Annotated in this window: 58 protein-coding genes and 1 pseudogene (2 of these 59 only partly in view); 46 read left to right on the top strand and 13 right to left on the bottom strand. The window is 43.2% G+C overall.

The genetic code is table 11. The annotated features are described in order from the left end of the window. Window positions 1–82, bottom strand: the start of a protein-coding gene (locus tag P8F77_RS17510; RefSeq protein WP_148459387.1) for a beta-alanyl-CoA:ammonia lyase. It extends 365 nt beyond the left edge of the window; only the first 82 of its 447 coding nucleotides appear in the window; its start codon is at window positions 80–82; its stop codon lies off the left edge, out of view. Between the two features lie 331 nt (window positions 83–413). On the opposite strand from P8F77_RS17510, the gene P8F77_RS17505 reads away from it, so the two are divergent. The 4 genes from P8F77_RS17505 to P8F77_RS17490 all read left to right on the top strand — a co-directional run bounded on the left by P8F77_RS17505 (window position 414) and on the right by P8F77_RS17490 (window position 4,405). Next, window positions 414–662, top strand: coding sequence for a DUF2207 domain-containing protein (locus P8F77_RS17505; protein ID WP_347256210.1), 249 nt, complete (start codon window positions 414–416; stop codon window positions 660–662). Window positions 663–1,154: 492 nt separating this feature from the next. Beyond that, window positions 1,155–1,910 carry a CNNM domain-containing protein gene (locus P8F77_RS17500; RefSeq protein ID WP_287519354.1) on the top strand — a complete coding sequence of 252 codons (756 nt, stop codon included), beginning with the start codon at window positions 1,155–1,157 and terminating at the stop codon, window positions 1,908–1,910. A 151-nt stretch (window positions 1,911–2,061) separates the two neighbouring features. Beyond that, the gene (locus tag P8F77_RS17495) at window positions 2,062–3,762 is read left to right on the top strand and encodes a DUF2207 domain-containing protein (RefSeq protein ID WP_287519356.1); all 1,701 of its coding nucleotides are present in this window, start codon (window positions 2,062–2,064) and stop codon (window positions 3,760–3,762) included. Window positions 3,763–3,802: 40 nt separating this feature from the next. Beyond that, window positions 3,803–4,405: an ECF transporter S component gene (locus P8F77_RS17490; RefSeq protein ID WP_270433009.1), complete on the top strand. Its 603-nt coding sequence runs from the start codon at window positions 3,803–3,805 to the stop codon at window positions 4,403–4,405. A 210-nt stretch (window positions 4,406–4,615) separates the two neighbouring features. Here the strand turns inward: P8F77_RS17490 and P8F77_RS17485 are convergent, their stop codons facing one another. From P8F77_RS17485 to P8F77_RS17470, 4 genes are all read right to left on the bottom strand, one after another. Beyond that, window positions 4,616–5,167, bottom strand: a complete 552-nt coding sequence (locus tag P8F77_RS17485; protein ID WP_270433008.1) for a cysteine hydrolase family protein — start codon at window positions 5,165–5,167, stop codon at window positions 4,616–4,618. A 98-nt stretch (window positions 5,168–5,265) separates the two neighbouring features. After that, a complete protein-coding gene (locus tag P8F77_RS17480) occupies window positions 5,266–5,625 on the bottom strand; it encodes a helix-turn-helix domain-containing protein (RefSeq protein ID WP_024729188.1) in 360 nt (119 codons plus the stop codon). 310 nt (window positions 5,626–5,935) lie between these two features. Continuing rightward, window positions 5,936–6,241: a type II toxin-antitoxin system RelE/ParE family toxin gene (locus P8F77_RS17475; protein WP_270433006.1), complete on the bottom strand. Its 306-nt coding sequence runs from the start codon at window positions 6,239–6,241 to the stop codon at window positions 5,936–5,938. Then, window positions 6,231–6,497: a type II toxin-antitoxin system prevent-host-death family antitoxin gene (locus tag P8F77_RS17470; protein ID WP_024729190.1), complete on the bottom strand. Its 267-nt coding sequence runs from the start codon at window positions 6,495–6,497 to the stop codon at window positions 6,231–6,233. Before P8F77_RS17470 ends, P8F77_RS17475 begins: the two co-directional genes overlap by 11 nt. Window positions 6,498–6,718: 221 nt before the next feature. Between P8F77_RS17470 and P8F77_RS17465 the strand changes: the two genes are divergently transcribed. Together P8F77_RS17465 and P8F77_RS17460 are read left to right on the top strand one after the other, a co-directional pair. Further along, entirely contained in the window at window positions 6,719–7,261 is a 543-nt protein-coding gene (locus tag P8F77_RS17465) for an NADH peroxidase (protein WP_024729191.1), read from the top strand. Window positions 7,262–7,374: 113 nt separating this feature from the next. Continuing rightward, complete coding sequence (locus P8F77_RS17460; protein WP_235824626.1) at window positions 7,375–7,890, top strand: hypothetical protein; 516 nt, start codon at window positions 7,375–7,377, stop codon at window positions 7,888–7,890. 193 nt (window positions 7,891–8,083) lie between these two features. On the opposite strand, the gene P8F77_RS17455 is transcribed toward P8F77_RS17460, so the two are convergent. Continuing rightward, window positions 8,084–9,568, bottom strand: coding sequence for a hypothetical protein (locus tag P8F77_RS17455; RefSeq protein WP_287518697.1), 1,485 nt, complete (start codon window positions 9,566–9,568; stop codon window positions 8,084–8,086). A 181-nt stretch (window positions 9,569–9,749) separates the two neighbouring features. Here P8F77_RS17455 and P8F77_RS17450 point away from each other — a divergent pair, with 181 nt between their 5' ends. From P8F77_RS17450 to P8F77_RS17440, 3 genes are read left to right on the top strand one after another with little or no spacing between them, the layout of a single operon-like run. Further along, window positions 9,750–10,304 carry a LemA family protein gene (locus tag P8F77_RS17450; protein ID WP_024729193.1) on the top strand — a complete coding sequence of 185 codons (555 nt, stop codon included), beginning with the start codon at window positions 9,750–9,752 and terminating at the stop codon, window positions 10,302–10,304. 23 nt (window positions 10,305–10,327) lie between these two features. Continuing rightward, window positions 10,328–12,295, top strand: a complete 1,968-nt coding sequence (locus tag P8F77_RS17445) for a DUF2207 domain-containing protein (RefSeq protein ID WP_270433001.1) — start codon at window positions 10,328–10,330, stop codon at window positions 12,293–12,295. Between the two features lie 25 nt (window positions 12,296–12,320). Further along, complete coding sequence (locus P8F77_RS17440; protein WP_024729195.1) at window positions 12,321–13,637, top strand: ATP-binding protein; 1,317 nt, start codon at window positions 12,321–12,323, stop codon at window positions 13,635–13,637. 230 nt (window positions 13,638–13,867) lie between these two features. Here P8F77_RS17440 and P8F77_RS17435 read toward each other — a convergent pair whose 3' ends face one another. Both P8F77_RS17435 and P8F77_RS17430 read right to left on the bottom strand, forming a co-directional pair. Then, a complete protein-coding gene (locus P8F77_RS17435; protein WP_235824627.1) occupies window positions 13,868–14,059 on the bottom strand; it encodes a hypothetical protein in 192 nt (63 codons plus the stop codon). A gap of 692 nt (window positions 14,060–14,751) precedes the next feature. Next, entirely contained in the window at window positions 14,752–15,597 is an 846-nt protein-coding gene (locus tag P8F77_RS17430) for a polysaccharide deacetylase family protein (RefSeq protein ID WP_024729196.1), read from the bottom strand. 264 nt (window positions 15,598–15,861) lie between these two features. On the opposite strand from P8F77_RS17430, the gene glgX reads away from it, so the two are divergent. The 4 genes from glgX to P8F77_RS17410 all read left to right on the top strand — a co-directional run bounded on the left by glgX (window position 15,862) and on the right by P8F77_RS17410 (window position 22,362). Beyond that, the gene (gene glgX, locus P8F77_RS17425) at window positions 15,862–17,973 is read left to right on the top strand and encodes a glycogen debranching protein GlgX (protein WP_024729197.1); all 2,112 of its coding nucleotides are present in this window, start codon (window positions 15,862–15,864) and stop codon (window positions 17,971–17,973) included. A gap of 33 nt (window positions 17,974–18,006) precedes the next feature. Continuing rightward, entirely contained in the window at window positions 18,007–18,870 is an 864-nt protein-coding gene (locus P8F77_RS17420; RefSeq protein WP_024729198.1) for a class I SAM-dependent methyltransferase, read from the top strand. Window positions 18,871–19,030: 160 nt separating this feature from the next. After that, on the top strand, window positions 19,031–20,035 hold the full coding sequence (gene mreB, locus P8F77_RS17415; RefSeq protein WP_006568322.1) for a rod shape-determining protein MreB: 1,005 nt from the start codon (window positions 19,031–19,033) through the stop codon (window positions 20,033–20,035). Window positions 20,036–20,139: 104 nt separating this feature from the next. Beyond that, window positions 20,140–22,362 carry an ATP-dependent RecD-like DNA helicase gene (locus P8F77_RS17410; protein ID WP_287520326.1) on the top strand — a complete coding sequence of 741 codons (2,223 nt, stop codon included), beginning with the start codon at window positions 20,140–20,142 and terminating at the stop codon, window positions 22,360–22,362. 34 nt (window positions 22,363–22,396) lie between these two features. Here P8F77_RS17410 and P8F77_RS17405 read toward each other — a convergent pair whose 3' ends face one another. Next, window positions 22,397–23,032: a DJ-1/PfpI family protein gene (locus P8F77_RS17405; protein ID WP_024729200.1), complete on the bottom strand. Its 636-nt coding sequence runs from the start codon at window positions 23,030–23,032 to the stop codon at window positions 22,397–22,399. Window positions 23,033–23,139: 107 nt separating this feature from the next. Here P8F77_RS17405 and P8F77_RS17400 point away from each other — a divergent pair, with 107 nt between their 5' ends. From P8F77_RS17400 to P8F77_RS17360, 9 genes are all read left to right on the top strand, one after another. Continuing rightward, window positions 23,140–24,072, top strand: a complete 933-nt coding sequence (locus P8F77_RS17400) for a YafY family protein (protein ID WP_009290063.1) — start codon at window positions 23,140–23,142, stop codon at window positions 24,070–24,072. Window positions 24,073–24,396: 324 nt separating this feature from the next. Further along, entirely contained in the window at window positions 24,397–24,642 is a 246-nt protein-coding gene (locus tag P8F77_RS17395; protein ID WP_024729201.1) for a hypothetical protein, read from the top strand. Further along, window positions 24,623–24,949: a hypothetical protein gene (locus P8F77_RS17390; protein ID WP_024729202.1), complete on the top strand. Its 327-nt coding sequence runs from the start codon at window positions 24,623–24,625 to the stop codon at window positions 24,947–24,949. The genes P8F77_RS17395 and P8F77_RS17390 overlap by 20 nt, the downstream gene beginning before the upstream one ends. A gap of 424 nt (window positions 24,950–25,373) precedes the next feature. After that, a complete protein-coding gene (locus tag P8F77_RS17385; protein ID WP_024729203.1) occupies window positions 25,374–26,339 on the top strand; it encodes a sugar-binding transcriptional regulator in 966 nt (321 codons plus the stop codon). Beyond that, window positions 26,320–26,766: a transcriptional regulator GutM gene (locus P8F77_RS17380; protein ID WP_347256209.1), complete on the top strand. Its 447-nt coding sequence runs from the start codon at window positions 26,320–26,322 to the stop codon at window positions 26,764–26,766. The genes P8F77_RS17385 and P8F77_RS17380 overlap by 20 nt, the downstream gene beginning before the upstream one ends. Before the next feature lie 178 nt (window positions 26,767–26,944). Further along, on the top strand, window positions 26,945–27,466 hold the full coding sequence (locus P8F77_RS17375; RefSeq protein ID WP_024729205.1) for a PTS glucitol/sorbitol transporter subunit IIC: 522 nt from the start codon (window positions 26,945–26,947) through the stop codon (window positions 27,464–27,466). Between the two features lie 21 nt (window positions 27,467–27,487). Further along, window positions 27,488–28,483, top strand: a complete 996-nt coding sequence (locus P8F77_RS17370; protein WP_024729206.1) for a PTS glucitol/sorbitol transporter subunit IIB — start codon at window positions 27,488–27,490, stop codon at window positions 28,481–28,483. A 23-nt stretch (window positions 28,484–28,506) separates the two neighbouring features. Then, window positions 28,507–28,875: a PTS glucitol/sorbitol transporter subunit IIA gene (locus P8F77_RS17365; RefSeq protein WP_024729207.1), complete on the top strand. Its 369-nt coding sequence runs from the start codon at window positions 28,507–28,509 to the stop codon at window positions 28,873–28,875. 39 nt (window positions 28,876–28,914) lie between these two features. Further along, complete coding sequence (locus P8F77_RS17360) at window positions 28,915–30,234, top strand: NAD(P)-dependent oxidoreductase (protein WP_095143023.1); 1,320 nt, start codon at window positions 28,915–28,917, stop codon at window positions 30,232–30,234. Window positions 30,235–30,284: 50 nt separating this feature from the next. Here P8F77_RS17360 and P8F77_RS17355 read toward each other — a convergent pair whose 3' ends face one another. Continuing rightward, a complete protein-coding gene (locus P8F77_RS17355) occupies window positions 30,285–31,220 on the bottom strand; it encodes a sugar-binding domain-containing protein (RefSeq protein WP_024729209.1) in 936 nt (311 codons plus the stop codon). 251 nt (window positions 31,221–31,471) lie between these two features. Here P8F77_RS17355 and P8F77_RS17350 point away from each other — a divergent pair, with 251 nt between their 5' ends. The 9 genes from P8F77_RS17350 to P8F77_RS17310 all read left to right on the top strand — a co-directional run bounded on the left by P8F77_RS17350 (window position 31,472) and on the right by P8F77_RS17310 (window position 38,392). Beyond that, window positions 31,472–31,879 carry a transcriptional regulator GutM gene (locus P8F77_RS17350; protein WP_024729210.1) on the top strand — a complete coding sequence of 136 codons (408 nt, stop codon included), beginning with the start codon at window positions 31,472–31,474 and terminating at the stop codon, window positions 31,877–31,879. 158 nt (window positions 31,880–32,037) lie between these two features. Continuing rightward, window positions 32,038–32,559: a PTS glucitol/sorbitol transporter subunit IIC gene (locus P8F77_RS17345; protein WP_024729211.1), complete on the top strand. Its 522-nt coding sequence runs from the start codon at window positions 32,038–32,040 to the stop codon at window positions 32,557–32,559. Between the two features lie 18 nt (window positions 32,560–32,577). Next, on the top strand, window positions 32,578–33,570 hold the full coding sequence (locus P8F77_RS17340) for a PTS glucitol/sorbitol transporter subunit IIB (RefSeq protein ID WP_024729212.1): 993 nt from the start codon (window positions 32,578–32,580) through the stop codon (window positions 33,568–33,570). Window positions 33,571–33,608: 38 nt separating this feature from the next. After that, a complete protein-coding gene (locus tag P8F77_RS17335; protein ID WP_024729213.1) occupies window positions 33,609–33,977 on the top strand; it encodes a PTS glucitol/sorbitol transporter subunit IIA in 369 nt (122 codons plus the stop codon). Between the two features lie 41 nt (window positions 33,978–34,018). Continuing rightward, complete coding sequence (locus P8F77_RS17330) at window positions 34,019–35,338, top strand: NAD(P)-dependent oxidoreductase (RefSeq protein ID WP_095142898.1); 1,320 nt, start codon at window positions 34,019–34,021, stop codon at window positions 35,336–35,338. A 97-nt stretch (window positions 35,339–35,435) separates the two neighbouring features. Continuing rightward, window positions 35,436–36,272 (top strand): class II fructose-bisphosphate aldolase, encoded by an 837-nt coding sequence (locus tag P8F77_RS17325; RefSeq protein ID WP_024729215.1) that lies wholly within the window; start codon window positions 35,436–35,438, stop codon window positions 36,270–36,272. Window positions 36,273–36,301: 29 nt separating this feature from the next. Then, the gene (locus P8F77_RS17320; RefSeq protein ID WP_024729216.1) at window positions 36,302–36,823 is read left to right on the top strand and encodes a YjbQ family protein; all 522 of its coding nucleotides are present in this window, start codon (window positions 36,302–36,304) and stop codon (window positions 36,821–36,823) included. A gap of 11 nt (window positions 36,824–36,834) precedes the next feature. Next, window positions 36,835–37,530, top strand: coding sequence for a triose-phosphate isomerase (locus P8F77_RS17315; RefSeq protein ID WP_330675580.1), 696 nt, complete (start codon window positions 36,835–36,837; stop codon window positions 37,528–37,530). Window positions 37,531–37,687: 157 nt separating this feature from the next. Beyond that, the gene (locus P8F77_RS17310; RefSeq protein ID WP_024729218.1) at window positions 37,688–38,392 is read left to right on the top strand and encodes a ComF family protein; all 705 of its coding nucleotides are present in this window, start codon (window positions 37,688–37,690) and stop codon (window positions 38,390–38,392) included. A 246-nt stretch (window positions 38,393–38,638) separates the two neighbouring features. Here P8F77_RS17310 and P8F77_RS17305 read toward each other — a convergent pair whose 3' ends face one another. After that, the gene (locus P8F77_RS17305) at window positions 38,639–42,010 is read right to left on the bottom strand and encodes a leucine-rich repeat protein (protein WP_024729219.1); all 3,372 of its coding nucleotides are present in this window, start codon (window positions 42,008–42,010) and stop codon (window positions 38,639–38,641) included. Window positions 42,011–42,363: 353 nt separating this feature from the next. Then, a complete protein-coding gene (locus tag P8F77_RS17300) occupies window positions 42,364–42,969 on the bottom strand; it encodes a recombinase family protein (RefSeq protein ID WP_024729220.1) in 606 nt (201 codons plus the stop codon). A gap of 85 nt (window positions 42,970–43,054) precedes the next feature. Here P8F77_RS17300 and P8F77_RS17295 point away from each other — a divergent pair, with 85 nt between their 5' ends. From P8F77_RS17295 to rhuM, 8 genes and pseudogenes are all read left to right on the top strand, one after another. Continuing rightward, window positions 43,055–43,462 (top strand): YbhB/YbcL family Raf kinase inhibitor-like protein, encoded by a 408-nt coding sequence (locus P8F77_RS17295; protein ID WP_024729221.1) that lies wholly within the window; start codon window positions 43,055–43,057, stop codon window positions 43,460–43,462. A 6-nt stretch (window positions 43,463–43,468) separates the two neighbouring features. Beyond that, window positions 43,469–43,654 (top strand): aromatic acid exporter family protein, encoded by a 186-nt coding sequence (locus P8F77_RS17290; protein ID WP_235824565.1) that lies wholly within the window; start codon window positions 43,469–43,471, stop codon window positions 43,652–43,654. Window positions 43,655–44,090: 436 nt separating this feature from the next. Next, complete coding sequence (gene mutY, locus P8F77_RS17285) at window positions 44,091–45,143, top strand: A/G-specific adenine glycosylase (protein ID WP_024729222.1); 1,053 nt, start codon at window positions 44,091–44,093, stop codon at window positions 45,141–45,143. 50 nt (window positions 45,144–45,193) lie between these two features. Beyond that, on the top strand, window positions 45,194–46,009 hold the full coding sequence (locus tag P8F77_RS17280) for a MetQ/NlpA family ABC transporter substrate-binding protein (protein ID WP_024729223.1): 816 nt from the start codon (window positions 45,194–45,196) through the stop codon (window positions 46,007–46,009). Window positions 46,010–46,048: 39 nt separating this feature from the next. After that, window positions 46,049–46,846 carry a basic amino acid ABC transporter substrate-binding protein gene (locus P8F77_RS17275; protein ID WP_024729224.1) on the top strand — a complete coding sequence of 266 codons (798 nt, stop codon included), beginning with the start codon at window positions 46,049–46,051 and terminating at the stop codon, window positions 46,844–46,846. Window positions 46,847–46,871: 25 nt separating this feature from the next. Then, window positions 46,872–47,549, top strand: a complete 678-nt coding sequence (locus P8F77_RS17270; protein WP_024729225.1) for an amino acid ABC transporter permease — start codon at window positions 46,872–46,874, stop codon at window positions 47,547–47,549. Then, window positions 47,536–48,258 (top strand): amino acid ABC transporter ATP-binding protein, encoded by a 723-nt coding sequence (locus P8F77_RS17265; protein ID WP_024729226.1) that lies wholly within the window; start codon window positions 47,536–47,538, stop codon window positions 48,256–48,258. Before P8F77_RS17270 ends, P8F77_RS17265 begins: the two co-directional genes overlap by 14 nt. A 262-nt stretch (window positions 48,259–48,520) precedes the next feature. Beyond that, window positions 48,521–48,700: pseudogene (gene rhuM, locus P8F77_RS17260) on the top strand (RhuM family protein); the annotation flags it as partial. 79 nt (window positions 48,701–48,779) lie between these two features. On the opposite strand, the gene gdhA reads toward rhuM, so the two are convergent. Further along, window positions 48,780–50,114 carry an NADP-specific glutamate dehydrogenase gene (gene gdhA, locus P8F77_RS17255; RefSeq protein WP_024729227.1) on the bottom strand — a complete coding sequence of 445 codons (1,335 nt, stop codon included), beginning with the start codon at window positions 50,112–50,114 and terminating at the stop codon, window positions 48,780–48,782. Window positions 50,115–50,350: 236 nt separating this feature from the next. On the opposite strand from gdhA, the gene P8F77_RS17250 reads away from it, so the two are divergent. From P8F77_RS17250 to P8F77_RS17220, 7 genes are all read left to right on the top strand, one after another. Further along, window positions 50,351–51,091, top strand: a complete 741-nt coding sequence (locus P8F77_RS17250; protein ID WP_024729228.1) for a glycosyltransferase — start codon at window positions 50,351–50,353, stop codon at window positions 51,089–51,091. After that, window positions 51,066–53,624, top strand: coding sequence for a YfhO family protein (locus tag P8F77_RS17245; protein WP_024729229.1), 2,559 nt, complete (start codon window positions 51,066–51,068; stop codon window positions 53,622–53,624). Before P8F77_RS17250 ends, P8F77_RS17245 begins: the two co-directional genes overlap by 26 nt. Before the next feature lie 244 nt (window positions 53,625–53,868). Beyond that, window positions 53,869–54,744 (top strand): DUF1002 domain-containing protein, encoded by an 876-nt coding sequence (locus P8F77_RS17240; protein ID WP_024729230.1) that lies wholly within the window; start codon window positions 53,869–53,871, stop codon window positions 54,742–54,744. A gap of 63 nt (window positions 54,745–54,807) precedes the next feature. Further along, on the top strand, window positions 54,808–55,074 hold the full coding sequence (locus P8F77_RS17235) for a pro-sigmaK processing inhibitor BofA family protein (protein WP_024729231.1): 267 nt from the start codon (window positions 54,808–54,810) through the stop codon (window positions 55,072–55,074). Between the two features lie 208 nt (window positions 55,075–55,282). Further along, entirely contained in the window at window positions 55,283–57,358 is a 2,076-nt protein-coding gene (locus P8F77_RS17230) for a BglG family transcription antiterminator (protein WP_235824566.1), read from the top strand. Beyond that, on the top strand, window positions 57,352–57,627 hold the full coding sequence (locus P8F77_RS17225) for a PTS sugar transporter subunit IIB (RefSeq protein ID WP_024729233.1): 276 nt from the start codon (window positions 57,352–57,354) through the stop codon (window positions 57,625–57,627). Before P8F77_RS17230 ends, P8F77_RS17225 begins: the two co-directional genes overlap by 7 nt. Window positions 57,628–57,652: 25 nt before the next feature. Further along, a protein-coding gene (locus tag P8F77_RS17220; RefSeq protein WP_095142899.1) for a PTS ascorbate transporter subunit IIC crosses the window boundary here: on the top strand, window positions 57,653–57,671 show its beginning. The gene runs 1,262 nt beyond the window's last position; 19 of the gene's 1,281 nt are visible here — the first part of the coding sequence; its start codon is at window positions 57,653–57,655; its stop codon lies off the right edge, out of view.

Here is a 57,671-nt window from a genome sequence, read left to right as displayed (position 1 = left end):
GTCTGCCAACCGGGATTACACCTTCCGGATTATTGGCATCTGCTGTAGTCATTTTGTAGCTTAAAAATGCTTCTGTTCTCATAATTTCTTACCTCCTGTGGCTGTTTAATTTTTGCTCTTGACTTTACTTTAATGCATCCGGCAAATGCACAGTCAATGGCTATTTTAGAAATGGCTGGGGACTTTTTTAGGTAAAAGAAAACAACTGTCCTGTGGGGGAGGGTTGATTTTAATGATAATTATCAGAGATCTTATGAAACGGTAAGAACTTTTTGCTTCCATGGTTACGTTTTACATGTGGATATACATTAAGGAGGGATAAAAATAGGGAAGACTTTTGTCTGAAGAAATTATCAGATATAGGCAAATGAGTATCATTAAATTTTAATAAAAAGGTTCAGCCTGATTAAAATATGCGGACAGAACAATACGAGATGGATGTTACATTGAAAACAGATGGGAGTTATTTTATAACCGAAGGAATTAAGGTGGATTTTCTTAAACCCAGGCACAGTATTTTTTGTACTAAACTGGGTAATGAAGAGACAAAAGTAAACAGTGGAAATTATCAATTCAGCTATCAGCTGACACCGTATCATCAAGAAAAGAATATCATTATATTTATTACAATGTATTTCAAAAATAAGATCTTCACAGATTAAATTTTACACAGGAGGAACCATTTCTTTCGACGATGAATGTTCCGGAGCGAATGACAGGGGCAGTAGAAGCAACAGAAGAAAAATTAAAGAATTATTATCAGGATATGATTTATACAGAAGGGTCCAGAGTGGCAAGATTCATCAGCAGATAGCAGCATTTATGATATGTAGTACACAGTACGGGATATTAAGTGAAGATGAGCAGAACTGGACCGAATGAAAGCTCTGGGTGAACAGTTTCCGAATCTATTCTCTCCTGCATTCGTATAATTAGCTTACTTAATTTAGAAAGAGGTAGCAAACAATTATGGACGAAGCTGATGACAGTGATTCAGCAAACAATTTAATTAAGATCATTTACAGGCGTAGTCTGCTGTTTCATATAATGGCGGACTGCGCCTTTTCGTATGTGCATATCCATATGAGAAGATGACGGCAGATATTTGCAGAAGATCCGGACGTAAAGACGAGAATATAAAGGAGTTTATTGAAATGAATAAAATAGGTGCGCAGTTATTATTACAGATCATTCTGATTTTTTTGAACGCTTTTTTTGCCATGACAGAGATCGCAGTCATTTCCCTGAATGGAGCAAAGCTTAAAAAGATGTATGAGAACGGGGACAGGAAGGCAGGAAAGCTATTAAAGCTTGTGGAAGAACCGGCAGGTTTTCTTTCCACCATCCAGATCGGGATCACGCTGGCCGGATTTTTGGGCAGTGCATTTGCGGCAGATAACTTTTCCGGATATCTTGTTTCCTGGATTTATGATGATATAGGTTTTACGGCCATATCTGCGGACGCACTGGATACGATAGCGGTTATATTGATTACACTAATCTTATCTTATTTTACTTTGATCTTCGGAGAACTTGTTCCAAAACGAATCGCCATGCAGAAGCCTTTCGCCGTGGCAAAGATATCATGCGGTGTTGTCTCTGGGGCAGCTTTCATTATGAAACCTGTGGTATGGTTTTTGTCGGCGTCTACTAACATTGTGCTGAAAATCCTGCACATGAAAACAGAAGCAGAAGAACAAACTGTGACAGAGGAAGAAATTCGTCTGATGATGGAACTGGGTGAAGAAAAAGGAACCATCGACAGTGAAGAAAAGGAATGGATTGAAAATGTATTTGAATTCGGTGACACTACGGCAGGGGACCATATGACACACTGTTCTGAAGTGACGGCAGTTTCTCTTGCACAGTCCGGAGAAGAAATCATGAAGATCATCCGGGAAATGTTATAATAATTCATAAAAGAGAGGGGATATTTATGAAGAACTTTAGCCTGAAGAATTTTATTCCATTATTGGTGCTGCTAGCTTTTTTGCTTATAAAAGGCGGGTATTTCGACCGTCTTACGGAGGAACTTGATTCTGGGGTAAAAAAGATTTATATATGAAGACGGAGACTTATGACGTAGATGTCACAGTGGATGGGGAAGGCTATTATCTGGTGACGGAGCAGATCAAAGTAAAGTTTTTGGAAGACAGACATGGCATCTACCGGTACATTCCCGATAAAGGATTTGTGGCATATCAAAAGAATGGAGATATAAAAAAATTTCCATATCTCGCGAGAGTAGAGCTTGAACTTCCGAACAGCGATATAAAGGAATCCAAGCAGAACGGTGCGAAAGTATTCCGGTTTGGTTACAGTCATGAAACAGTTCGGAAAGGTGATTATGAATTTACTTACCGGCTGACACCTGAGCGGCAGAGCCAGCCTTTCCCGTATATCTATTATAATATCTATCCCTCAAAGTGGAAGAATGATATTCCAAAGGGAAGTCGTTTTACGATGCGCTTTCCGGAGGGCACGGATTTAGAAAAACTCGAGTTTTACTATGGAGCCTATGGTTCCACTGAAAGTGCATCCGATATCATAGATCTGAGAAAGAATCAAAAAGAGAATACAATTACCGGAATTCTGAAAGAAAATCTTCCTGTGGGCAGTGGGATTACTTGTTTTTCGGGACAGATACAGAAGGGATTTGCAGGGGTAAAAGGGAAACCCGGAATCTCATTATTGCTTTGGGTTCCGCCTGTGATTCTGCTGGCGGTGCTGGCTGTCCTGTATCTGTGTCTTGGCAGGGATGAAAAAATCATTCCTTCTATAGAATTTGAACCTCCGCAGAATATGGACAGTGCAGCTGTGGGATATGTTCTTGATGGAATCGCGGAGGACAGGGACATTCTCTCTCTGATACTGTATTGGGCCGACAAGGGCAGCTTGTGGATAGAGGAGGAAGAGGAATACCTGATGACGCTGCATAAGCTGAAGGAACTGCCCGAAGGGGCACCAAGTTATCAGCGCACCGTATTCCGGCGGCTGTTTCAGAACGGAGACTCCGTCTATTTAAATGGTCTGAAAAATGACTTTGGTCTGACAATGAGCAGCGCGAAAACGCAGCTGATACAAGAGTTTGACGGGGAAAGCAAAGCGGGAATCTATACCAAACCATCGTGGAGACTGCAGAGGGTGGCATTTCTATGTACGCTGCTGTCAGTTATCTGGGTTACAGTCCTCACAGGGCATTATTCTTACATGACTGCAGTCGGCGTTGTGGTTCAGACGCTGCTGTGTACCGGCATGGGGCTGGGAATGTATTTTTGCTGCAGGGGGATCGACGGCTGGTATTCTTTTTCCAGAGCAAAGAGGACTCTGATGACCGCAGGCGGTGCAAGCCTTTTTTACTTATCAGAAATACTGTACTTTGTTTTTTATACATATAAAGCATCCACGAACGAAATTTTCGATTATACAATGGAAATAGGAATCGTCCTGGCTGCATCGGCAGTCATGATGCCGCTGACCTGCTTTATGAAAAAGAGAACTCCCAAATGTATCCGATGGATGGGGCAGCTGTCAGGGCTGCGCTCCTTTATTGAGACTGCCGAGCTTTATGGCGGGGAACCTTTCCTTTGCCGCAGTCTCTCTGAGTCAGCCGTCATCTGTAAATGCTTCCGGAGGATCATCGGGCGGCGGAAACAAAGGAGGTTTCTCAGGCGGAGGCTTCGGAGGAGGCGGAGGCGGCAGCTGGTGAGATCGGTGTGGCAAAAGGAGTGTTTTTCCAAAAGAACTTGTAGAATCCTGTAACGGCATGGTAATATAAAGGGAAATACAGGAGGTTGAAAAAGTGGGAAACAAAAAAGTTCTCAGAATGGTGCAGATTGCTCTGTTCATAGCCATCATTTTTATTATGACATTTACACCGCTTGGATATTTACGACTTGGGATACTGGAAATATCGCTCCTTACGATCCCGGTAGGGGTGGGAGCCATGATTTTTTCACCGGCAGCCGGAGCAGTGCTGGGACTGTCATTCGGACTTATCAGTTTTGCAAGATTTTTTGGGATGAATCCATTTGGGGCAGTCCTGGTTGGGATCAATCCGTTTTATGCCTTTTTGGTGGCAGTGCCTACAAGGACGCTTATGGGATTTTTAACAGGAGTGATCTTCAGGGCACTGAGCAGAGGCGGAAGCGCGAAAACTGCCTGTTATTATATCGGAGGTTTTTGTGCACCGTTCCTAAATACTGTATTTTTCATGGGAGTTATGGCGCTGTGTTACTGGAACACGGAATATTTCCAGAACCTCAATTCTACCATGGGCAATCTGAATCCGCTGATGTTTATCTGTGCATTTGTGGGAGTCAATGCAGTGGTCGAAATTCTGGCAGGGTCTGTCGTCGGAGGCACAGTTGCGAAGATCCTTCATAAGGCACTGAAAAATACTTAGGCAGCATGCAGAGTGAAAAGCAAGAACAGCAAGACAAAAACAGGTTCCGCTGGTTGGACGGAACCTGTTTTTATATTTAATGAAAAGAGAGGATTAAAATATATGAAAAACTATATTTAAAGTATATCAGAATCCTTTCGAGATACAATGTATAGAAAATAAACAATTATAAACGAAATATAAACAAATCTTAGAAAATTCTTAGGGAACTTATTTTGTATACATATTGTAATATTCTTCGCTTGTCATTACATCTGCAAACTTCTCATTTAAGGAGGCCATATAAACATTATGAACGGTATCGGCAGACAGAACTGATCCGTTCCAGTTTAAATCTTTTGCTGCACATGTATCTGAAAGAAGAGTTACATGATATCCATAATCCTTTGCAGCACGTACTGTTGTGTCCACACACATGTGCGTCATCATTCCGCATATGACGAGATCCGTGATTCCTGCATCGCTGAGTTCTTTTTGTAAGTCTGTCTTATAGAAACTATTGGGATAATTCTTAACAATAATTTTTTCATTTTCAAGCGGAGTAATTGCATCGTGGATACATGACCCGAGTGTTTCCGGAATAAAAAAATTTGCATTTGAATCAGATAAATGCTGAACATAAAATACGGGCAGGTTTTCAGCCCTGAATGACCGGAGCAGCCTTTTGATCATATTTAATGCCTCATCTGGATGAACCAGCTCATATTTTCCGCCTGCAAAATAATCATTCTGCACATCGATAATCAATAATGCTTTTTTCATTCTAATATATCCTTTCTGTAATGAAATTAGTTGTTACAGAAAAGAATAAAAGAAAGATATGAGAAAGTAAATTACTTACTTTTTCGTATATACAATATTTAATAAGGGATACCTTTTCTGTCCAGTGAATCCTTCATGCCATGGTGAAGCATATGATCGATTCCGATTTCCTGCATGATCTTTACAGCAGCAAGCATTTTTTCACCCTGTTCTGTTAAATAGTATTCCACTCTGAGGGGATACCCCTCAAATGTTTTTTTAGTTACTAATTCAAACTGCTTCAACTCATTTAATTGTTCTAAAAGCATTTTTTGAGTAATACCTTCAATGCCGCGGTGAAGTTCAGAAAAAGAACACTTTCCTTTTCTTAGCTGGAAAATAATTATAGTTTTCCATTTGCCTCTTATCATGTCGTGGACAAGTTCTAAAGGGCAGGTATAATTCTCTCTAAGTTTCATTTTATCATCCTCCATTATAAAGAGAATAACATAGAACAAGGGTGTTTAAAACAGCTGATTTTGGTCAGTTGTCTTAAAACACCCTTGTCCTATGTTTAATGAAAAGAGAGGATTAAAAATATATATGAAAAACTATTATACCAGGCAGGGAATACATCCGGTAATTATGTACCCTGCAGGATTAAGGCATGTTTAAAGTATATCAGAATCAATACTTAATTCAATGTATAGAAGATAAACATTTCTAAATGAAGTATAAACAAACCTTAGAGAAATCTTATGAAACAAAAGAAAAAAGGCTTATCCTTCTTTAATAAAAAAGTTTTGTATACTCCGTTTGTGTATCTGCAATATGATAAATATATATGATGTCTTTCATCTGCCGATAGATTGCTATATGTTTTTTACAGATCACCATTCTGTATCCTTTTTCATTCAGCCAGGTATCGGGAGTTGCAGATCCTGAATTGGGGAATTCCGACAGGCGTTCTATGGTGTCTAAAATGTGTTCGCTTACCTTTAGTGCTGTTTCTGAGTCAAACTGTATAAGATAATAATCCTCTATTTTTTTCAGGTCTTCCCATGCAGTCGGAAGAATTTCAATTTTACATTTCATTTGCCCGCTCCTGCAATTTTTTTCTTGCCTCTGAAACACTGAGTGTTTTTTCTCCCTCAATTCGTTCCTGTTCTGCCTGAAGAACTTTTGCCCGCAGCTGTAAAATCTGATCTCTCTTCTCAAAAGCAGCAATGTCCATGAGAACCAAATCTCCTTCGCCATTTTTGGTTATATATATCGGCTCCTTGGTTTCTTTTGCAAGTTTTGAAATAGTAGTATAGTCATTTCGCAATGATGCGGATGCTTTGATGATCATTTTTCTACACCTCTCTTATATACATATTTTCATATAATTATATCAATATAATGATATAAAGTAAAGGGCGTTAAAAATTTTAAAAAACCCATTGACAGATAAAAAAACAAATGATATTATTATCTCAACAAGAAAACAATAACAATTACTGTTATTAAACAATCTTGGACAGAAAATAAAAAAAACAAAACATAGAATCAAAAGAAAAGGAGATCATTATTATGAAGAAATGGGTTTGTACAGTATGCGGTTACGTTCACGAGGGAGATACTCCACCGGAGAAATGTCCTACATGCGGAGTTCCGGCAGAGAAGTTCAAAGAGCAGACAGGAGACAGAGAGTGGGCTGCTGAGCATGTAGTCGGAGTGGCACAGGGAGCCAGCGAAGACATCATGACAGATTTAAGAGCAAACTTTGAAGGAGAATGCTCCGAAGTAGGTATGTATCTTGCGATGAGCCGTGTAGCACACAGAGAAGGATATCCAGAAATCGGATTATACTGGGAAAAAGCTGCACTGGAAGAAGCAGAGCATGCATCAAAATTTGCCGAACTGCTCGGAGAAGTCGTGACAGACAGCACAAAGAAAAACCTTGAGATGAGAGTAGAAGCAGAAAATGGGGCGACAGCAGGTAAGTTTGACCTTGCAAAAAGAGCGAAGGCAGCAAACTTAGACGCAATCCATGACACCGTACATGAGATGGCAAGGGATGAAGCCCGCCATGGGAAAGCTTTTGAAGGATTACTGAAGAGATACTTCGGATAGACCTTAAGTTTTTCCCACAGCCAGATCAAAGGCTGTAAAAAAGAAATTCATACACTTTTCTTGATCATACACCTCTATTTCATATGAGAAGCCGGGAGCATTCCCGGCTTCTTTTGCACATAAATGAATCTTACAGCATACCCTATGAATATGCTGCGTCGTTTGCGCTGAAAGATGCGCACTACGCGCCGGGATGTTTTCCGTCTGTTCAGGATGGGTATACTAAAGATAAAGATCCGAAACAGCTAAGCAAAACGAATTATGAGGTGAAGATTGAGATGTTAAATGAAGAAAAGATTTGTTCAAGAATGGTAGAAATGGCAAACCGCTCAGACGGAAAGAAAGGACTTTACTGTATTTGCAGCCATATGGGCTGGGCAGGCTTCCTTTCAGACGGCGGCAGGGTTGAAATTCCATTGGAAGGAATACCGGGACATATTAAAACAGACAGCATTAGGATTGATCGGAGAATACCCGGGGAATGGCTGCACAACTACCGGGTTTCAGCAGAAAAAATTTGTTTTTCCAATTATATTCCCGGGGAGGTAATGCTGAAAACAGACGACCGGATGGGAAGAGAAAAGAGTATTGTGCTGCATGTGAAGATCCACAGGGACAGAATGTCATAGTTCCCTGCAAAGATATTTAGTGGTATACTGGTATCAAAATAACTTCTCGGAATCTCAATGAATTAGATTCTAACTGAAATTTGAAAACTGAATATCGTGCAGGAATAGAGATTTGGCAAAAAAGGGCATAAACGTTGGACATAGAGGAAGCTATGCCTTGAAAAATTCTATGGTATGGGGTAAGATATCATCATTAAGCGGCTAAACTTAATAATGATTCTTGAAATGCCTCCGTTGGCGGCATTTCCCAGGCATCAAGATGTTGCAGCATCATGATGCCGTAGAGGCGGCAGTACCACATCTTCGTAGAGCGGTGTCTGCCGTCTTCTAGTTTATAGTCTTCTTTCTCACGCTTGTTGGAGCGTTCCACGGAAGTCCTTCTGTCATATTCCTTTTCCCATGCTTTACTGTCCCTTGGCGGTATGTTAAATAACCTTGGATTATCATCGGTGAAGATGTGTACGGTTCTGCCGTATTTCGCCGGTGAGCAGGGATGCTCACAGAAGCAGCCGCATTTGCGGTTTGATTTCGGGCACCGGTATTTTGCCCGGTGTTTGGCAACCTCATATCCATCTTTGTGCATGCGTAAGCCCAGCTTACAGACAGGGACACCATCGCCGTCAATAGTGAAATCGTCCTTATAGGTAAAATGTCCGGTGTGGCCAGGATTGAGGTCAATAAAAGGAGAGATCTTTTCCTTCCGGCAGTATTCATAGACAGCATAAGCATCATGGGCGGAATCCAGGAGGAGTTTCTCAATACGGAATTCCGGGAGGTATGCTTTCATTGTAAAAAAGGAGTGAAGAAAAGAAAGCATATCATGTCGGGACGCTCTTTCTAAAAGCGGAAATACAGGGAGATCGCTGTAGGAATCAGAAGCCACATACATGTAGAGGTGGTAACCGAAGAAATAGCATTCCCGGTGGGAGTCCCATCCCCAGTTACAGTCCGGTTGGGAATAATGATGCTTGCAGTTACAGGAAGAACGGCCCTTTTCCTTACAGCCGCAGATCCTTTTTTTCCGTTGCTGAGCAGCAGTACGGACAGGAGTTCCGTCACCGGCCAGAGCAAGGTGCTCCGGATCAATCAGGCCTTTACGGACAGAAAGGCTTAGGAACTGCTGATGATAAAGACGGAATATCAGATAAAAAGGATTATCTGCTTTAAAGTGCCAGCGTTCCAACAAAGGAAGAAGTTTTGAAGCTGTACTGGAAGAATCGCAGGGAGTCTTATCGCCTTTCTTTTTTCCCTTAAGGGGTTTCATTTTAGGAAACCGGTCTTTCGGAGAAGAGTTGTTGGAGTCATCCTGCCAAATACGGGAGAAGAAATCGTAAAAGGTACCAACACCGGGAGTATCTCCGAAAGGGAAGCCACTGAGGATGGCATAAAGGGGAGTTTCCCGGAGCATACGGCACCAGACGGTAATGGAAGTCACTTTCAGTTTCAGGGCAAGCAGGTAAGAACGCAGCATGCAGGAAGGAAGCCGGGGTTCCGGTCCAAAGACAGAGTAGCAGTCCCGCATGATAGAATCAGTAGGTGAAAGATCGAGATACCAGAACTGCACGATATAATCCCAGGTGTTTTTGGAAAGCACAAAGGGATCAGGATAAAAATTCAGAAACTCGGATACGAAAGTATCCTGATAGGCGGCATGTCCGCCGGGATTAGTAGGTAACAAAGAAATCGCCTCCAATCGATTGAAATAAAATATAATCAATCGGCTTCGCCGCAAATTTTGAGCGATTTGTCAAGTGTTTTTAAAAAAAGTGGGTGATTTTTTTGAGATAGGGTCTGAAAGCCTTATAAAATCAGGGCTGAAGATTCCGAGAAGTTATCAAACATAAAAGGAGGAAAAGAGAATGATAGCATTGATAGTTATATTAGTAATTGCTGCAGTATTGGTGATCTGGCTGATCAGTTCGTATAACGGGTTTATTACCCTGAGAAATAAGACAGAGGAGGCATACTCTGCGATGGATGTATCCCTGAAAAAGCGGTATGATTTAATCCCAAATTATGTGGAAACCGTTAAGGGTTATGCAAAACATGAGGCGGGGACGCTGGAAAAGGTAGTGTCAGCCAGAAATATGGCCATGGGAGCTTCAGATCCGGAAGAAAGGCTTGCCAATGAAAATGTACTTACCGGCGCACTGCGTTCTTTATTTGCGGTCGCGGAAGCTTATCCGGATTTGAAAGCAAACCAGAATTTTATACAGCTTCAGGATCAGCTTCAGAGGATCGAAGAAGAGATCGCAGGTTCCAGAAGATATTACAACGGAGTTGTCAACAAGTACAATACCAAGGCAGAGATGTTCCCTGGAAATATTGTGGCAGGTATTTTTAAATTCACAAGAAAACCATTGTATGAGATCAGCGATGAGGCTGAGCGTGAGAATGTAAAAGTATCGTTCTAGTGCTCTGACGCAGGGAGGTCATTATGAAAAAATTATGGGGCTCCGGCTTCATCGCAGTTGTCCTGCTGGTCCTGTGTATAGGGGCAGGATCTGCACTGGAAAGCATATCAGGGCTGTCTCCGTCCAGTGTGGAGTCAGACCCTTACATGTATACAAAGCAGTTTGAGACAAAGGTTGTGGTTGGAAACGACGGTTCCTATGACATTACAGAAAAAATAAACGTGAGATTCATGGAAGACCGTCATGGCATTTACCGCTATATCCCAAGAAAAGGGACCATAGCTTCCTATGATAAAAAGGGGAAGATTCAGAAAACACCTTTCTATGCTTCTGTAAAACTGCTCCGTGCCAATGAAACTGTGGATGAGAGCAGTGAAAACGGCAGCAGGGTCTTACGGTTTGGAGATGAAGACAAGACAGTGAGGGAAGGGATTTATAAGTTTGAATACCTTCTCACCCCGAAATTCCAGCAGAAAAGTTATGATAACATCTACTATAATATTTTTCCGACACAGTGGCAGAACCAGATTCCGGCAGGGAGCAGGTTTACCATCCAGTTTCCGAAAAAGTTTGATATGGACCGGCTGAAGTTTTACTGTGGGGAATATGGATCGACAAAAGAGGCCGGAGATATTCTGTCGCTGGAAAAAGACGAAAAAAATCTTACAGTGACAGGGACTTTGAAGAAAAGTCTTCCACTTGGTTCCGGTCTTACCTGCTTTGCAGAAATGGATGCCGGATATTTCAGCGGGAACCAGCAGCTCACTGCAGTCCCATGGATAATATTAATTCCATCGGTGATCATATTCGCAGTTGTCCTCTGTATGTTCCTTATGTTCGGCAGGGATGAAAAAATTATTCCATCGATCCAGTATCAGCCGCCGGAGGGACTTGACAGTGCCGGAGTGGGCTACATCATCGATGGAAAAGTTCAGGACAAGGAAATGCTCTCCCTGATTCTTTACTGGGCAGACAGGGGATACCTTACCATTGAAGAAAAGAAAGGGAAGCTTACCTTCCATAGAAAGTCGGATCTTGAAGCTTCGGCGCCGGCATACCAGAGGATTATGTTTGACGACTTATTCAACGGAGAGGATAATGTAAAGATTGACGATCTGAAATATAAATATGCGGATACTCTTAATGTGGCAAAAAGTAAACTCATCCGGTATTTTGGAAGAGAAAAGCATTTTAGTATTTATACATCGGCTTCAAAAGCGGCAAGAGGGATCTCAATGGTGCTTGCGGCTCTTCCTTTGGGATTATTTATGGCCGTTACAAGTGTTTATTCGTATACGGGGATCGCAAGGATCATCGTTCAGACTATTTTATGGATGTTGTTGTTCGGTGGGATGATCTTATTTACAGCCGCGGTGGACAGCTGGTATGCCAAAAGCAGGGACAGCAGGAGGCTGTGGGTATTCTGGGGTCTTGCTTTAAGTTTTCTGTCTGCGGCAGCTTACACAGGAAGCTATGTTGTAAGAGTCAGAAATGGAGAGATTTTCAGCTATATCTGGGTCCTGGCCACAGTGCTTGTTATGACCGGCGGAATGATCCTGATGACCGGATTTATGAAAAAGAGAACCCATCAGTGTATTGAGTGGATGGGGTATTTGGCGGGACTCCGTGATTTCATTGAGACCGCGGAGCTGGACAGAATGAAAATGCTGGCAAAAGATCAGCCGCAGATGTTTTATCACATCATGCCGTATGCCTATGTATTCGGTCTTTCCGATGTGTTTGCTGAGAAATTAAAAGATCTCGGTCTGTCTGCGCCTGACTGGTATGAAACAGACCGGCAGTTTACATTTTTTGATTATTATATCTTTAACCGGTGTTTAATGGGAAGTATGGCCCATGTGACGAATACTCTTTCCGTGCCGGAACCCCCGAAAACATCATCCGGAAGCGGAGGCTTCGGAGGAGGCTCCTTTGGCGGAGGGGGATTCTCCGGGGGCGGTTTCGGCGGAGGCGGAGGCGGAAGCTGGTAGAAGAAAATGAAAGGTGGAGGAACAAGTGTATAAAAATGTTTCAAAGTTATTGATCTATGGTGATATGGAGCCTGACTCCATTCTGATGCAGCTCAGTGATATTTTCCGCTGTATGGATGAGAAAAGCCAGACGAAGGAAGTTTTGACGACCAGGGTTTTCAGGCAGATCAAACGTATCCTTCAGGTGGCGACAGACTATGGATTCGATGAGAACCTCTGGCATAACTACCTGACATTTCTGCTGATCACCAATGAAAATCCATTCAGCATTACCTGTGAAAAGGTAGGCGCCAGAGAAGGAAGCGTGAATTATTTTGCGGAAAATGATTTCCGGGCATTTAAGGAGCTGTTTGACTATGACTTTTCGAAGATTGAAGAATATCTGGGAGTGGACTGCTTCAGCCGTCTTTCTGACTATAAAGCGATTGGAAAGCCGGAGCTTATGTATAACAAAAATGTCAGCGAGAAAGTCCGGGCGCTGAGCCGGGAGTTGGAGCAGACGAGCGATGAACATGAATATTTCCGGGTAGTCACAAACTTTTATAAGGCTTACGGCGTGGGAATGTTCGGACTTAATAAGGCTTTCAGGATCGAGGAAAAAGCCGGAGGGGGCATTACATTCCGCGCAATCAACAATATGGATAAGGTGACTCTGTCCGATCTGGTCGGATATGAGATCCAGAAGAAGAAGCTGGTCGATAACACGGAAGCCTTTGTCCAGGGGCGCAAGGCGAACAATGTGCTGCTGTTCGGAGACAGCGGTACCGGTAAATCTACCAGTATCAAGGCCATTGTCAATCAGTATTATGACCAGGGCCTGAGGATGATCGAGATATACAAGCATCAGTTTAAAGATTTGTCCAATGTGATCGCACAGATCAAAAACCGGAATTATCGTTTTATTATTTACATGGACGATCTGTCTTTTGAAGAGTTTGAGGTAGAATATAAATTCTTAAAGGCAGTTATTGAAGGCGGCGTGGAGACAAAGCCGGAAAATATCCTGATCTATGCTACATCCAACAGGAGGCATCTGATCAAGGAGACTTGGAGCGACCGGGATGATGTGAAGAATGAAAACGGTATGCACAAGTCCGATACGATGGAAGAGAAATTGTCTCTGGTAAACAGGTTCGGTGTAACAATAAGCTACTCTAAGCCTACTCAGAAGGAATACTTCAACATTGTGATACAGCTTGCAAGAAAAGAAGGGATCACGATGCCGGATGAGGAACTGCAAAAAGAAGCCAATAAATGGGAATTGTCCCACGGGGGAATATCCGGAAGGACGGCACAGCAGTTTGTGAATTATCTGATGGGAATTGAAAAGAGTGAAACCTGATAGGATAGAAGAGGGGTCATGCAATGATTTTGCTGCATGGCCCCTTTTGTAGACACAGCATTTTTTAGAGAAGATGGAATTTCATACCCGTCAAGTTGTTTTTGTTTACAATGCTTCCACGCTTCAGATTTTAAAGGCCTCTCTGGCCTGCCTGGAACACCTTCTTCCGACGGTGAGAATAATACCGGTGTGCCCTGTGGGAATACTTTTTCAGGAAGACGGCATCATCATCACATTAGATGATTCTCATAATCAGGCACCTCCATCTGATCTGCAATTTCTAAAAACGTGTCTACAATGTCGGGGTCAAACTGTGTGCCGCGGTTATTTTTCAGTTCCTGCAGTGCAATTTCCGGGTCCATTCCTTTTCGGTAGCACCGGGTGGCAGTCATAGCGCTCGTGGTGATATAGTGTCCCTTCACAGAGTCCGGGAAGCATTTTAATATCCTTTAGGATGTGAGCACCGACAATGGTATGATTTTTCATCATTTCATATTCTTCTGGAGTCAGTTTGTCCTGTTTTTTCAAAATAGCATCTGGGACGCCTATTTTTCCTACATCATGTAGTAATGCAATAAAATATACGTTCTCACAGTCGGCTTCTGTCTGATCACCTGTACCGGAAGTTAAAAAGATTACTGATAGGAATCTTTCAGGAGCATCATGACCTGGTTCAGGACAGTCTTGCTGTCATCAATGATCAATATTTTGTGCATGGGGCATATCCTTTCATAAACAGTTATATATCAGTGTGGAGTAACGGTTCAGATCACTGTATTCAAAATTATCGTAAGCAGTTTTCAAACAGCCAAGAAGATGCTGCATTTCATGTGGATAACAATAACGGTCAAGGACGGAGATGGCCTCGGAAGCCTTCACGAAAGGAATCACCGTAGGCAAAGGCCATTTTGTCATCAGTGCCAATCAGATTTATAAGTTTAAGAAGAATCAGAGATAGAAAATGCGGGCTGTATCCTGTTATAATCAATCTGTAATTAATCATCAGCTGAGGAAGGACAGCTCCAAATTTTTTTCCTCAAAAATGAAATAAACTCCTTTTGCAGAAGAGCCGTCCGGCAGACCGGGCGGCTCTTCTGGCAATTCAAAGTACATTTTATTTCTTATACCGATACACATCATTGGCACTCACCACAACATCTCCCGGATGCAGGGTGATATTTCTCGCTTCTAAGAGCTCCGATACCGTACACACCTGAAAGCCTTTCTTTTCAAGCTTAGGGAGTACCTTTTTCACAGCTTCCGCCGTAGGAGCATGAATGTCATGCATCAGGATGATATCTCCATCCCTGGCCTGCTTTAAAATGGCATCAGCGGTCTTATCTGCATTCAGTGTTTTCCAGTCCAGAGTATCAATACTCCACAGGATCAGCGGATCTTTGACCGTATTTTTGACGGTTCTGTTAATAGACCCGTAAGGCGGCCTTAAAAGTCCTACATCAGATCCGGTGACAGAAGCAATGGCTTCATTCATCCGTGACATCTGTTTTTTTACACCCTTTTTACCGAGCTTTGTGAGCAGAGGATGGTTCCAGGAGTGTCCGGCGACTTCATTGCCTGATTCCTCAACTTTTTTTACAAGGTCAGGATAATATTTTGCATTCTGGCCAAGCATAAAAAAGGTAGCCCTTGCATTGTTTTTATCCAGGGCTTTGAGTATTTTCTCCGTATTTTTTCTGGAAGGTCCGTCATCGAATGAAAATGCAATGAGTTTTTTCTCGGGATTGACTCGTTTGGGAAGAAAGGGGAAATCACCCAGATTAAATTGTGTAATTTCGCGGAGAATCTTCCGGCTCTTTTGAATCTCTCCATTGGCAGCCGAGGATTCCTGAAGAGAACTTGTCTCTTTACTGGTCCTGAACAGGTAGATGCCCTGAAAAACAATGATTGACAGCATTAAGATCAGCACTGCAGTTTGTCCTTTGTTTAATCCTTTTTTCATTTGTGCCTCCTATCCATACATAGTATTTCCGTTTTCCAGCAATCCTTGACAAAAGAACATGGAAAGGCAGGGTGAAATTACAAGCTATAATTTATTGTATGTGAACAGATCTGAATATATAATGAGTTTTTTTCATTGTTTTTGGGCGGAAGCTTCTGTTTGGAAGATTACATGGAACAAGAAAAATTTGTGTTATAATAAATATCATATTGTGAGAATTTTTGAATAACCCTTATTTGACGGAGTATAAAGGAGATGGTCTTTATGGACATCAAGAGAATCGGAGAGGCGGGACAGCTCAGATCGATGGATGTGGTAAACGGATTTGAGGTCCGTCCGGGGTTTTACTTACAGAACGGCGCCACAGCGATCGAAGGAGGCGTGAGTTTCACCGTACATACGAAAAACGGGACTGCATGTACATTAGTTTTATATGAAAGAAAGGCAAAGGAACCTTTCGCTGAAATACCGTTTCCGGAAAATTACCGGATCGGAAATGTTTACTCGATGATCGTTTTCGGCCTGGATATCCGGAAAATCGAATACAATTACAGAGTTGACGGACCGAAGGATTTAAAAAAGGGACTCTTGTTTGACAAGGAGCGGTATCTTTTAGACCCTTACGCAAAAGCCGTCACAGGTCAGAGCAACTGGGGAGAAAAACCCGAGTACAGCAGGGACTGCTACCGGGCCAGAGTCGTCTCCAATGACTTTGACTGGGGAAGAGCCAGGAGAAAACCTGCGGATATGCGGGACCTTATCATCTATGAGCTTCACACCAGGGGATTTACAAAACACCATACGTCAGATGTAAAACATCCGGGTACCTTTGACGGGATCAGGGAAAAGATTCCCTATCTGAAGGATCTGGGTATCAATGCTGTGGAACTGATGCCTATTTTTGAATTTGACGAGACGAGGGATACCAGGTATGTCAATGGAAAGAAACTTCTGGACTACTGGGGTTACAATCCTGTGAGTTTTTTTGCGCCGAATACAAGCTACAGCTCGGAGAAAGAATTTAACAGAGAGGGTACAGAGCTTAAATACCTGATCCGGGAACTTCATGACAATGATATCGAAGTGATCCTGGATGTGGTGTTCAACCACACGGCGGAGGGAAATGAGAACGGTCCGTTCATATCTTTTAAAGGATTTGACAACAATATATATTATATGCTTACGCCGGACGGAAAATATTATAATTTCAGCGGCTGCGGCAATACACTGAACTGTAACCACCCGGTCGTTCAGAATATGATCCTGGACTGTTTAAGGTATTGGGTGACGGATTACCGGATCGACGGATTCCGGTTTGATCTGGCGTCTATTCTCGGAAGAAGTGAGGACGGTTCACCCTTAAGCAAGCCTCCGCTTTTGGAAAGGCTGGCATTTGACCCGATCCTAGGCCGTGTGAAATTAATCGCAGAGGCATGGGATGCCGCGGGTCTTTATCAGGTGGGTACGTTCCCGTCATGGAACCGGTGGTCTGAGTGGAACGGCAGATACAGGGACGATATGAGAAGATTCCTGAAAGGAGATCCGGGCCTTGTGAAAGCCGCGGCCCAGAGGATGAGCGGCTCCAGGGATATCTATGACAGGGAGAGCCGCGGCGATACAGCTTCGGTAAATTTTATTACCTGCCATGACGGATTCACTATGTGGGATCTTTATTCCTATAATGAAAAACACAATCTGGATAACGGATGGGACAATACAGACGGAGACAACAATAATAACAGCTGGAACTGCGGTGCAGAAGGGTGGACTGACCGGCAGGATGTGATAAGGCTCAGGAAAAAGCTTGTGAGAAATGCTTTTGCGGCGCTGATGACCAGCCAGGGTGTCCCGATGATGTATGCGGGGGATGAATTTTTAAATACCCAGTACGGCAATAACAATGCCTACTGTCAGGATAATGAAATCTCGTGGCTGAATTGGGATCTGCTTTTGGAAAATCATAAGATCTCTCAGTTTGTCAAAGAGATGATCCGGTTCAGAAAAAAACATCCGGTGTTAAGATCCAGAGGGAAGAATGCGCTGTGCGGACTGCCCTCGGTCAGCTTTCACGGAGAAGAGCCGTGGAAGTTTAAGGAGGATTACGAAAACCACCTTCTGGGCGTCCTGTTTGCCGGGAGAGAAAAAGATAGTGACACAGATGACATTGTTTATGTTATGATGAATATGCATTGGGAGCCGCATACCGTGAGGCTTCCGGAACTTCCACTGGATTATTTCTGGGAGATTTTTTCAGACACGGCCGACGAGCCGAAAAACGGCCGGCTGCCCGGAGGGGAGATCCGGCTGGAAGAGCGGAGTATTATCATATTAGAAGGGAACCAAATGGGACGGAAGGGAAATGTCATCTGTCTCTAAAGATAAAGTTTAAGTAAAGGAAGAGAATGTAAGATGTGGATTGCAGATCAGTGGAACGATTATGAAGTTTTAGATACTTCTTGTGGTGAAAAATTAGAAAGATGGGGAGACTATTATTTAGTACGGCCGGACCCTCAGGTTTTATGGCAGACACCAAAGAAGTTAAAGCAGTGGAAGAAGCCCAACGGACATTATCACAGGAGCAGCAAAGGCGGCGGACAGTGGGAGTTCTTTGATCTCCCGAAGACCTGGGATATCAGGTACAGGGAGCTTATATTTCATTTGCAGCCATTCAGTTTTAAACACACAGGAGTTTTTCCGGAGCAGGCGGTGAACTGGGATTGGTTTTCAGATAAGATCAGAAAGGCCGGGCGCCCTGTGAAGGTGCTGAACCTGTTTGCCTACACAGGAGGCGCGACATTAGCGGCAGCCGCAGCCGGGGCAGCCGTCACCCATGTGGACGCTTCCAAAGGCATGGTAAACTGGGCAAAGGAGAATGCCCAGGCTTGCGGCCTGAAAGACAAACCAATCCGATGGCTGGTGGACGACTGTGTGAAATTTGTAGAGAGGGAGATCCGCCGGGGGAACCACTACGATGGGATCATCATGGACCCTCCGTCATACGGCCGGGGACCGAAAGGAGAGATCTGGAAGATCGAGGAGAAGATTTTTCCGCTTGTTCAGCTTTGTACAAAGATTTTGTCGAAAAACCCCTTATTTTTTCTGATCAATTCTTATACGACCGGACTTCAGCCGGCTGTGCTTTCCTATATGCTGGGAACGGAAGTCAAATCAAAGTTCGGCGGGAAAGTGACGGCAGATGAGATCGGGCTGCCGGTTTCTTCAAATGGCCTTGTTCTGCCATGTGGAGCCTCAGGCAGATGGGAATCGGTATAGATATTTCAGAAATCTTAATTTTTGCTGAATTTTGTTGGAATACGTAAAAAACAATTGAAATTTTTCTAACTTTGTTTATAATTAAAAAGAGCGTGTATACGAATAATTGACATTTAACATAATGATAATAATAGAAAATTCGAAAGGGGAATTTTGAAACATGGCAGGTTCAGATATCGGAATTGATTTAGGTACGGCCAGTGTCCTGGTTTACGCAAAGGGCAAAGGAGTCGTTTTAAAAGAGCCATCCGTAGTGGCATTTGACAGAGATACAAACAAGATCAAGGCAATCGGGGAAGAAGCCCGTCTGATGCTGGGAAGAACACCGGGGAATATCGTGGCAGTGCGTCCGCTGCGCCAGGGTGTGATTTCTGACTATACAGTGACAGAAAAGATGTTAAGCTACTTCATCAACCGCACCGTCGGAAAGTCTATCTTCGGACGGAAGCCGCGCATCAGCGTGTGTGTGCCAAGCGGTGCCACAGAAGTAGAGAAAAAGGCAGTTGAGGATGCGACCTATCAGGCAGGTGCAAGGGAAGTATCCATTATTGAAGAACCTGTTGCGGCAGCCATCGGCGCTGGAATTGATATCGCAAAGCCATGCGGAAATATGATTGTTGACATCGGAGGAGGAACAGCCGATATCGCCGTTATTTCCCTTGGAGGCGTTGTTGTCAGCACTTCCATCAAAGTTGCCGGAGATGATTTTGATGAGGCAATCGTGCGCTACATGCGCAAAAAACATAACTTACTGATCGGTGAGCGTACTGCTGAGGACATTAAGATCAACATCGGTACAGTCTACAAACGTCCGGAAAATGCAACGATGGATGTCCGCGGAAGAAACCTTGTGACAGGACTTCCAAAGACCGTTACCGTTACATCCGAAGAGACAGAAGAGGCTTTAAGAGAGCCTGCTTACCAGATCGTAGACGCTGTTCACAATGTACTGGAGAGAACTCCGCCTGAGCTTGCGGCCGATATCTCAGACCGCGGGATCGTTCTGACCGGAGGAGGATCTCTGATTCAGGGTCTGGAAGAACTGATCGAATCTAAGACAGGAATTAACACGATGACAGCAGAAGATCCTCTGACAGCAGTTGCCATCGGAACGGGAAAATACATTGAATTTTTATCCGGAGAAGACAAAAAGGGCGAGAAATAATCACTTAGTTTTTCAGCACTTTTTTATGCCGGAAGAGGACAACCAGGGTATTTTATCCTGGTTGTTTTGTTACGCCGGGCGTTTGGATAAAGGAGGGGAGAAGCATGGGACGGATTTCCGGATATGTTGACCATGTCCGTTTTCGGAATGAAGACAATGGATATACGGTTCTGAGTCTTGATATGGACGGCGATGAGGAGACTGTGGTCGGTGTGTTCCAATTTCTGCACGAAGGCGAGTATATGGAACTGGAAGGTGAATATGTGGAGCATCCGGTACATGGACCCCAGTTTCAGATGACTTCTTATGAGGTTACTATGCCGGATGACATTCAGAGCATGGAACGGTACTTGGGTTCCGGGGCCATCAAAGGGGTTGGCCCTGCGATTGCCAAGAGGATTGTCAAAAAGTTTAAGATGGATACCTTCCGCATCATTGAGGAGGAACCGGAGAGGCTTGCAGAGGTAAAAGGAGTCACTGAAAAGAGAGCACGCAGCATTGCAGTGGAGTTTTCCGAGAAGCAGGAAATGCGTCAGGCCATGATGTTTCTGTCCGACTATGGGATTACCACCAATCTGGCGGTGAAGATTTTTAAGGAATACGGTGATAAGCTGTACGGCGTAATTCAGAATAATCCTTATCAGATGGCGGATGATATAGAAGGCGTAGGATTTAAGATTGCTGATGAGATCGCCAGACAGGTAGGCATCGGCAGCAGTTCGGATTACCGGATCATATCGGGCATTTTTTATACCCTGATGCAGGGCCTTGCGTCGGGGCACATCTATCTGCCCAAAGAAATCCTTTTAAGAAATACTTCAAGGATGCTTGAGGTGGAAGAGGAGATGATTGAACCTCATCTTTTGGACATGATGATAGAGAAAAAGATCATAATAAAGGAAGAAGAGGACCAGACAAGAATTTACGGGGCGGCCCAGTATTATCTGGAACTTAACACGGCCAGGATGCTGTGTGATCTCAATATGACTTACGATGTGTCTGTTTCCGAGGTGAGGACCATGATCGCAAAGATTGAAGACGGTCTTCAGATCACCTTTGCGGAGAAACAGAAAGAAGCCATAGAAGCCGTTGCCGAAAATGGAGTCGTGATTCTGACCGGAGGACCGGGAACGGGAAAGACAACTACGATCAACGGAATGATCCGCTACTTTGAGTCTGAAACTCTGGATATCAGACTCGTGGCCCCCACAGGGAGGGCGGCAAAGCGGATGACAGAGGCTACCGGATATGAGGCAACCACCATCCACAGGCTGTTGGAACTGAACGGGGATTCCAGCAGCGGGGACAGCATGAAGTTTGAACGAAATGCCGCTAATCCTGTTGAAACCGATGTGATCATCGTGGATGAGATGTCCATGGTGGATATTTTTCTGATGAATTCCCTTTTAAGCGCTGCGGTTCCGGGTACAAGGTTTGTGTTCGTCGGAGATGCCAACCAGCTTCCTTCCGTCGGTCCGGGAAATGTGCTGAAGGATATGATCGCTTCGGGATCTTTTAAGGTGGTGGAATTGAATCAGATCTTCCGGCAGGATGAAGCCAGTCACATTGTAAGCAATGCCCACAGGATCAATGAGGGGAAGTCTATTGAGCTCGATAACAAGAGCAGGGACTTTTTCTTCCTTGAGAGAGAGAGGCTCGGAGATATTTTAGGTGTTCTGGTATACCTGGTGAGAGATAAGCTGCCCGCTTATGTAAATGCCAAGCCGTATGATATCCAGGTGCTGACTCCTATGCGCAAGGGGGAACTGGGTGTCGATAAGCTCAACGAAGTGCTTCAGGAATATCTGAATCCTCCGGCGGAGGAAAAACAGGAGAGACAGGCAGTTTCCTGCCTGTTTCGTGAAGGCGACAAGGTCATGCAGATCAAGAACAATTACCAGATGGAGTGGGAAGTAAAGAATGAAAAAGGATTTACCGTAGAAGAAGGCAAAGGTGTATTCAATGGCGACATCGGACGGATCATAAGGATCAATGACTACACGGAGAAAGTCACGGTAGTCTTTGACGATATCAGGGCAGCGGAATACTCTTATTCCATGCTGGATGAACTGGAGCTTGCCTATGCGGTGACGATCCACAAGTCACAGGGAAGTGAGTATCCGGCAGTGGTCATGCCTCTGCTTACGGGACCGAGAGTTTTGTTTAACAGAAATCTTCTCTACACTGGAGTAACCCGTGCAAAACAGTGTATTACGATGGTGGGCCGGAAGTCAACAGTACAGCAGATGATCGAGAACGTAAATGAACAGAAGAGATATTCGACGCTTTGTCAGAGGATCAATGAACAGGAAGAACTGATGCCTTAGGTGCCTCGGTTCTTTTTGATCTTTAATACTGATATCATCCTTTTTCAGACGGCAAAGTCTGCATAAGTGCAAAGAAATATTGAGGTTCACCGGTACTGAAGTATTTGTACCACGATTCCAATGTGTCTGATTGAAAAACATCTAAATACTCAATAATGTGTTTTGTCCACAACAAAGCCCCGGTGCAGCTTGCAGTAATAAGGTTGTTTTCTGCTACTGATGGCTTGTCTATATAAAAACTTTGTCCGTTATAATCAGGAGAAACCATTTCAAGAAATCCCGGCCCGTTACTGGTATGCGGACGCTGATCTAATAGCCCAAAGTTGGCAAGCGCTGCAGTAGCCCCGCAAATTGCACATACCGCAGCACCTAAAGTAAGAAATTCACTTGCTTTCTCGATGACAGCGACATGCTTTGGGTCGTTCCATGTATCTGCTCCCGGCAAGAGCAACATACTTGTTTTACTCACAACAATATCATTAATTAAGCAATCCGGCACGATGGTCAGCCCGCCCATTGTATGGATTGGTTCCCTAGAATAGCTGACCATTTTAAGCGATACATGTTGCGCGCCCTTTTTGAAAAATCTTCCGGAATTAAGCTCCGAAATAACATGTCCCAGTTCCCAGTCGGCTAAAGTATCAAGAACATAAACATAAATTGTAAACATAAATTTCCTCCATTTTCATTGTTTCATTGATTTGTTTGCTTCATCATTGTACTATGTAATTGTTGACAGCATTATGGCCATAATCTAAATCGAAAGGCGATTATTAAATGAAAGTAGACAGACTGGTCAGTATTATTATGATACTCCTTGATAAAAAACGTATAGGCGCACAGGCGTTAGCAGATATGTTTGAAGTTTCACCCCGCACAATCTACCGCGACATAGACGCTATTAACATGGCGGGGATTCCTGTTCGCGGGGCATCAGGAGTAGGCGGCGGCTTTGAAATCATGCCGGAATACAAGATTGATAAAAAGGTCTTTTCTACTGCTGACCTTTCCGCTCTTCTGATGGGGCTTTCCAGTCTTTCCAATATAGTCCGGGGTGATGAACTGGTGCATGCTCTTGCGAAAGTAAAAAGTTTTATCCCTGCCGACAGAGCGAAAGATATTGAATTAAAATTAAATCAAATATGTATAGATTTAAGTCCATGGCTGGGTAACAGCAACATACAAACATATTTAGAAATTATCAAATCAGCTTTGCAGGAAAATAAACTACTTTCGTTTGAATATATAGCCCACCGCGGAAAAAGCACCACGCGAACAGTTGAGCCGTATCAGCTTGTAATGAAAAGCAGTCATTGGTATTTACAAGGATATTGCCATAAAAGAAAAGATTTTCGTTTATTCAGACTATCTCGTATGTCAAACCTACAAATGCAAGAGGAAACTTTCGCACTTCGAGATTATCAAAAACCAATTTTAGACTTTACAGATACGTTGGAGACTTTGCAAACAGAAATCAAAATCCGAATTCATAAATCTGTGATGGATAGAGTGCTTGATTTTTGCTCTTATGAAGACTTTTCACCAGCCGGTGAAGAGCATTACATTGTCAGTTTTCCCTTCATAGAGAACGAATACTACTACGATATTCTTTTAAGTTTCGGGGATAAATGCGAGTGTTTAGAGCCATCACATATCCGCGAAGAAATGAAACGCAGAATTCATGACATAGCTGCCTTGTATCAAAACTAAGATAAAAATTAAATAAATTTAATTAAGAGATTTATGAAAAAATCCTGTCAACAGGCGTTTCAGATGTTGGCAGGATTTTTTCATAGGAAAGTTCTACGACCTTCCCTATGAAATAAAAACGCTCCGCGGGTTGTGCACAGATGCGTAAGGAAATTATTTGCCTGCGGCAAATTGCATCTGGCACGCAAAGTTGTCAGGCCCCTCAAAGATTGAGGGGTTGGGGAGTTGAAGTGGGCTTGCCCACTTTGTTCATGTGTCGATATGATGTATAATGAAATGGATATATTAGGAAGACAGCAAAAGATATAGGGGAGGTAGCGGACAATGGGGATTCTCGATGTTTTATTGTCATCTGCTGTGATTGTAGCATTGATAGAATACATTTCTAAAAATAAGTCTAATAATATTCAATACATTACCAGTGCCAGAAGTGAGTGGAGAAAAGACATGAAACAGACAGCCTGTAATCTGTATCAGGCAGACAGAGAACATATTGGAGATGTGTTTGCAGAGCTAAAGGTCAATTTAAATGGATATGGATTCCTCGTCAGTGAAAGTTATTACAAATAACAGTATCGGGCGCAGCATGATTGAAGCGGTACAGATGATCTACGGTGACTGCCCGAATATTGCCTGCATAGGACTGAAACTTTCTTGTATCTCCGATTATGATCGAATGTGCGGAAAACTGGTGGAGACGGTCAACTGTGCAGACTGGGCTTTTTTCGCAAAGAACGGGGGAGATGGTAAGAAGGGGTGTTTCCATAATATGTTTATCAATACGGTTATGACGGACGAGGATCTGCAGTATACTTTTGACGTGGCGGATGAGGCATTTAAAATTGTTACAAAAAAATATCCTGAGATATTAATTTAGAAAACATCTGTAACTGAACATACGGATCAATGATGAAAAAAACCGGGATTTGCTCACCGGTTTTTTTGTTTTTAAGAATGGAAGCATTTTCTGAATAGAGAAATTCCTAGACTTGGCAAGTGAAAAAGTCAGGAGAATTAAACAAAAAAAGATCGAAAAAAGGTTAAAAAATTAACATAGTTACCAGAGGCTGTATACAATCACTTGAATTATTTGTATAAAATACTGTACAATTATATCTGTGATTTTTTTAACGATTTTTTAGAACAAATGTAAAAGCTTATGTTTCAAAAAAGTCTACTTCGACATTTGTTCAACGAAATTGCATTGATAAAGATTTAAGATTTTGATAGAGTTATTGCATGATAATTAATACAATCTATGGCATCATGGGATGGACATTAATACAAACAGGAGAAAACATATGAAAAAGATAGTGGATGATTGGAGATTGATTTACAAATGCTGCAGCTTATATTATGAAGATGATATGAAGCAGCAGGATATCAGCGATTACCTTGGGATTTCCAGAGCAACGGTTTCAAGAATGCTTCAGAAAGGCAAGGAAAGCGGGATCGTAAGAGTCGAAGTCATCAATCCGGTACAGTTTTCGTATGGCAAGCTGGAAAAGGCATTGGAACGGAAATATGGTTTAAAGGAAGTTGTGGTAGTGGAAAGCAGCCCGCTGGACACAAAGACAGATTCGATTTCCAGGCTGTATGAGAAGGCGGCACTGTTTCTTTCACAGTATTTTAAGGACGGGGATTACATAGGTGTTTCTATGGGATTCACCCTGCACAACGTAGCCCGCACCAACCGTGCATTTTCTAAGGAGAATCACTATATGTTTGTCCCGATCCTCGGTGGAGTAAGCCAGGGAACCGTTTCCAAAGTAGACGTGCAGGCCAACCAGATCGCAAAGGAATTTGCAAAGAAATTCGGCGGGACTTACACCCAGTTCCTTACACCTGCGGTTTTTTCTGAACGGAAGGTCATGGAGTACTTTTTGAAAGAGAAATCTGTGAACTATATCTTTGAAGACTTCAAGAAGCTGGACACTATTGTCATGGGAGTGGGTATCCCGGAAAGCGGAGGCTCCACGCTCATTCAGGCGGGTTATCTGACCAAGGAGGAGATGGATCAGTATGTTAAGCAGGGAGTTGCAGGGGACATTGCCCTTCAGTTCTTTGACAAAGAAGGGAATGCGGAACCGTTTCAGCAGTTTAATGAGAGAGTTGCAGGAATGACATTTCCTATGATCAAAAAGATCAGAAACCGTATTGCCATCGCAGGCGGAGCCAACCGGGCCGAAGCCGTAAAGGGAGCCATACGCGGAGGATATGTCAATATGCTGATCACAAATAACGAATGTGCTGAGAAGCTGTTATGAGAAAGGGGTACATTTAAAGATGCAGGGAATTTCGGTGTTTTTATTAGTTATCTTTGTATTGTTTGTTGTTCAGGCTGTCGGAGGATATTTTCAGGTGAAGGATTACCGCAGGGCGGTGAGGAGAGTTCATCAGCTTGGAAACGTCGGGATCGGCCAGAAGAAGGGAAGATTTCTCTCGGGGAATATTGTAATGATCGCGTGCGACAGCAGTGGGATCATCACAGGCGGAGAAATCATGGAGGGACTAAGTTTTCTCACGAAGTTTAAGCCCATTTCCAAAATTCTCGATAAGGAGATGGTAGGGACGAGTATTTATGAGCACCTGGATGTATTCCGGGGAATGGATAAGAAAAGAAGAAAATATTACAAAGGATATATCCGGGCACTGGAGGCTCTGGATATGCGGCTTCAGGGAACGACCCTTTAGTATTACTTTGGAATATATATATAGACTGACAAGATTGCAAAAAGAAGACTGACTGAACTTGTTTTGAGGGCCCAAAAGCATGTTTTAGATTGGTTTTTCTTTTTTGGAAATTTTGTCTGACAATATTTTATATATATAGGAAAAATTGATATATTTCAATTAAGAAGGAGGAGAAAATATGGAAATCATATCTAACGCTGCCAACGGATTTATTAAGCTATTCCAGGAGGGCGGTACCACATTTATGGGATGGGTTACCGGAATCATCCCGCTGGTTGTCTGCCTGATGACAGCCGTTAACTCAGTGATCAAGCTGATCGGAGAGGAGAGGGTGGAACGCTTCGCACAGAAGCTGACCAGATTTGCAGTACTTCGCTATACACTGCTTCCAATCATCGCGGTGCTGTTCTTGGGAAACCCGATGTGCTATACCTTCGGACGTTTCGTAGAAGAAAAATATAAACCTGCTTATTATGACTCCTGTGTAAGTTTTGTACACCCGGTTACCGGACTTTTCCCACATGCAAACCCCGGCGAACTGTTCGTATACACCGGTATCTCAGCCGGTATCACGAAGCTCGGTCTGTCCATTGGAGGACTTGCCGTGAGATACTTTATCGTCGGTGTGATCGTCATTCTGATCCGCGGATTGCTGACGGAACAGATTTACTTCAGAATGACTGGAAAAGCAAACAAATAATCTGTGGGAGGAGGAAAGAGTATGTATAAAACAATTACGATTAAAGCCGGAGACGGCGGTTGGGGAGGCCCCCTGACAATTACTGCAACTGAAAAATGCCATAAAATTTTAAGTGTAACCGGCGGAGGAATTCATCCGGTGGCACAGAAAATTGCAGACATGACCGGCGGGGAAGCGTTAGACGGATTTAAGACAACAGCGCCGGACGAGGAAGTGCTGGTAGCGGTAGTAGACTGCGGAGGAACCGCAAGATGCGGCGTTTACCCAAAGAAAGGTATCTTTACCGTCAACCTGATGCCGGTAGGGCAGGCAGGACCGCTTGCACAGTTTATCACACCGGAGATCTACGTATCCGCAGTGACAGAAAAATGTATCGTGGAATCTGACTATAAAGGTGTTACAGAGACAGCCAAACCGGCAGCCGCAGAGGACGGGCCGAAATCCAAAGACCAGGCGAAAGAAGAGATCGCAGCTGCAAACAGCGGCAAGAAAGAAGGAATCATCGTCAAGATCGGAAAAGGCGTTGGAAACGTAGTCAGCAAGTTCTTCCAGGCTGGACGTGAGACCATTGAGATGATCATCAAAAACGTGCTTCCATTTATGGCATTTACGAGTACCCTTCTGGGGATCATCAGTGCCAGCGGACTTGGAAATGTCATCGCAAAGACGATCTCCCCACTGTGCAGTACCTTACCGGGAATGCTGGGAATCTCCTTTGTATGTGCGCTGCCGTTCCTGTCACCGATCCTGGGACCTGGAGCTGTCATCGCGCAGGTAGTAGGAACCCTTTTGGGAGCCCAGTTCGCGCTTGGAAACATCCCAGCCCAGTATGCGCTGCCGGCCCTGTTTGCCATCGATGCGCAGGTAGGAGCTGACTTCGTGCCGGTTGGACTGAGTCTTGGAGAATCAGAGCCGGAGACCATTGAAATGGGTGTTCCAGCTGTGCTGTTCTCAAGGATCGTAACCGGACCTTTGGCCGTATTGATCGCATTCGCATTCAGTATCGGAATGTACTAAAAAACGGAGGTAGAAAGAAACATATGAAATACCAGTCAACCATCACAGGTCTGGGACCGGACGCTTTGGCGTTTCTGGCCGATGATGACATGAACTTTATCATCATTTTTAATGAAGATGCACCGCCTGAACTGGCAGAACTTTCTGTCCTGCATACGAAGGCAGAATTAAGGGCTGTACCGGAAGTGGGCGATACAATGACGATCTGCGGCAAAGAGTTTAAGATCAGCGCCGTGGGCAGCGAAGCTCCCCACACTTTGGCAGAGTTAGGACACTGTACCCTGAGTTTTAAAGGGGGCAGTGAGGCGGAACGACCGGGATGCATCATGCTGGAAGGAAATAAACTCACAGAGGCAGACCTTCGGGCCGGCGGAACGATTGAAATCTGTTAATTAAGAGTTGTTTTAGTTTTATAAAAGGAGATAGACATTATGTTAAACATGGACAAAAAACTGATCAAGAGACAGGAAGATGGACAGATCATTAAAACTGGTATCGTAGGAGCCGGCCAGATGGGACGCGGAATGGTAACCCAGATGGTTTTGATGAACGGTATGATGCCGGCCATCGTATCTGATATCAAAGTTGAAAATGCAGTGAACGCATTTAAATATGCCGGTGTAAAAGAAGACGACATCGCTGTGGCAAAAACTCTCGCAGATGCCAATGCAGCAATGGAAGCAGGAAAATATGTAGCTTGTGAAGATGCAAACTTCGTATCCCAGGCGAACTTAGTAGAGTGTGCCATCGACGCAACTGGAGTGCCGGATGTAGGTGCAAAAGTCGCAACTGACGCAATGAAGAACAAAAAGCATGTGGTTATGCTGAACGTTGAGACCGATGTAGTTATCGGGCCATACTTAAAGAAACTGGCAGCAAAAGAAGGTGTCATCTATACAGGTTCCGCAGGAGATGAGCCGGGAGCTGTTATGGAACTTTACAGCTTCGCAAAAGCCATGGGAATGAACGTAGAAGTCATGGGTAAAGGAAAGAACAACAAACTTGACTATGACTGCAACCCGGATACTGTATTAGAAGAAGCAACCAGAAGAGTCATGAGTCCGAAGATGCTCTGCGCATTCAAAGACGGAACAAAGACCATGGTAGAGATGACAGCCATGTCTAACTACACAGGACTGGTTCCTGATGTCATCGGAGGACACGGACCACAGACTTCTCCAGGAACCGAAGGAATCAAAGAGTTAAATGATATCCTGAAGCTTAAAAAAGACGGCGGAATCTTAAACAAACATGGAGTTGTAGAGTATGTAAACGGAGTTGCGCCCGGAGTATTCGTAACAGTGTCTACACCGAACGAAGAGATCGCATACCAGATGGCATACCACAGCATGGGACCCGGACCGCTCTGGACCTTATACCGTCCATACCACTTATGTAACTTAGAGACACCGCTTACGGTAGCGAAAGCAGTCATCGACGGAGAGGTTACCTGTGTGCCGATCGACGGGCTTGTATCTGAGTGTATCACAAGAGCGAAGATCGACCTGAAAGCAGGCCAGACTATCGACGGAATCGGAGGATTCACAACACACGGATCTATCGCGGAAGCAAAAGAATCTGATGCGAAGGGATACGTACCGTTTGGACTTGTGACAAACAAGGCAGTGATGAAGAGAGATGTGAAGAAGGGTGAACTTTTGACATACGATGATGTGGAATTAGATAAATCTACGCTGATCTACCAGCTGAGAAAAGAGCAGGATGCTATGTACGGAAGAAACGTTCTGTAATCTCTACATAAATAAAAGGAGCCTCACATTAAGGCTCCTTTTACTATCTTTTATACGAGCGCCAAAGCGGTTTCTTCGTCTGTAAAGAAGGAATTGACCAGGTTTAATGACAATGCGGCGTCTATGATCTGTACTTTGTGCAGTCCGTCGGCTACCCCGATGGAAACACGCGCATTTTTGGCAGCTTTAAATATATCTGCCTTAATCAGGTGTTTTGTTGCCTCGGTCTCTACGGTTTCACCTTCTCTGGTGAGAAACTGAAGGGCCACATCACCGATGGCGTGTGCGGCTTTCAGCTCCGCGATCTCCTGATCATTCAAAATGTTGTAGCAGGTGAGAATCGTTGATTCAAAACTTCCCAGACCCATGAGAAGAATATCCGCATGTTCACCTAAATTCAGGATCTGTCTTGTGTGTTCATTGGAGATCAGGGTTTCATATTCCTCTTTGGAAGAACAGAAGGCAGGGATATGAAGCATTTTTGCGGTTCCGCCGATGGTATTTGCCAGCTGGAGAGTGTTATAGGTGGGAAGCGCCTCGAAGGATTCACCGAAGCTCCCGGCCAGAGGGACAGTCTGTACATCCGGAAAGCTGATAGGATGAAGTTCTTTAATGAAACGGGACACGGCATTTCCCCAGCCCACACCAACAATGTCCTTTGGCTTCAGCTGTGAGATGAAGTAATCCGCGGCAGCCTGTGCCACATAATCTCTGTTTTGATCTTTTGTGCTGATGACGCCTGCATAACTTAAGCCATATTTTTCTTTTAATGCTTCCTCAAGCTGGCTGTTTCCGGTTACAGGGGAATTGATTTCTATCTTTACGATGCCAAGGTCTTCTGCCCTGGATAAAAGCTTGGAGACCCAAGGCCTTGATATACTTAATTTTTTTGCAATTTCCTGCTGGGACAGCTTGTTCTTATAATACAGCGTTGCAACCAGAACCATCTTGTCCAGCATATTATCTGCATTTTCTTTCTTTTTCATAGGGTAACCTCCCGATCATGAAATTGTTAAGGCACATATGTAACTATATGATAAGAGGATTATAAGTCATTTATTCAGAGTTTTCAAGGTTTTTGTGAAAAAATATATTTTAGTATTGACGAACATATGTAAAGTAATTATAATGAAGTTAACAAAAGTAATTAACAAGCACATATGTAACTGTCAAGGATGAGACAAAACAAAAGATGAAGGATCCACCACTGAACGTTAAATGAAAGGAGCCAAACTGTATGAATGGTATTTCAGTTTTTTTATTAGTAATTTTCGTATTGTTTGTTGTTCAGGCTGTCGGGGGATATTTTCAGGTGAAGGATTACCGCAGAGCGGTAAGGAGGGTACATAAGCTTGGGAATGTCGGGATCGGCCAGAAGAAAGGAAGGCTGCTTTCAGGAAACATTGTGATGATCGCCTGTGACCAGAACGGAGTGATCACCGGCGGGGAGATCATGGAAGGATTAAGCTTCCTGACAAAGTTCAAACCAATCTCTGAGTTTCTGGGAAAGAAACTCGTCGGAACGAGTATTTATGAGTACCTTGACGAAGTCAGAAACTTTGAGAAAAAGAAACGAAAATATTACAAAGGATATATCAGAGCTTTAGAAGCTTTGGATATGAGATTTCAGGGAAATACCTTGTAATCTGAATCAAGATATATAGAACGGCTGAAGAGGGAGTAAAACTTATGCAAGTTTCTAAGGGCCCGGAAACAATAATCGGTTTTCCTTTTCTTCAAAATTCATCTGCTAGTTTCTTCTATATATAGATCAAATCAATTTAGTAAGAAGGAGGAAAAGATATGGAAATTATATCTAACGCTGCCAACGGATTTATTAAGCTATTCCAGGAGGGCGGCACCACATTTATGGGATGGGTTACCGGAATCATCCCGCTGGTTGTCTGCCTGATGACAGCCGTTAACTCAGTGATCAAGCTGATCGGAGAGGAGAGGGTGGAACGCTTCGCACAGAAGCTGACCAGATTTGCAGTACTTCGCTATACACTGCTTCCGATCATCGCGGTGCTCTTCTTGGGAAACCCGATGTGCTATACCTTCGGACGTTTCGTAGATGAAAAATATAAACCTGCTTATTATGACTCCTGTGTAAGTTTTGTACATCCTGTTACCGGACTTTTTCCACATGCAAACCCCGGCGAACTGTTCGTATACACCGGTATCTCAGCCGGTATCACGAAGCTCGGCCTGTCTATCGGAGGACTTGCCGTGAGATACTTTATCGTCGGTGTGATCGTTATTCTGATCCGCGGATTGCTGACAGAGCAGATCTACTTCAGAATGACCGGAAAAGCAAGCAAGTAACGGAAAGGGGGATCCAGTATGTATAAAACAATTACAATCAAGGCCGGAGACGGCGGATGGGGTGGACCATTAACAATCACCGCAACTGAAAAATGCCACAAGATCTTAAGTGTAACCGGCGGAGGAATCCACCCGGTAGCTCAGAAGATCGCAGATATGACCGGCGGAGAAGCGTTAGACGGATTTAAGACAACGGCGCCGGACGAAGAAGTGCTGGTAGCGGTAGTAGACTGCGGAGGAACCGCAAGATGCGGCGTTTATCCGAAAAAAGGTATCTTTACCGTCAACCTGATGCCGGTAGGGCAGGCAGGACCGCTCGCACAGTTTATCACTCCCGAGATTTACGTCTCTGCAGTAACAGAGAAAAATATCTTTGAATCTGATTATAAAGGAGACGCAGCTTCGACAAAACCGGCTGCAGCAGATGAACCGAAAAGCAAAGACCGGGCGAAAGAAGAGATCGCCGCTGCAAACAGCGGCAAAAAAGAAGGAATCATCGTCAAGATCGGAAAAGGCGTTGGAAACGTAGTCAGCAAGTTTTTCCAGGCCGGCCGTGAGACCATCGAGATGATCATCAAAAACGTGCTTCCATTCATGGCATTTACAAGTACCCTTCTGGGTATCATCAGTGCCAGCGGACTTGGAAATGTCATCGCAAAGACGATCTCCCCACTGTGCAGTACCCTGCCTGGAATGCTTGGTATCTCTTTCGTGTGTGCCCTGCCGTTCTTATCCCCGATTTTGGGGCCTGGAGCCGTTATCGCACAGGTAGTCGGAACTCTTTTGGGAGCACAGTTTGCTCTTGGAAACATCCCGCCGCAGTATGCACTGCCGGCATTGTTTGCTATCGATGCACAGGTTGGTGCCGACTTCGTACCGGTTGGACTGAGTCTCGGAGAATCAGAACCGCAGACCATTGAGATGGGTGTTCCGGCAGTGCTGTTCTCAAGGATCGTAACCGGACCTTTGGCCGTATTGATCGCATTTGCATTCAGTATTGGAATGTATTAAGAAATATAGAACCAAAAATGGAGGGTAGAGACGAACATATGAAATATCAGTCAACCATCACAGGCTTAGGGCCGGACGCATTAGCGTTTCTCTCGGATGCCGATATGAACTTTATCATTATCTTTAATGAAGATGCTCCGCCGGAACTTGCTGAACTGTCAGTTTTACATACAAAGGCGGAACTTACAGAAGAACCTGCGGCAGGAGATACCATGACGATCTGCGGCAAAGATTTTAAGATCAGCGCTGTGGGCAGTGAAGCACCGCATACCTTAAAGGAACTTGGACATTGTACATTAAGCTTTAAGGGCGGAACCGAGGCAGAACGCCCGGGATGCATTATGCTGGAAGGCAATGCACTGCTGCCGGAGGACTTGAAAGCCGGCGGCACAATTGAAATCAGGTAACAATCTAACAATCATACATAGAATTTAAGGAGATTGATGTTATGTTAAACATGGACCAAAAACTTATCAAAAGACAGGAAGATGGACAGATTATTAAAACCGGTATCGTAGGAGCCGGCCAGATGGGACGCGGAATGGTAACCCAGATGGTTTTGATGAACGGTATGATGCCGGCCATCGTTTCCGACATTAAAGTAGAAAACGCAGTCAATGCATTCAAATATGCAGGTGTAAAAGATGATGATATTGCAGTGGCAAAAACTCTTGCTGATGCAAACGCAGCTATGGAAGCAGGGAAATATGTAGCTTGTGAAGATGCAAACTTCGTATCCCAGGCGAACTTAGTAGAGTGTGCCATCGACGCAACTGGAGTGCCGGATGTAGGTGCAAAAGTCGCAACTGACGCAATGAAGAACAAAAAGCATGTGGTTATGCTGAACGTTGAGACTGACGTAGTCATCGGACCTTACTTAAAGAAGATGGCAGAAAAAGAAGGGGTTATCTATACAGGTTCCGCAGGAGATGAGCCGGGAGCTGTCATGGAACTTTACAGCTTTGCGAAAGCCATGGGAATGAATGTAGAAGTCATGGGTAAAGGAAAGAACAATAAACTGGACTATGACTGTAACCCGGATACCGTATTAGAAGAAGCAACCAGAAGAGTCATGAGCCCCAAGATGCTCTGCGCATTCAAAGACGGAACAAAGACGATGGTAGAGATGACCGCAATGTCCAACTACACAGGACTGGTACCGGATGTGATCGGAGGACACGGACCACAGACTTCTCCGGGAACCGAAGGCATCAAAGAGTTAAATGATATCCTGAAGCTTAAAAAAGACGGCGGAATCTTAAACAAACATGGAGTTGTAGAGTATGTAAACGGAGTTGCTCCTGGAGTGTTCGTAACCGTATCCACACCGAACGAAGAGATCGCATACCAGATGGCATACCACAGCATGGGACCTGGACCGCTCTGGACCTTATACCGTCCATACCACTTATGTAACTTAGAGACACCGCTTACGGTAGCGAAAGCAGTTATCGACGGAGAAGTGACCTGTGTACCGATCGACGGATTAGTATCAGAGTGTATCACAAGAGCGAAGATCGACCTGAAAGCAGGCCAGACTATCGACGGAATCGGAGGATTCACAACACACGGATCTATCGCGGAAGCAAAAGAATCTGATGCGAAGGGATACGTACCGTTTGGACTTGTGACAAACAAGGCAGTGATGAAGAGAGATGTGAAGAAGGGTGAACTTTTGACATACGATGATGTGGAATTAGATAAGTCTACGCTGATCTACCAGCTGAGAAAAGAGCAGGACGCAATGTACGGAAGAAACGTTTTATAGTTTAACAGCTAGGAACAGAAAGAAGATGTCCCGGAGGTCTGTGTTCGTTTGACGGACCTGACCTTTGAGACATTCTCAATTAAGGAGGAAAGAGAAGATGCTTGTAACTTCAAAGGAACTGTTTAAAAAAGCGCAGGAAGGGAAATTCGCGATCCCTGCACCAAACTTTATTGATCTTGAGTCTCTCCGCTGGCATGTGGAAACAGCCGAAAGACATAATCTCCCGCTGATCCTTGCACTGGCTGAGGCACATATCGGAGAAAACATTACATTAGAAGACGCTGCTTTGGTAGGAAAGAAATATGCCGAGGAAGCAAAAGTACCGGTTGTACTTCATCTTGATCACGGAACTACACCGGAAGTGATCAAAAAGGCAATCGATCTTGGATTTTCATCTGTCATGATTGACGCTTCACAGGATACTTTTGAAGAAAATGTAAGAAAAACTAAGGAAATCATTGACTATGCACATCCAAAAGGAGTGGTAGTTGAAGCAGAGATTGGTCATGTAGGAGCCGGTGAAAACTATGAGAACCATGAGACATCAGATTCTCAGTATACAACGGTAGAAGAGGCAAAGAAGTTTGCCGAGGAGACAGGCGTGGATTCACTTGCAATCTCCATCGGTACAGCACATGGAATGTACAAAGGCATTCCGGAAATTAATTTTGACAGACTGAAAGAAATCGCCGCGGCTGTTGACACTCCGCTTGTCCTTCACGGAGGATCTTCTTCAGGAGATGAAAACTTAAACCGCTGTGCAACAAATGGAATTACGAAAATCAATATCTTCTCTGACCTGTTAGTGGCGGCAAAAGAGGAGATTGACAATAATAAACCGGAAACGTATCTGGATGTAAAGGCATTGTCAAAACAGGGAATGCAGAAATGTCTGGAACACTATTATGCAGTATTTGAAACAAGGGAAGCTTAATTTCCAAGCTGTAAGGAGGAAAATCAATTATGACCGTATATAAAGAACAAATCAGCCTGAACTCTCATGGCACGACACCGACTTACCTGGATATCACCCCTCAGGTAAAGGAAGCAATCAAAAACAGCGGGATCAAGAGCGGAACCTGCACCGTCATCTCACCTCATACAACCTGTTCTGTTTTCTTTGAAGAATTTGTACACGATTACAATGAGGCAGGAGATGAGTTCCTTCAGGAAGACTTAAACAATGTACTTGAAAAGATTATTCCGAACCAGGATTCTAAAGAGCTCTACATTTATCCGGGAGAAAAACATTATGAGGCCGTGGAGGCATGGCCGAACGCTGCAGAATATCTTCCGGACGGGGACAGAAAAGCCCTCTGGAACTGTGATGCTCATCTGAAGGCTACTATGCTCGGCTCCAGCCAGGTATTTGACGTAGAAGACGGAAAATTAGGCGTCGGTTCCACCGGATATGTTTACTTTGTAGACTTTGACCGCACACGTGCCCGCACAAGAAAATGCAAGATCATTGTAATGGGTGAATAAGAAGGGATGGCATGAGCATGAAGAAAGAATTGAGAGTACCATTTTTAATTGTCAATCCGAAAGCATATATTTATGGAGAAGAATCCTTAGAGCTTGCAAAAGTCTGTGACCAGCTTGCTGAGGAATATGACATTGATATTATTTTTACAGGACAGCATGTGGACTTAAAACAGATCGCACAGGAGACGAAGAACCTGATCGTTACAACACAGCATATGGACGGATTAGTTCCGGGAAGAGGAATGGGATTCATCCTTCCGGATGCGCTGAAAGCAGCCGGAGTGGACGGTGTGATCTTAAACCACGCAGAGCATCCGCTTTCTATGTGTGACCTGGATAAGACCATCAAACGTGCAAATGAACTGGATATGATCACGATTGTGTGCTCAGATTCAGTGGAACAGACAAGGGCGGTTGCAGAGCTTGGACCTGATGTTATGATCTGTGAACCTACCAGCCTGATCGGAACAGGAAGCACAAGTGATGACGCATACATAGAAGCTACAAATGAAGCAGTGAAGTCAGTAAATCCTGATATCAAGATCATTCAGGCTGCCGGAGTCAGCACAGGGGATGACGTATACAGAGTCGTAGTGGGTGGAGCTCACGGAAGCGGCGGAACAAGCGGAATCCTGAATGCTCCTAGCAGAAAAGGAAAGATTGAAGAAATGCTTCAGGCGCTTGTAAAGGCGAAAAAAGAAATCTAAGAATCAAATATAATACCATCATGAATAAATCCTCAGAAAAGTTCCGTATCCTGAAAAGATACGGGACTTTTTTGAGCATGCAAGGAATTGTTTTTTTATAAGATTTGCGGTATGATCCATATATAAGGAATCGTCCTGCTTTCGGAAAGGATTTTTTATGTTATCTTTATTCCTGTCTTGCTTATTTCCGAGGCGCTGCCCGATCTGTCAACATATCTTAAAAAACCAGCAAAGTCTTATTTGTCCAAAATGCTGTCAGAGAGTCGTCTTTGTGCAGGAGCCGGCCTGTTTTTGCTGTGGAAAACCGCTTGAAAAAGACGAAACGGAATACTGCAGTGACTGCAGAAAGCATCCGAAGACATTTCAAAAAGGGATGGCACTGTGCGTATACAATGATGAAGTGAGGGATTCCCTTGCGGCGATCAAATATCAAAATCATAAGGAGTATGCAGACTTTTATATTATGGAAATAAAAAAGAGGAAATTAAAGCGGCTGAGAGATTTGGGAATTGATCTGATACTGCCTGTTCCGCTCCACAAGAGAAAAAAGAGACAGCGGGGATTTAACCAGGCGATGCTGTTTGCAGAAGGCATTGGAGAAATGCTCCATGTACCGGTCAGGGACTGCGTGCTGTTTAGAACCAAATATACAAAGCCTCTGAAGTCGTTAAATCCAAGGGAGCGTCTGGTATCTATGGAACACAGTTTCTGGGCTTCGGATGAGGTGAAAGGAAAGAGAATCCTCTTGGTAGATGATATTTATACCACAGGGGCCACTGCGGAAAGCTGTACGAGAGCTTTGAAAGCGGCAGGTGCAGAAAATGTGTGGGTGTTTTGTGTGGCAATCGGATATGGAATATAAAGGGCTAAAGCAGACGATATAAATCCTGATTGGATTCTATGATCCAGTCTATGTGAGCCACGCAGATTGCTATTTTTAATATCCTTATAGATACTATATATTTAAGTAGTTTTATGATTTAAAAATCACTCATTTTACCACAATGGACTTTCACTATAGAATACGGGCATGTCCGTCATACTGAAATAAAGCTCGTACAAAACATATAGTCTGTACGAGCCGATTAAAGCCCTCCCACAACGGTTATCAGCTTTTACGTGATTTCCTTACCGCAAATGAGCCAGCAAGCAGACCAAGAGAAACTATCATCAGCGCAAGCCATGCCGTTATATTGGCGGTATCGCCAGTCTCAGGGTTGTCAGATGCTGTCAGCTTATCCGTATTTGCTGGTTTCTTATCTGTATCAGTGCCAGTTGGCTTCTTGTTGGTGTCCGTTGCTGGCTTTTGTGTTTCTTTTTCCTTGATGGTAACAGTAATCGCCTTTGTGACGGAAGCTCCCTGACTATCTGTTGCCTTGTAAATTACTTTGTATGTTCCAGCTTTTGAAGTATCTACGTTATTGCTAATAACCTCAATGCTCTTTGTAATATCTCCGTCCTCTTTGTCTGTAGCCGTAACGTTCGCCTTTGCGTCGAATTTATCACCAATGGTTAAAACTACATCATTTGCTTTGATGGTAGGAATGCCATTCCATTTTGCATATAAAGTAATATCTTGCGTAATCGGTGTCTTAAAATCAAATACCTTTGTACATTCTTTATTCGTATACCACCCAACAAAGCGATAACCTTCTCGAGTTGTTTCAGGTTCACTAATTTCCTTGTTGTATTCAGCATTTGTTTCGTTTACTTTAGAACCGCCATTTGTATCAAAGATTACCTGATGAATCGGGCATACTATACTTTCCCCATTAACAACCTCATAATGATCGTTATCATCTGGTGTAAATGTCCATTTATAGGCAGTTCCAGCCTGTACCGTTTGAGTTCCATTTTCCCACGTAAATGTTCCAGTGACTGTTTTTCCAATCTTATTTTTCATTGTTCCACTGAGTTGAACATCTGACAATGTCTTTCCACTTTCAATGAAATTAAATGTAGGATATCCTTTTGGACTACCCTTAATAATTCTATAACGACGTGATACATAACAATAAGTCTTTGTATAGTTATTATATCCATTCACAACGAATGAGTAGACACCTAATTCTTTTGGAGCGATTGCTTTTAAAGCATCTGTAGTCAGTTCCGTATTTTTAACTTTAGTTAAGTGTGTACCACTAAAGGCTGTTCCCTCCTCAACTGCATGAAAATGAGCAGTAAATTGTGTGATCGTGTTAGTAGTGGTTTCACCCTTGGTATATAAGGTAGTTAAATCTCTCGTAGTAGGAACAATGCCTTCACCAGTATATTCATACTCTTGACGCTCATCAAAGGTGTCTAATGGGTTCTCATCTCCCTCAAGATACATATCTACCTCAACCATACCCTTTTCATAACAAGTGACATATAATATAATTGTATCTTCTGGTTTCCAATTCGTACCAACAGTAGTGAAACGATAGTTTGGATTCTTTAGTTGCATTTTTACACGAATACTATGAGGATTCCCCTTTTCATCAACAGTTGGATGAGTTGGTAAAGTATCAGTAGTAATTTGGTTATCACTAACATCATTTACATAGGTATATTCCACATCGCCGTCTGCTCCCATACCAGGTTTAAGTGTAATCTTTGACTTAGAAGTATCTGCTTCATAAGTACCAGATTCTCCATGTTTCTCTTTTACCGGATAGAATCCTAAAATATCACTAATCTTAGGTGCTGTCCCATCTTCATTTAATGAATATACAATATATGGCCGACCGTCTTCTGTTTCATCTGGTGAACCATAGATAATTCTCATAGGAGTTACTTCTATATTGACCGTTAGGGTTCCAGTACTGCCATGGTCATCTGTAGCAGTGGCAGTGATGGTAGTTTTACCAACCTTATTTGCCTTTAGCTTTTTACCCTCAATAGAGACAATGGTTCTATCGCTGGATTCCCAGTTGGAAAGAGTGACATCAGCAATGGTCGGAAGCGCCTTAGTAGAGCCATACTCCATGGAAACATCATCCGTTTTCAGTTCGATCCACTTGGCGTAGTAGGTTTCGCCTGTTGTTGGCATGGTAACTTTATCGCCCCAATCGTTGTTTGTGCCGTCTTTGGTGTACCAGCCCTTAAAGATGCTACCCGATTTAGAAGGGACGGCCAGCTTTCCTTGTTCAAATACTGTATCGTCAGCAAAAGTACCGCCATTGGTAACCGCAAGAGCAGTTTTAGTTGTATCAAAGCCATTTGATGTCGAATCTAAATTACCAGAATTCTGTAGCATTAATGCAATTAAAGATTTATTGCCCAAATAAATCACGCTGTTCGACGACATTCCTTTAAATATCTGATTATTGGCATTTATTCCTTGAGGAATATTCTTTACTGACGACGGGATGTAGGCAGCTACCAGTGAAGAAGCTCCGTAAAACGCTTTAGAACCGAATGTAGTGAGTTGATTGGGCAGTATCACTTTTTCTAAACTTGAACATCCTTCAAATGCTGAGTTCTCAATTTGAATAACAGAATCAGGAATAAAAAGAGAAGACAGTTTCGAACAGTTTTTAAATGTATCTTTGTTTATTTTTATAAAGTTTGAATTATCAGGAAGCGCAATCTTTGTAAGGTCGCTGCAGTTCATAAAAGCCTGAGCTCCTATCGTTGTTATCGTATTTGGCAACTGTATTTCTTTTAACGACTTACACTCCTGAAATGCTGAAGTCCCGATTTCAGTAATAGCTCCCTTGAAAACTATCTCCTCAATATTTGTTTTGCCAAAGGCATAGGTGGGAATCGAAGTAACCCTACTCGGAACAGAAAGACTTCCTGACAAAGAACTATTATAAAAAGCTTGTTCTTCAATAGTTTCTAAATTTTCAGGAAGATTAATTGAAGCAATAGCAGAGCCATAAAAAGAATCCTTACCTATCCTAAGAAGTGAAGAAGGCAAACTTACTAGTTTCAGATTTTTATAGTTTTTGAAAGACTTCGCTCCTACAGATGTAACTCCACTTTCAATTACAACTTTTTCAATTTGGTTAGAATAGGCATCCCACTCTGGTGCACCGCTGTTGATATTATTAGGATATCCAGTATACGCATCTCCCATAGGACCAGAACCAGAAATAATAAGAGTATACATGTTTTCGCTTGAAGTAGATGAGTCAAGTCTCCACGTCACAGTATTCGTATATCCATTTATAGAATATGGTCCACAATTTCCGCGTATAGTATCATTGGACTGTGGTGTAATCTCTGCTTCTGGTTCAGTTTCCGCAATACTACGGTTCATTATTTCAGAACTGCTCTCTGTTTTTGTGTTCACATCATCTTCGCCCGTTGTGTCTGTATTTTTGGTATCGTCCGTTGTTGCACCAGTCGTATCATCTGTCGTAGAGTCAGCTACATTTTCCTGCGCTATGGTATCATCATTTTCCTGTGCGAAAGCAAGATTAGACTGTACACCAAATAACATACATAAGACAAGCACACAGGCAAGTATGCTTTTTAATTTTTTTAGCTTCATCTTATTTATCTCCTTTTTTATTTTTCATATTTGTGGAGGTCTTGAACCAGACAGGGCAAATCCTGCATCTCCATGAGCCGTTGTTTCTCTGGTTCGCTCTCCCGATTTCTCATTATGAAAAATCTTCGTTTTGCCGTTATCTCGTTTTCCCCCCTCCCCTCAATGTAGATTTATGATATTCACATCAGGATAAATGGATTGAATGATTTGAAGTACACACGGCACAAAAAGCAGACTTTTTGTGCCGTGTGTGTTATCATTTAGTACAGGATAATTTTGGATAAAAATAGCGGTTTTAAACTTAAATCAGTACAAAAAAACAAAGTTTAGAAGTGGTGTAGAAAGTCTACTTTTTATGCCTTTTGTTGTTGGTAACGGGCTATCCACCTCGCAAACGTAGTGTGATGAGTGTTTAGTCGTCGTCCACCCTCACGCATACTGATTTCCCCAGTTTCCCACAGTTGATAAATTTCTTCAAATTGCTCTGGGAAATCATGCTTTGGTCGTCCAAATTGTACGCCTTTTTCCTTTGCGATACGTATTCCTTCCGCTTGCCTTTGCTTCGTATTCTCTCTTTCTATCTGGGCGACATAGGAAAGTATCTGCAATACCAAATCTGCTATGAATTTTCCTGTAACGCCATTCACTTGATTTCTGGTATCAAGCAGAGGGAAATCCAATACAATCAGTTCAATGTCTTTTACTCTTGTTAGATAACGCCATTGCTCCAGTATTTCATCATAATCACGTCCCAGACGGTCTATGGACTTAATATAAAGCTCGTCGCCTGCTTTCAGTTTCCTCACCAGCCTTTGATAATTCTTGCGTATAAAATCCTTTCCTGATTGTTTATCAATATACATCTGCTTCTTTGTCAGTCCAATTTCCTGCATGGCTTCCACCTGCCTTGCGATATTCTGGTCTTTGCTTGAAACTCGGATATATGCGTATTTCGCCATAATAAATTCCTCCTTTGTTATTATCCACAAAGGAGATTATAATCAAGGTAGTAGGATAAAAGATGAATAAATAGCAGGGGAGAGCGTGCAGACTTACAAAAAATGCACGCTGTTAAAAATCTATCCTACAATCTTCCAGTTACTATCCTTAGATAAAGACGCATATCCAGTTACAGGCTTTATCTGGGTACATTGGATTGGTGCAAATTTGACAAGGCATGAATTGAAAGAAAATGAAAGTCAAACGGCAGTTGACTTTATTCAAAGTGCAAATAGTTGGATAAGTGTACAGGGAAATCAACAATCAATAGAGTTATCAAGTTGTTATGGTGGTATGACACCACCTGATAAGTCACATACATATGAGTTGCATATTTATGCGTTAGATAAAATCCTTGATTTGAAGAACGGTTTCTTTCTCAATGAGCTGTATGAAAGTATGGAAGGACACATACTAGATGAAGCAATTCTAAAAGGAATATATGAAAAGTAAAATATTATGATTGGATTAAGAGCTATCAAAACAGTAATTTCTGTATTCCTGTGTTTTGTGATAGACGGTTTAAGGGGGGATAGTGTTTCATTTTATGCTGTCATTGCTTCAATATTATGTATGCAATCAGATATGGAAAGTACCCTTATTGTAGCCAAAATCGAGAAATCGCTACAATTATCGGAGGAATAGAGGGAATGTGCTTTTTGATAGTAGAAAGAATGTTCAGACCTATAAGTTCCGAAATTATAAGAGAATTAATTTTGTCTATTACCCTTATGCCAATTATCTATTTATCAGTGGTCTTAAAGCAACAGAAAGGAACTTTTTTAATGTGTGTCGTATTTTTGTGTGTTACAGTAACTCACAATACCGATACAAGTCCCCTAGCATTTGCTATAAATAGAATTGTTGATACATCACTTGGGATAAGTGTTTTTCTATACGGTAAAATGTTTGAAAATATAATAATTATGCGGATAATCGAAAATAAGATATAAAATTTCATTTAATACAATTTAATGTTTTGAAACCTTTCCATAAATCTCAAGGTAGAAATCTGCCTGGTTCCCTGATATAATAAAACGTCAGGATTGCTGACCATTTTATTGCTAGAAGGGACTTTGTAATGGAATTGACAAAAGAAATCGGAGAAGCACTGCTTTTCTGGTATGACCATAATGCAAGAATCCTGCCCTGGCGGGCGGACAAGAATCCATACCGCATCTGGGTTTCTGAGATTATGCTCCAGCAGACCAGAGTGGAGGCAGTGAAGCCCTATTTTGACCACTTTATGGAGGAACTGCCGGAGGTAAAGGATCTGGCAGAAGTGGATGAAGAAAAACTTATGAAACTGTGGGAGGGGCTGGGCTATTATAACCGGGCCAGAAACTTAAAAACCGCGGCTCAAACCATCGTAAAACAGTATGATGGAAAACTTCCGGATGACTATGATAAACTGCTTTCGTTAAAAGGGATCGGTATGTACACGGCGGGAGCCATCGCCTCTATCGCTTATGACATCAGAGTTCCGGCCGTTGACGGAAATGTGCTGCGTGTTATGGCAAGGCTGCTGGGAGATGATTCCGATATCCTGAAAGAAAAAACGAAAAAAGAGATGGCAGAGAAAGTCATGGAGATCATGCCGGATCAAAGGGCCGGAGATTTTAATCAGGCGCTGATCGAACTGGGGGCCATTGTCTGTGTGCCTAACGGAGAGCCGAAATGTTGTGACTGTCCATGGGACACAGTTTGTACCGCATACAGAGAGGATCTGATCGACAAGCTGCCGGTGAAGAAGCCGAAAAAGAAACGGATGATAGAAAAGAGGACCGTGTTCGTCATCGAGACGGACGGCATGGTAGCTCTTCATAAAAGAGAAGAGAAAGGTCTTTTGGCGGGACTGTGGGAATTTCCCAATATACTCGGGAAGTGCAGTCAGGATCTGGTGAAAGAAACATTGGACGGCTGGGGCATGACTGACTGTGCTTATGAATTTACGCATGAGGGGAAACATATTTTCAGCCACATTGAATGGCAGATGAGAGGAGTTTTGGTTTCTCTGAAAGAACCGGTGGAGTCAGAGGAACTTACATGGGTCAGCAAGAAGGATTTAGAAGAGGAATATGCCATTCCATCGGCATTTGAAATGTTTAGGGAGTCTTTACAATCTGCCTATTAAAGGGTACAATTACAGAAGCTATATATTATTTTAAAGTAAGGAGAGCAGCAATGAAAAAATTAATAGCAGTTGCGCTGTCTGCAGTTGTCTGTTTTGGAGTGCTGGCCGGGTGCGGCAGCTCCAAAAATGAGGACAAGACAATCGTAGTCGGTGCGAGTCCATCACCACACGCAGACATCTTGAAGGTTGCAGCAAAGGAACTGGAAAAGGACGGCTACAAGCTGGAGATCAAAGAGTATTCAGACTATGTACAGCCGAATAACGCATTGGGATCAGGAGATCTTGACGCCAACTACTTCCAGCACATCACCTATCTGAAGAATTTTGCAAAGGAACACAAGCTGGATTTGGTTTCCGCTGGAATGATCCACTATGAACCGTTCGGTATTTTCCCGGGGAAAGCAAAATCACTGAAAGATGTGAAAAAGGGTGCAGTGATCGCAGTTCCTAATGATACTACAAATGAGGCAAGAGCATTATTACTTTTGGAAGCACAGGGTCTGATCAAGCTCAAAGACGGAGCAGCCCTTACGGCAACCAAAAAAGATATTGTGAAAAATCCGAAAAATATTGAGATCAAAGAACTGGAAGCAGCACAGCTGCCGCGTTCTTTAAAGGATGTGGATTTTGCAGTCATCAACGGAAACTATGCTTTACAGGCCGGTATGACAGTAAATAAGGATGCCTTGGCAGTGGAAGACGAAGAGTCTGTGGGCGGAGCAAAGACCTACGGAAATGTCGTTGCAGTGAAGAAAGGCAATGAAGACAAAGACTCTATCAAGGCTCTGATCAAAGCACTAAAGAGCGACGCAGTAAAGAAGTATATGGAGAAAGAATACAAAGGTGCAGTCGTACCATTGTTCTAGAACCATTGCGATTAAATCAAGTTTAAGAAGGAGAAGATCATGAGAAAAATTTTAACCGTAGCACTGGCTGGTGTATTGGCAGCAACAATGCTGTTTGCAGGATGCAGCAAAAAAGAAGAGAGCAAAATACCGGAAAAGATCATTGTAGGAACCAATGCGGAATTCCCTCCGTTTGAGTACGTTGACGACAATAAAAAGGTTGACGGCTTCGACATTGCGCTTATGAAAGAAATTGCGAAGCGCATGGATAAGAAGATCGAGATACAGAATATGGAATTCAAATCTTTGATCGGTTCTATGGAGTCCAAGACCATCAACGTAGTTGCAGCGGGAATGACAAAAACAGAGGAACGCCAGAATGCAGTAGATTTCTCAGACAGTTACTATACATCCAATCAGGCTATCATCGTAAAAAAAGACAGCAAGATTACAAAACTGTCTCAGCTGGACGGAAAGAAAATCGGTGTTCAGGAAGGAACTACAGGAGACCTTATTTCATCCGGAGATAAATTCGGTGAGCCGGGAAAAGAAAAAGTTATTGTAAAGAAGGCAAAGGTAAAAAGATTTAAAAAAGGTGTAGATGCAGTCATGGATCTGAAAAACGGATCAGTGGATGCAGTTGTCATCGATGAAAAGCCTGCTCAGGAATTTGTAAAGAACAACAGCAAGAAGCTGAAATTAGTCATTGACTCTGCGGGAGCAGAATACTACTGCCTGGCACTTCCGAAAGGAAACGAAGAGTTTAAGAAAGAGATCAACAAACAGTTAAAGGCAATCAAGGAAGATGGAACTTACGATAAGCTCAAAGCAAAATACATCGATAATTCCGATAAGTAGTTTACAGGAAAGGTAAGATATTGACATGTTAGATTCATATTATCGGGCTTTTATAGCAGAGCAGCGGTACCTGATGTACCTGGACGGACTAAAAATGACTCTGCTGGTATCTCTGCTGGCGATTATCCTGGGTGTAGCGCTGGGAACCATTCTTGCACTGATGCGCATGACAGCAGAGCGGAGAGGGAAAAGTACATTATTATCTAAAATAGCATATGTATATATTGATATTATCAGAGGAACCCCTACGGTTACGCAGCTGCTGATCATGTATTTTGTAGTTCTGAAAGGGGTAGACGGACTGATCGTCGGTACGGTGACGTTCGGGCTGAACAGTGCAGCGTATGTCGCAGAAATCATCAGGGCAGGAATCCTTGCAGTAGATCATGGACAGATGGAAGGCGGACGCTCTCTGGGCCTGTCTTATGGACAAACAATGAAAGATATCATCCTTCCGCAGGCGGTAAAAAATATTCTTCCCGCATTGGGAAATGAGTTTATTGTCCTGATCAAGGAAACAGCTATATTGGGATACGTATCCATCGTTGACCTGACGAAGGTTGCGGATTTTGTTACTTCACGAACATATGAAGCGTTTGCTCCTCTGATCGGAACAGCCATTATTTATTATCTGGTTGTAAAGGTTCTCACTCTTGTATTAGGGGTTGTGGAAAGGAGGCTGAGACAGAGTGATAAACGTTAAAGATTTACACAAATATTTCGGCTCTCTGGAAGTCCTGAAAGGCATCAACTGCCACATTGAGAAGGGAGAATGTGTCTGTATCATAGGTGCGTCCGGCTCCGGAAAGAGTACATTCTTACGGTGTCTCAACCTTTTAGAGACACCTACAAAAGGTGACATTACCATTGACGGTATGAACATCATGGAGAAGGGGGTTGATGTGGATGAACTCCGCCGGAAGGTAGGCATGGTGTTTCAGCATTTTAACCTTTTTCCTCACCTGTCTATTCTTGATAATGTGACGTTAGCCCCGATTCGTCACAAGATGATGACGCCAGACGAGGCTAAGAAGAAGGCCATGGAGCTGCTAAACCGCGTAGGCGTCGGCGACAAGGCGGACAACTATCCGGTGCAGCTGTCTGGAGGACAGAAACAGCGTGTGGCCATCGCCAGATCACTGGCTCTGTCACCGGATATCATGCTGTTTGATGAGCCTACTTCAGCCCTTGACCCTGAAATGGTCGGAGAAGTTCTTGAGGTTATGAAACAGCTTGCAAAGGAAGGGATGACCATGGCGGTTGTCACCCATGAGATGGGGTTTGCAAGAGAGGTGGCTGACAGAGTCCTGTTTATGGACGGCGGAGTCATTCTGGAAGCCGGGACACCGGAACAGATTTTTGACTATCCGAAAGAAGACAGGACGAAAGAATTTTTGAGTAAGGTATTATGACATGTTCCACACGATTTCCGTTCGGTTCTTAGAATGCCTCACTCCAATCGTGTAGAAAATGGACATATTATCTGCTGGAGCAGGCTGCTTAGAAATCAAAGGTGCCACCTGCGATAGTTTTTCTAATACTAAGCTGATCTTTATACGGCAAAAGTGTTTTAAGGCAGAAAGATTAAGACGTTATTTATAAAAAACATGTTGCAAATTTCGGAGCAACATGTTTTTTCTTTAGAAAATTATTTCTGGCTGCTGGAGCTATTTACAAAATAAACTTCATTTTGCTGCACATGGGCATACTGCTGCAGAAGTGATTTATGAACGTGCCGATGCAAACAAGCCGTTTATGGGTTTAACCTCATTTTCCGGAGAGATACCAATTAAAAAAGATATTGGTATTGCTAAGAATTACCTGAGACAAGACGAACTGAAAGTACTTAAAAATCCAGAGAATAAATGAAATAAAATACCGGAAACCAGTCACAGTTCCCGGTATTTTTTAGTTGCATTAAATTGTATGTATTCTACACGATTCCCTGTGCTGTCATCGCATCAACGACTTTTTCAAATCCTGCGATATTTGCACCGGCCACATAGTTTCCTTCCATGCCGTAGCGTTTTGCCGCGTCGTCTAAGTTGTGGAAGATATTTACCATGATGTTCTGTAATTTGCCGTCCACTTCCTCGAATGACCAGCTTAAACGTTCGCTGTTCTGGGACATTTCCAGTGCAGATGTAGCAACACCGCCGGCATTGGCAGCTTTTCCTGGAGCAAATAAGATATTGTTTGCCTGAAGGTATTCTGTTGCCTCCAGGGTGGTAGGCATGTTTGCACCCTCTGCGACTGCGAAACATCCGTTTGCAGCCAATGTTTTTGCATCTTCGATATCTAATTCATTCTGAGTTGCACATGGCAGGGCAACATCACAAGGAATGGTCCATACGCCTCTTCCTTCGTGGTATTCTGCGCTTGGACGGGCCTTAGCATATTCGGTAAGGCGGGCACGCTTCACTTCTTTTACATCCTTTAATAAATCTACATCGATTCCGTCTTTGTCATAAATCCAGCCTGTGGAATCAGAGACAGTTACGACTTTGGCACCTAACTGCTGTGCTTTCTGGGCAGCGTAGATTGCAACGTTTCCGGAACCGGAAATACATATGGTGGCATCTTTGAGAGATTTGCCGTTGCATTTGAGCATTTCGTCTGTCAGATAGAGGAGTCCGTATCCGGTAGCTTCTGTACGTGCCAGAGATCCGCCGTAAGATAATCCTTTTCCTGTGAGCACACCTTCGTATACTCCGCGGATTCTTTTATACTGTCCAAACATATATCCGATCTCGCGGGCGCCCGTACCAATATCTCCGGCAGGGACGTCTGTGTCGGCACCGATATATTTACAGAGTTCCGTCATGAAGCTCTGGCAGAATGCCATAACTTCTCTGTCTGATTTTCCTTTAGGATCAAAATCAGCTCCGCCTTTTCCTCCGCCGATCGGAAGACCGGTAAGGGAATTTTTAAAGATCTGTTCAAAACCTAAGAACTTAATGATTCCAAGATTTACAGACGGATGAAGTCTCAGTCCGCCTTTGTAAGGTCCGATGGCACTGTTGAACTGAACGCGGTAACCGGTGTTTACCTGTACCTGTCCATTATCGTCTACCCAAGGCACGCGGAATTTGAACTGGCGCTCCGGATTGACAAGACGCTCTAACAGAGCCTCTTTTCTAAACTTCTCCTCATTGGCCTCTACGACTGCGCGAAGAGATTCCAGTACTTCTTTGACTGCCTGATGGAACTCCGGTTCAGCCGGATTCTGGGCAACCACTTTCTCAATTACTTCATCTACATATGACATTGTGTATCCTCCTTGAAACAATACTTCAGTATTTTGTTTTGCTTGGACTTTTATCGATAACATTATACAGGATAAAATCTCATAAGACAATAGTAAATTACTGCTTTAATGTGTTGAAGTAAGAACGGGAAATGCATGAGGAAAAGATTTCATGTTTTTTCGGGGTATGATATAATGAGCGCAGAACGCCGACGGGGAACTGCTGGGGATGCGGCGGTATAAAGAAAGGAAACATAATGAAAAATTCAGTTGTCATTGCTTATTATAATGGGAAAGAATATATAAAGGAACAGGCGGAATCGATCTTAGGACAGCTTGGAGCAGAAGATGAGCTGATCATTTCCGTGGATTCCGATCAGGACGGTTCCGGGGAACTGCTCAGGGAGATGGCTGAAAATGACGGCCGTTTAAAACTGATCAGAGGCCCGGGCCAGGGAGTGGTAAAAAATTTTCAGAACGGTCTGCTTCACTGCACGGGAGATCTGGTTTTTTTGGCCGACCAGGATGATGTCTGGCTGCCCCAAAAGGTTGAGAAAGTGACAGCCTGCTTTAAAGACCCGGATGTCACGGTGGCAGTCCACAATGCGCAGATTTCTAATGAGGGATTAAAACCTCTGGATGAGACGACATTTCAGTGGAGGGACAGCGGTCCGGGATTTTGGAAGAACATAAAAAAGAATTCCTATATAGGATGCTGTATGGCATTTCGGCGGGATATCTTAAACCGCATTCTTCCTGTTCCGGATTCCATTTGGATTCATGACCAGTGGATCGGGCTTCTCGCTGAACAGCTTGGGAACCCGGTATTTTTAGAAGACGTTCTTTTACTGTACCGCAGGCACGGCGGAAATGTTACCGAACTTACACACGGCAGTGTCATATCCATGTTAAAAAAGCGATATGATATGATTATGGGAATTAACCGTCGGATCAGGAGGTGGAAGAGAGAAGATGCCAAAAAGAAGAAATTTTTATAGACGGAATAAATATTTAATATGGGCATTCCTTGCGCCGTTTTTCATCCTCGAAGGAATTGCAGTCATAATGAAAGTAGAACCCTTTGGGAACAACTCCTTTCTGATCGTGGATGCACTGCATCAGTATCTTCCATTTTTTGCGGATTATCATGAGAAGCTCAGGTCTTTGGACAGCCTGTTTTATTCTTTTCATGGCGGCCTCGGCTTCAACTTTTTGGGGCTGTGGGCGTATTATCTTTCCAGTCCGCTGAACCTTATTATTGTACTTTTTCCGAAAGAAATGCTGAACATGGTTCTCAGTCATCTCTATATTATAAAGATTGCCCTGTGCGGGCTGAGTGCGGCATATTATTTCAGATCCAGAGATAAAAAAAGGCAGGATATGAGCATCACTGCATTTGGAATTTGTTATGCCCTGAGCAGTTATATCGTGGGGTACAGCTGGAATATCATGTGGCTGGAAGTCATGATGATGCTTCCGCTGATCCTTGCGGGCATAGACCGGCTGATAAAGAAGCGGGACGGAAGGCTTTACTGTGCTGCCCTGTTTTTCTCCCTGCTCTGTAATTTTTACATGTCTTTCATGACATGTCTGTTTCTCATACTGTGGTATTTAATGTATGACCATAAAAAAGTGAAAGACTTTTTTGTAAACGGTCTGAAATTTGCAGGATATTCTGTTTTGTCGGCAATGATGGCGGGGGCCGTCCTGCTTCCGGCATATTTGGGAATAATGAAAACCTCATCTGCAAAATGGGATTTTCCTAAAGAACTTTGGTATGGGAATTTTGCGGATCTCTACTGCCGGCATTTCCTGGGGACTGCGCCGATTACCAACTCTGTCAACGACGGGGAGATTAATCTCTACTGCGGGATATTGACACTGATCTTCGTGCTGTTCTATTTCATGGCCTCACGGATTTCTTGGAAGACAAAAATAAAACGTGCAATGCTTCTGATACTTTTGTTTTTCAGCTTTAATATGCCGTTCCTTGGCTATATATGGCACGGATTTCACAATCAGTACGGAATACCAAACCGGTTTGCATATTTATATATTTTTCTTCTGCTCATTATGGCCTATGACGGACTACTGGTCATCAAGAGGGAAGGAAGAGAACAGGCATGGAAGCTCTGTATTGCCTGCGGCATCTTCTGTATGTCAGTTGGGATCTCAGGCCTCCTGAATACAAAAGCCTTTGACCGCAAAGTTTTGGCACTGACAACGGCAGCGATTTTCGTGTATCTCCTGGTATTTGCTGTGTACGACAGAAAAACGCTGTCCAGAAAAGGGATGATTGCCATATGCTCGGTTCTGCTGGCCATAGAAACAGCCGGGATGGCAGTCTACGGCTTTTCTGAGAACGGCCAGGTGCTGGTCACTGAATATTTCGGGGATACAAAAGATATCCAGAAGGTAAAGGACAAATACAAAACAGGTCCGGACCGGCGAATGGAACTGGTCAAGGGCAAAATGCTCGATGAGAGCATCTGGCATACATTAAACGGAGTCACCATGTTTGGGTCCACGGCCCTCGGCAGTGTAGTGGATATCATGGACGACCTGGGATTTTATACGGGAATCAATGAGTACCTGTATGAGGGGGCAACCCCTTTTACCAATAATCTTCTCGGAGTGAAGTATAATTTGTTAAGGACATCGGATACGAATACCACAGAATTTCAATATCTGGACCGCATCGGCAATGTAAATGTATATGAGAACCCATATTCTACGGCGGTTGGATACGGTATGAAAGAGTCAGCGTACAAATGGAAGTATGACGACGTTAATCCGTTCCTCGTACAGAACAGACTGTCCGGTGATGCGTTCGGGGGAAATGATATTTTTCACATGATCAAGACAGAACAGCCAAAAACCAACGCCTGCAAGATTACTCAGAGCAATGATGGGGAGTATGTCTTTGAAAATACCGCAAGTCTTTCCGACAACATGGTATTTGAGATCCCGGTCACAGAAGACGGAAAGCTTTATTTTCATTTCGACGGAAGCCAGGTGGAAGATACCGCCATTTACCGCAACAATGAGATATATATAAGCGGCAGGCTGAATGCACAGTGCATTTATCTGGGAGATTTAAAAAAGGGTGATCGTATCACTGTGAACATGAAACTGAAAGAAGATGACCTTATGTCGGGCGTGGTGAGAGTCACTCTGGCATCTTTAGACGAGGATTCCATGAAAGACCTGTACGGGAAAATGCAGGAACAGGCATTTCATCTGAGAGAGTCTTCAAGCGGCATGCTGAAAGGCTCTGTAAATATGTCAGAGGCAGGACCGGTATTTTTCTCAATCCCGTATGATAAGGGCTGGAAGGTTCTTGTGGACGGAAAAGAGACAGATGCAAAGTCAATCGGAAATGCATTTCTATGTGTGGATGTGTCTGGAGGAAAGCATGAGATTGAGCTTAAATACTGTCCTGAAGGATTTAAAGAAGGGGTCATTTTAACAGCCCTGGGATGGATTGTGTTTGCAGTGATCTGCATCAGGAAACGAAAAAAATCCGCCTAGACGGAGAGGAGGCCGGGAACCGTAAAGCTCCCGGCCGGTTATGAAAAAATTTTAAAAGCCTAGCAATCAAATTTGTTTAATTACTATGATTTTAGTATAAGCGGAAAATGTGAGCGGAATTTGATAAGATTATGAACAAACTGTGAACAAAAGTGTAAGAAAAAAATAAGCTTTTTATTGCTATTTATAAGGGACCGATATGTTAAACTAAACAGGTAAGAATAATTTACGGAGGAAAATTAAGATGGGAAAAAGAAAAGTTTTATTCAGGGCGGCAGCTCTGGCTTTGGCTGCGGTCATGACATTTTCATGGGGGCCGTCTAAGTTTGTTAAAGCGGACAGTATAGACAGCGATCAGTATCTGGCATTAGGGGCAGATCTCAGTTCAAAAGAAAAACAGACAGTACTGGAACTGCTCGGTGTGAGCGACACAAGCAGTTATACGTTGATTACAGTTACAAATAAAGAGGAACATGAATATCTGGGCGATTATCTTTCAAGCAAGGTCATAGGCAGCAGGGCGTTATCGTCTGTCACAGTCAAAAAGACCGACGGCGGAAGCGGTGTCAATGTTACCACAGAAAATATTACATACTGTACGGAAGGGATGTATAAGAATGCCCTTGTCACTGCGGGGATTAAAGACGCAGAGGTGAAGGTGGCCGGGCCGTTTAAAATATCCGGAACAGCGGCACTGGTGGGCGTCATGAAGTCCTATGAGGAAATGACCGGAAAAAAGATTCCCGAAAAGAGCAAGGATGCTGCAACTGACGAATTGATCACAACAGGTGAGGTATCTGAGAGCATCGGAAAAGAAGATGCGGAAAAACTGATCGCCGATGTAAAACAGAAGGTTGCTGAGGACAGTTTAAAGACTCCGGCAGAAATCGGAAAAGCCATCGATGAGTCTGCAAAGGATTTGGAAATCAATCTTTCCGATGCAGACCGCCAGAAGATTCAGGAGCTGATGGATAAGATATCAGACCTTAATTTAAATGTGGATCAGCTGAAGGAACAGGCAAAAGATATTTATAACAAACTCAACGACAGCGGATTTTTTGATAAGGTGAAAAGCTGGTTTTCAGGATTCGTAGATACCATTAAAGGAATTTTCAGCTAATCATAGAAAAGTGGATTAACCCTCTTTATGTCTACATATATTGGACATAAGGAGGGATTTTTTATGGATCAGAATCAGATGCTTTTATACATAATGGTGGTGGGCTGCGGCCTCTGTGTGCTTTACGGAATCTTAAAGAGGCCGTCCTACCTCCTGGTCTTGCTGGCGAGAGGAGGGTTCTGCTCGGCTCTTGTATTTTTTATCCACATCTATTGTCAGAAAAATGGAATTCATGCACCTGTGGATTTAAACATAGCTTCCATCGGAACAGGAGCACTCCTGGGCCTGCCCGGCGTCGTGGTGCTTTATGTGCTGGGATGCATCGTGTGAGTTTTTTACCACTATTTTCGTCACGCTTTGAAATGCGTTCCTCCAATAGTGATAAAAAACTATTAATCTAAGTTATATTCTATTTATTAAAAACTGCACGTTTCAGTGCAGTTTTTTGGTGTTCAGACATCTGCAGTCCATCTTGAAAATATTTGGTTTTGCACGGCCTTTCATACAATCTTATAATGGTTTTAAGGAGGGAGAAAGGGTGAATAATCGATTAAAAACTATTTTCTTGTTCTTAATACAAAATGACGATCAATACATCACGGTGAAAGATCTTTCGCGGAGATTTTCCATCAGTATGAGGACCGCTTACAATGACTTGAATCAGATCAGCGACTTTCTTTGTGAAAACGGTTTTATTAATCTGGACAGAGAAAAAAGCAAAGGAATTATACTGCGTTTGGACAATCAAGAAAAAAGGAGACTTCAGAAAATGATCTGGAGCGGGGAGGACCAAAATATTTCTCCCAGGGAGCGGAGCATTAAGATCACTCGTTACCTTTTAGAATCTCTTGATTATATTACCATCGATGAGATTTCCAATCACTTTCAATATTCAAGGAATACGATCGTCAATGACTTGAAAAAAGTAAAGAGCTGGATGGGCAGACATGAGCTTAAACTGGTAACTTATCCATACAGGGGGATCTGCATTGAAGGGGAAGAACATTCCGTAAGAGCTGCGTGGACTGCGTGCCTTACAGAAGAAAGACAGGGGAAAAATCTGATCAATGAGCTGAATTTATGGGGCACCATCATAGGAAAAGACGAAGCGGTAAAGCTGATCCAAACCGTCTCTGACCTGGAAGAAGAACTTCACACAAGGCTGTCCGATGAAGCTTACGGCCGGATTGTCTTTTCTCTCGGATTTTCTGTATATAGGATTCGAAATGGCAGAGAAATAGAGGAAGACTTCCTCTATCCAGGCCTGGAGGAATCAAATGAATTTCAGATCATTGCAAGAAGGGGAAGGGGACTTGAGAAAAAATTCGGTGTTTATTTTTCAGAAAAGGAAAAGGCATATCTTTCATCACTTTTTATAGCAAGCAGCCTGCAGGATGAAAAGAATTTCGGCAAGATTGTGAACCAGTGGCTGCCTCTTCAGATCATAGTCAGAAAATTGATCAAAGCCATGGAAGCAGAACTTGATGCAGAACTGATGCAGGACCGGCAGCTGTTTTATGGGCTGCTGGCACATTTGAGGCCTGCGTATTACAGAATCCTCTGCGGCATGCCTGTTGACAATCCGATGTATGAGTATGTCATGGAAAATTTTAGATTCATTCATGAAAAAGTAATGGACCAGATTTGTCTGGCAGAGCAGGACCTGGGAATTTTATTTCCCGAAGAAGAGGTCTCGTTTCTGACGATCTGTTTTGCGGCAGCACTGGAGAGGCAGAAGAAGAAAAAGAAAAGGCTTCCCCGGGTTATGGTGGTATGCAGTACGGGGACAAGCACATCACAGATGCTTTTATCCCAGCTGAAAAGCAGATTTCAAATTTCCCTGCTGGGGGCTTTTCCGGCCAGAAAGGTGGATGACATTTTAAGGAGTCAGAAAGTCGATCTGATCATTTCTACGGTGGAATTAATCCGGGACAATGTAAAAATTATAAAAGTCAGTCCGGTTCTGAGTAAAAATGACATGGACCGGCTGAGCGAACAGCTCGGTTCCATCGACACAAAAATCAGCGTACATGAAATTTTGGAAATTATGAAACGTCATGGAATGATCAGGGATGAAGCAGGACTGAAAAGAGAACTGGAACAGTATTTTAAATCCGAAACCACAGAGTTAATTACGGAAGGAAAGGACAGAGATCCAATGTTGATAGAAGTGTTAAACGAAGACTTGATTGAAACAAATGCAGAAATAAAAACCAGAGATGAAGCGGTGAGGGAGAGCGGACGGCTATTATGCAGCCAGGGGTTTGCAGAGGAGAGCTATATAGATGCGATGATCCAAAATGTGAAGGAAAACGGTACCTATATCGTGATTGCACCCGGAATCGCCATGCCTCACGCAAGGCCTGAATGCGGTGCAAAAAAGATCGGGATCAGCCTTATGACATTGAAAGAGCCGGTCGTATTCGGCCATAAGGTCAATGATCCTGTGAGAATTGTCATAGGCCTTTGCGCAGTCGATCACCAGACACATCTGACAGCACTCTCGGAGCTGGTAGAGATATTAAATGACAGGGAGAAAATAGAGTTGATCTTAAAGGCCGGATCGCCCAAAGAGATTATGGATGTTGTAAAGAAAGGAGCAGCCTTATGTTAAATATAGTGACAGTGTGCGGAGCAGGAGTCGGAAGCAGCATGATGATGCGTCTGTATGCGCAGCAGAGTCTGTCGGAAGAAGGGATTGAAGCAAATGTGGAGGCGGCAGACATCGGTTCTGTCAATCCCGATACCTTTGACATTGTGATCACCACATCTGATTTTGCAGACCTTCTTCATGCTTCCAGAGCGAAAATCGTGAGGATCGATAATATGATGGACAAGTCTTATCTGAAAGAACAGCTTTTAAGAACAATAAAAGAAATATAGACAGTGATTAGAGAAAGGATAAAATATGGATATATTAATGTACC

This window comes from Anaerostipes sp. PC18 (assembly GCF_039789045.1).
Classification (GTDB): domain Bacteria; phylum Bacillota; class Clostridia; order Lachnospirales; family Lachnospiraceae; genus Anaerostipes; species Anaerostipes hominis.
Note: the sequence above shows the minus strand (reverse complement) of the source record. Positions and strands in the feature narration are given on the sequence as shown.

What these genes read in the sequence shown, in the direction of transcription:
- P8F77_RS17350 (WP_024729210.1), top strand. Translation starts at nt 31,472, where the DNA reads ATGAATGGTATTTCAGTTTTTTTATTAGTAATTTTCGTATTGTTTGTT.
- P8F77_RS17270 (WP_024729225.1), top strand. Translation starts at nt 46,872, where the DNA reads ATGTTAGATTCATATTATCGGGCTTTTATAGCAGAGCAGCGGTACCTG.
- P8F77_RS17345 (WP_024729211.1), top strand. Translation starts at nt 32,038, where the DNA reads ATGGAAATTATATCTAACGCTGCCAACGGATTTATTAAGCTATTCCAG.
- mutY (WP_024729222.1), top strand. Translation starts at nt 44,091, where the DNA reads ATGGAATTGACAAAAGAAATCGGAGAAGCACTGCTTTTCTGGTATGAC.
- P8F77_RS17225 (WP_024729233.1), top strand. Translation starts at nt 57,352, where the DNA reads ATGTTAAATATAGTGACAGTGTGCGGAGCAGGAGTCGGAAGCAGCATG.
- P8F77_RS17410 (WP_287520326.1), top strand. Translation starts at nt 20,140, where the DNA reads ATGGGACGGATTTCCGGATATGTTGACCATGTCCGTTTTCGGAATGAA.
- P8F77_RS17305 (WP_024729219.1), bottom strand. Translation starts at nt 42,010, where the DNA reads ATGAAGCTAAAAAAATTAAAAAGCATACTTGCCTGTGTGCTTGTCTTA.
- P8F77_RS17355 (WP_024729209.1), bottom strand. Translation starts at nt 31,220, where the DNA reads ATGAAAAAGAAAGAAAATGCAGATAATATGCTGGACAAGATGGTTCTG.
- P8F77_RS17500 (WP_287519354.1), top strand. Translation starts at nt 1,155, where the DNA reads ATGAATAAAATAGGTGCGCAGTTATTATTACAGATCATTCTGATTTTT.
- P8F77_RS17340 (WP_024729212.1), top strand. Translation starts at nt 32,578, where the DNA reads ATGTATAAAACAATTACAATCAAGGCCGGAGACGGCGGATGGGGTGGA.
- P8F77_RS17245 (WP_024729229.1), top strand. Translation starts at nt 51,066, where the DNA reads ATGCCAAAAAGAAGAAATTTTTATAGACGGAATAAATATTTAATATGG.
- P8F77_RS17325 (WP_024729215.1), top strand. Translation starts at nt 35,436, where the DNA reads ATGCTTGTAACTTCAAAGGAACTGTTTAAAAAAGCGCAGGAAGGGAAA.
- P8F77_RS17335 (WP_024729213.1), top strand. Translation starts at nt 33,609, where the DNA reads ATGAAATATCAGTCAACCATCACAGGCTTAGGGCCGGACGCATTAGCG.
- P8F77_RS17330 (WP_095142898.1), top strand. Translation starts at nt 34,019, where the DNA reads ATGTTAAACATGGACCAAAAACTTATCAAAAGACAGGAAGATGGACAG.
- P8F77_RS17480 (WP_024729188.1), bottom strand. Translation starts at nt 5,625, where the DNA reads ATGAAACTTAGAGAGAATTATACCTGCCCTTTAGAACTTGTCCACGAC.
- P8F77_RS17235 (WP_024729231.1), top strand. Translation starts at nt 54,808, where the DNA reads ATGGATCAGAATCAGATGCTTTTATACATAATGGTGGTGGGCTGCGGC.
- P8F77_RS17315 (WP_330675580.1), top strand. Translation starts at nt 36,835, where the DNA reads ATGAGCATGAAGAAAGAATTGAGAGTACCATTTTTAATTGTCAATCCG.
- P8F77_RS17275 (WP_024729224.1), top strand. Translation starts at nt 46,049, where the DNA reads ATGAGAAAAATTTTAACCGTAGCACTGGCTGGTGTATTGGCAGCAACA.
- P8F77_RS17485 (WP_270433008.1), bottom strand. Translation starts at nt 5,167, where the DNA reads ATGAAAAAAGCATTATTGATTATCGATGTGCAGAATGATTATTTTGCA.
- P8F77_RS17470 (WP_024729190.1), bottom strand. Translation starts at nt 6,497, where the DNA reads ATGATCATCAAAGCATCCGCATCATTGCGAAATGACTATACTACTATT.
- P8F77_RS17395 (WP_024729201.1), top strand. Translation starts at nt 24,397, where the DNA reads ATGGGGATTCTCGATGTTTTATTGTCATCTGCTGTGATTGTAGCATTG.
- P8F77_RS17475 (WP_270433006.1), bottom strand. Translation starts at nt 6,241, where the DNA reads ATGAAATGTAAAATTGAAATTCTTCCGACTGCATGGGAAGACCTGAAA.
- gdhA (WP_024729227.1), bottom strand. Translation starts at nt 50,114, where the DNA reads ATGTCATATGTAGATGAAGTAATTGAGAAAGTGGTTGCCCAGAATCCG.
- P8F77_RS17250 (WP_024729228.1), top strand. Translation starts at nt 50,351, where the DNA reads ATGAAAAATTCAGTTGTCATTGCTTATTATAATGGGAAAGAATATATA.
- P8F77_RS17400 (WP_009290063.1), top strand. Translation starts at nt 23,140, where the DNA reads ATGAAAGTAGACAGACTGGTCAGTATTATTATGATACTCCTTGATAAA.
- P8F77_RS17445 (WP_270433001.1), top strand. Translation starts at nt 10,328, where the DNA reads ATGAAAAAATTATGGGGCTCCGGCTTCATCGCAGTTGTCCTGCTGGTC.
- P8F77_RS17430 (WP_024729196.1), bottom strand. Translation starts at nt 15,597, where the DNA reads ATGAAAAAAGGATTAAACAAAGGACAAACTGCAGTGCTGATCTTAATG.
- P8F77_RS17420 (WP_024729198.1), top strand. Translation starts at nt 18,007, where the DNA reads ATGTGGATTGCAGATCAGTGGAACGATTATGAAGTTTTAGATACTTCT.
- P8F77_RS17365 (WP_024729207.1), top strand. Translation starts at nt 28,507, where the DNA reads ATGAAATACCAGTCAACCATCACAGGTCTGGGACCGGACGCTTTGGCG.
- P8F77_RS17240 (WP_024729230.1), top strand. Translation starts at nt 53,869, where the DNA reads ATGGGAAAAAGAAAAGTTTTATTCAGGGCGGCAGCTCTGGCTTTGGCT.
- mreB (WP_006568322.1), top strand. Translation starts at nt 19,031, where the DNA reads ATGGCAGGTTCAGATATCGGAATTGATTTAGGTACGGCCAGTGTCCTG.
- P8F77_RS17495 (WP_287519356.1), top strand. Translation starts at nt 2,062, where the DNA reads ATGAAGACGGAGACTTATGACGTAGATGTCACAGTGGATGGGGAAGGC.
- P8F77_RS17310 (WP_024729218.1), top strand. Translation starts at nt 37,688, where the DNA reads ATGTTATCTTTATTCCTGTCTTGCTTATTTCCGAGGCGCTGCCCGATC.
- P8F77_RS17280 (WP_024729223.1), top strand. Translation starts at nt 45,194, where the DNA reads ATGAAAAAATTAATAGCAGTTGCGCTGTCTGCAGTTGTCTGTTTTGGA.
- P8F77_RS17375 (WP_024729205.1), top strand. Translation starts at nt 26,945, where the DNA reads ATGGAAATCATATCTAACGCTGCCAACGGATTTATTAAGCTATTCCAG.
- P8F77_RS17360 (WP_095143023.1), top strand. Translation starts at nt 28,915, where the DNA reads ATGTTAAACATGGACAAAAAACTGATCAAGAGACAGGAAGATGGACAG.
- P8F77_RS17450 (WP_024729193.1), top strand. Translation starts at nt 9,750, where the DNA reads ATGATAGCATTGATAGTTATATTAGTAATTGCTGCAGTATTGGTGATC.
- P8F77_RS17385 (WP_024729203.1), top strand. Translation starts at nt 25,374, where the DNA reads ATGAAAAAGATAGTGGATGATTGGAGATTGATTTACAAATGCTGCAGC.
- P8F77_RS17370 (WP_024729206.1), top strand. Translation starts at nt 27,488, where the DNA reads ATGTATAAAACAATTACGATTAAAGCCGGAGACGGCGGTTGGGGAGGC.
- P8F77_RS17465 (WP_024729191.1), top strand. Translation starts at nt 6,719, where the DNA reads ATGAAGAAATGGGTTTGTACAGTATGCGGTTACGTTCACGAGGGAGAT.
- P8F77_RS17290 (WP_235824565.1), top strand. Translation starts at nt 43,469, where the DNA reads ATGATTGGATTAAGAGCTATCAAAACAGTAATTTCTGTATTCCTGTGT.
- P8F77_RS17320 (WP_024729216.1), top strand. Translation starts at nt 36,302, where the DNA reads ATGACCGTATATAAAGAACAAATCAGCCTGAACTCTCATGGCACGACA.
- P8F77_RS17505 (WP_347256210.1), top strand. Translation starts at nt 414, where the DNA reads ATGCGGACAGAACAATACGAGATGGATGTTACATTGAAAACAGATGGG.
- glgX (WP_024729197.1), top strand. Translation starts at nt 15,862, where the DNA reads ATGGACATCAAGAGAATCGGAGAGGCGGGACAGCTCAGATCGATGGAT.
- P8F77_RS17300 (WP_024729220.1), bottom strand. Translation starts at nt 42,969, where the DNA reads ATGGCGAAATACGCATATATCCGAGTTTCAAGCAAAGACCAGAATATC.
- P8F77_RS17405 (WP_024729200.1), bottom strand. Translation starts at nt 23,032, where the DNA reads ATGTTTACAATTTATGTTTATGTTCTTGATACTTTAGCCGACTGGGAA.